Below are 57671 nucleotides of genomic sequence, written 5' to 3'. Positions count from 1 at the left end.
CTGAGCCTGCAGCAAGGGAATCAAGGCCAACTCTGTAGCCGTCGCATAGCAGCCGGGATTAGCAATAAATCGCTTCCCTCTGACATCTGTAAACTCAGACAGTCCATAAATAAACGCTTTTTGAAGATAGCCTTCAGCTGGCTCTTTCTGATACCATTTTTTATAAATATTCCCTGGCAAACGATGATCACCAGATAGGTCAATGACTGGAAATCCTGCTTCTACAAAGTCTTTTGACAAATCTTTAGCAACTCCGCTTGACGTTGCAAAGAAAACAAGATCTGCTCGTCGCATTATTTCCTGACTGTCGAAAGCTTCTATTCTCAGGTCGCAAATCCCCTTCAAATGAGGATAAAGCTCTGACACAGGAGCCTCCATATCTTGGCTGGCATGAAGGGAAACGACTTCTGCCTGCGGATGCTGCAGTAAAATACGGAGGAGTTCCATTCCTGAGTAACCAGTAATTCCCACAATCGAAATTCGCATATTTTTAAAACACCTCCGTATAAATATGCGTTTTATTTTACTCGTATATTTTCCCTTTGTCAAGTGTTTTCTGTATTTTTATGCAATATTTTTGAAAATATCATTATTTATTCTAAATCAATTCATAATTTCTTGCCGAGAGCGGCCTATTTGCTTCTCATATAGAGAAGTAAGGGAGCCGAGAGTACAAAAAAAGATCTGCCCAAAGGGCAGACCTTTTCATCTATCTGTTATCTAATATTACAACTTCTCAGCAACTGCTGCTAGCAGGTCTGGAATAGCTAATTGCTTGCTTCCGCCTGCCATAGCCATATCTGGCTTACCGCCGCCTCGACCATCTACAATCGGCGCCAATTCCTTAATCAGATTACCAGCATGGACGTCCTTGGTCTTGCTGGCTGCAAGAACATTGACCTTGTCACCGATTGCTGCGACCAGTACGAGAACATCTGAATAGTCCTTCTGCTTCCAAGTGTCCGCAAAGGTACGCAAGGCACCTGCATCAGAAACAGAGACCTGACTAGCGATAAAGCTATGTCCATTTGCCTCTTGAACATTCTTGAAGACTTCACCAGAGGCCGCTGCTGCTGCCTTTTCCTTGAGCTCTGCATTCTCTTTTTGGAGTTGACGCAGCTGCTCCTGCAGCGCTTCTACCTTGTGAGGCACTTCCTTGATTTGCGGTGCCTTAAGGGTCGCTGCAATAGCCTTGAGCGCCTCTTCTTCCTCACGATAGGCTTCAAAAGCTTCCTTGCTGGTGACCGCCAAGATACGACGAGTTCCGGATCCGATCCCCTCTTCTTTGACAATCTTGAAAATGCCGATTTCAGAAGTGTTGCCTACGTGCGTTCCTCCGCAAAGCTCGACAGAGTAATCACCGATGGTTACGACGCGAACTTCTTTACCATACTTTTCGCCAAAGAGCGCCATGGCACCCATTTCCTTAGCTGTGTCAATATCTGTCTCTATTGTCTCGATAGCAAGGGCTTCCCAGATTTTCTCATTGACTTCTTGCTCGATAGCGCGCAGCTCCTCTGCTGTCACCGCTTGGAAATGCGTAAAGTCAAAGCGGAGAAATTCTACTTCGTTCAGAGAGCCAGCCTGGGTTGCATGGTTACCAAGAACATTATGCAGGGCTGCATGTAAAAGGTGAGTTGCCGTATGATTTTTCATCACACGATGGCGACGGCTGTGGTCAATTTCCAGTTTATAGCTTTGACCGAGAGCCAGAGGAGCCAAAACTTCTACAGTATGCAAAGGCTGACCATTTGGTGCTTTTTGCACATCCGTAACTTGCGCTACCAGATTGCCTGCTCCATCAAAGATTTGACCGTGGTCGGCCACCTGACCACCCATTTCTGCGTAGAATGGCGTTTCTGCAAAGATGAGGGCAGCAGAGCCTGTCTCAACAGACTCCACTGCTGCATCATCTGCTACAATAGCAAGGAGTTCAGCAGTCAGCTCTTCTTTTTCGTAGTTAAAGACACTCTCTACAGTGATGGCCTGCAGGGTTTCATTTTGCATGCCCATTGATCCACCCTTGACGACAGACGCACGCGCTCGATCCTGCTGCTCTTTCATAGCCGCTTCAAAGCCAGCTCGATCCACAGTCATGCCTGCTTCTTCAGCGATTTCTTCGGTCAACTCCAGCGGGAAACCGTAAGTATCGTAGAGTTTGAAGGCATCTTGACCAGCAATAACAGTTTGTCCCTTAGCTTTCAAATCTGCCACAATTGTTTCTGCAAAGTGTTGACCAGAGTGCAGAGTACGAGCAAAAGATTCTTCCTCACTCTTGATAATCTTTTCGATAAAGTCTTGCTTTTCAAGAACTTCTGGGTAGTAGCTTTCCATAATCTTGCCCACTGTTGGAACCAGTTTGTAAAGGAAAGGCTCATTGATCCCCAGCTTTTGACCATGCATTGAAGCACGACGGAGCAGACGACGAAGAACATAGCCTCGACCTTCATTTCCAGGAAGAGCCCCATCACCAATGGCAAAGGAAAGCGAGCGGATATGGTCTGCGATAACCTTGAAACTCATATTGTCGCCATCTTGGTCATAGACCTTGCCAGACAGCTTCTCTACTTCACGAATAATTGGCATGAAGAGGTCGGTCTCAAAGTTGGTCTTAGCCCCTTGGATAACTGCGACCAAACGCTCCAACCCTGCGCCCGTATCAATGTTCTTATGTGGCAATTCCTTGTACTCGCTACGCGGTACAGCAGGGTCTGCGTTGAATTGTGACAAGACGATATTCCAGATTTCGATATAGCGATCGTTTTCAATATCTTCTTCTAAGAGACGGACTCCGATATTTTCTGGATCAAAAGCCTCACCCCGGTCAAAGAAAATCTCTGTATCCGGCCCAGAAGGTCCTGCACCGATTTCCCAGAAATTATCCTCAATCGGAATCAAATGACTAGGCTCAACTCCCATAGCAATCCAGCGGTTGTAAGAGTCCTTGTCGTCTGGATAGTAGGTCATGTAGAGCTTGTCTTTGGGGAAATCAAACCACTCAGGGCTAGTCAAAAGCTCGTAAGCCCACTCAATCGCTTCATCACGGAAATAATCACCGATAGAGAAGTTGCCCAGCATTTCAAACATAGTATGGTGGCGGGCAGTTTTTCCGACATTTTCAATATCATTGGTTCGAATGGCCTTTTGAGCATTGGTAATCCGAGGATTCTCTGGAATAATGGTTCCGTCAAAGTATTTCTTGAGGGTTGCTACACCAGAGTTAATCCAGAGCAAGGTTGGATCGTTGACCGGCACCAAGCTGACAGATGGTTCTACTGCATGACCTTTAGTTGCCCAAAAATCCAGCCACATTTGACGAACCTGAGCACTTGACATTTGTTTCATTTATTTTTCTCCTTAATTTTTTTCTAAAAATAATTGCATTATGACGACGAACTTTCCAGCATTTCAACATAATCAATAGCGACACAGAGGGAAATCACCAAATCTGAATAAGTCACATCATAGACACTCACCTGATAAGTAGAGGTTAGATGGAAGAGTTCCTTGGTAATCTCTGCAACGACTTGATTGCTGTCATCCAGCAGACGAAAGTTTAAATCCCAGATATTCCCTTCAACTCGAAGACCCAAATTATCAAATTTATATTTATCACGCAAAAAAGAGAATTTCTTACGGATATAAAAGCTATGCCCGCTGCTGAGTTTAATTTCAAACTGGGGCAGGAGGGTTATAAGGGTCTTGGTAATCTGACTGACGATTTGACCCTGACTATCATAGATAGTAAAGGTCTTAGGAATCTGGAAGAAAGAGCCTTCCACTTGATAATCCACATTTCCTCGATCGTCCTTGATATCAAAGCGTTCGCCGCCTAAGCGAAATTTCTGTTTGACAAGATAGGTTTTCATTATATTACCTCCACAGTCAACATAAAAGACAAGTTCCTTGTCCGAAGGGCGAAAAACCGCGGTACCACCTTCATTCAATGAACTTGTCATTCTCATTTCGTATTCTATTTTGTTAGATGAGTAGCATGATTCTCCGTCTCAGATGGCTCGCAGCACCGCCAATTCTCTGAACTAAGAACTTGAAAAATCAATTCTCACCAGTCTTATTATACTTGCTTATTGTCTTTTCGTCAACCTTATTCTGCGGCTGAGGATGAAGCTTCTGCTGAACTGCTTTCAGTTGCTGAGCTAGACTCAGATGTCTTTGAGCTGCTGGCAGCACTTGATGAAGAAGTTGAAGAACCTGTCGTTTCGATATACTGAGCAAAGACAGATTGGAAAGCACTGTCCTTAACCTTGATGTTGGCATCTTTCAGCTCTTTCGCCACAACGCTTTGGATGAAGCTAGTATCTTTTTCTTTTTGCGCAATGATAATCTTTTTCAGCTTGTCTTTGTAGTCTTTCCAGTTAGAAGATTTCTCTGACTTCTTGACCAGCTTAACAATATAGTAGCTTGCTGAGTACTGTGAATCTGGCACAGTCACAAGGTCTGAAACGCCATTTTCTTCCAAAGCAAAGGCAGCTTTTTGGACAGCATCTGGAACATCAGTAGAGCCAGAGTCAAACTTGATTTCACCGCCTTTTTCCTTAGTGGCAGCATCGGTAGAATTTTCCTTAGCGATTTGACTGAAGTCTGCTCCTTCTGCTTTAGCTTTTTCGAGAACTTCCTTACCTTTGTCTTCGCTGTCAACCTTAATGATTTGAGCTGTTACTTCTGGCGTGTAGTTTTCAAAGGCAGCCTTGTAGTTTTCATCAGTCAGCTCTTTTTCAGCAGCCTTCTTAACAGCATGCTCTACCAGCATATTGGTGCGGATTTGCTCCTTGTAGGCATCTTCGGTCAAGCCGTTTTGAGCCAAGACTTGGGCAAAAGCTGTACCGTAAGCCGTTTTAGACTTTTCGAAAGCATCCTTAACGTCCTTGTCTTTGACATCTTTGCCGTATTTTTCTTCAAAGATGTCTTTGATAGCCATCTGCAGCAAGACCTGCTGAGCTGCACCATTGTTTTTCACTTGATCGTAGAACTCATTGACAGTAATCGTGTTTCCCTTCATGGTCACGATGTCCTTGCCTTCTGAGTTAGAGCATGCTGCTAATACAGCGACTGACAAGAGTGTCACAGCTCCTGCAAATATTTTTTTCTTCATTTTATATTGACTCCTTATTCTTAAAAGTTCACGTTTTCTATTGTAGCACAAATTTGAATTGATATCTTAAATTTTACTAAAAATTTTTGGAAATTAGGAAAAAATCAGAGATGTCATTTTTTTCTAATCATAAGCAGCCCATCTCCCAAGGGAAGCAGACTCGCAGTCAAATCTGGATTGTCCAGAGTTGCGTCAAAAAGACTATGCAGTCCTCGGTAAATAGCTCGTTGACCACGCTTAATTTCTTCAAAAGGCTTGGCAACATCTCCTCCTTGAAAGACATCATCAATGAGGACTAGGCCACCAGGATTAAGGCGCTTGAGGACTTGGGGCAAAAAGACTACATACTTGGACTTGGCAGAGTCCATAAAGACAAAGTCGTAAGAATCCTCCAGTGTCTCAAGCAAATCCATTGCGTCACCTTCCAGCAGGGTGATCTGCTGACGGCTGTCATGCTTAGCAAAATTAGCCTTGGCCAGCTCAATCATCTCTGGATTGCGATCAATAGTCGTAATCTGGGCCTGAGGAGCATGTTCTGCCATCAAAAGGGCCGAAAATCCAATAGCCGTCCCGATTTCTAAAATCTTCTCAGGCTGCAGGCTTTCGAGTAGCAGGCGGAAGTAAGCCACTGTCTCATGGGGAATCACGGGCACATTTTCAGCTCTGGCGAAATCCTCCAGCTCCTGGAGTCCACCAGTGACCGGCTGGAGACGCTGTCTCATAAAGTCTACGACTTCTTCTTTGACCACTGGCCGGCGCATATTGGGATTAGAGTTTTGATTATAAGTCTCGACCATCTTATGCCAGTCCCAACTTTTCTACCAAGGCTTCAAATTCATCCAGACGACGCTCAAAGACAGCAAAAGCAGCGTTCAGGTAATCTTCTTTTTCCATATCCACACCTGCTTTTTTGATGACATTGAGTGGATAGTCAGAGTTCCCAGCTTTGAGATAGTCCAGATACTTGTCCTTGTCTTCCTGACTACCATGGACAATCTTTTCAGCCAAGGCAGAAGCCGCTGAAAATCCTGTCGAATATTGGAAAACATAGTAATCATAGTAGAAATGCGGAATCCGTGCCCATTCGTACTGAATCTGTGGATTATCTTCTTTCTTCAGACCATAGTATTTTTCGTTCAAGTCAGCGTAAAGCTCATTGAGAAACTCGCTGGTCAAAACTTGCCCTTCTTGGTCAGCCTTGTGGATAGCATGCTCAAACTCAGCAAACTGGGTTTGACGGAAGACGGTTCCTCGGAAGCCATCCAAGAAGTGATTGATGATAGCAAAGCGGGTTGCATCATCTTCTACTTCTTCCAAGAGCTTTTCTGTCAGGATGTTTTCGTTAGTCGTCGAAGCAATCTCAGCTAGGAAGATAGAATAGTCTCCATAGACATAAGGCTGGGTCTCACGGGTGTAGCTGGAGTGCATACTGTGGCCTGTCTCGTGCACCAAGGTAAAGAGATTATCCAGCGTGTCCTGCCAGTTGAGCAACATAAAGGCGTTTGTGTCATAAGAACCGCCAGAGTATGCCCCTGAGCGCTTGCCTTGATTTTCATGAACATCAATCCAGCGCTCTGAAAAAGCTGTCTTCACTCGGCTCAAATAATCCTCACCCAGAATAGCCAAAACTTCCTCAGACTTAGCCAAGGCTTCCTCATAAGTGAATTTATAGTCTGTCTCTGACAAAGGAGTGTACATATCATACATCTTCAAATCAGAAATTCCTAAAATCTTCGCTCGCAAAGCGATATAACGCTGCAAAAGAGGCAAATGCTTATTGACAGCTGAAACTAAGCTGTCGTATACACTTTCTGGAATAAAGTCCGCTGACAAGGCCGCTTCACGGGCAGATGAAAACTTGCGGACTTTCGCATTGTAGTTGTGGACCTTGACATTGGTCTGCAGAGTCTTGGCATAGGTATGCTGATACTGCTCGTATACGCTGTAGAGAGCCTCGTAAGCTTCCTTACGGACCTCTCGGTTCTTAGACTCAACCAAGGTGATATAGTTACCGTGACTGAGCTGAACTTCATTTCCATCTTCGTCATGCACCATCGGAAAGACGATATCTGCATTATCCAAGATAGCAAAGGTTTCGCCAGCTGCCCCAAAAATTTCACCAGCACCAGCCAGTAGCTCCTCTTCACGCTGTGTCAGGATGTGGGCTTTCTTTTTCAAAAGCTTGTCAAAATAATGCTGATACAGCTGTAAACCTGGCTGCTCAGCCAGGAAAGCTTGGTACTGCTCTTCTGTAATCGCCATAAATTCAGGCTCGTAGAAGGCAAAGCTTTGACCAAAATCGCTGTAAAGAGTCATACCTTTAGCCTGATACTCTTGGTACTTAGCCACACGTGTATCCTGGTCATTCTTCATGTGAGCATAAGAATAAAGCTTTTCAATACGGCGTATCAAGTCCAGCTGCACTTCAGTCGTTGTTAAGAGACTGTCTGCTGAATCCAGCAAATGCCCAGCCAGACTAGCTGCTTTCTTAACTTCTTCCGAAACCTGAGCCAACTCCGCTTCAAAGGCTTCATCTGTTGGGAAAATGGTGCTCAAATCCCAAGTATATTTTTCTTCAATTTCATTTCTTTGTTTTGCCATAAAAAAAATCCTCCGACTCCCCTATTCTATCACAAAATTCTACTTTTTATAAAACTCAAGTACCAAAATCACATAGTAGCTAGGCAGACAGACTTAATTAATAAAAAAACTCTTTGAACCTAATTCCTGACCAAAGAAAAATTAGATTCCAAAGAGTTCATTGCTAAATTTCTTCAAATTTCGTACCGCTGTTGTCTATAACGCTTACAACTTTTTTAGAAAATTGCCCTTTCATCGAGCTATCTATCTGATCTGCAGCTACTTTCACACTCTCCTGAACAGTCTTTGCGACATCGGTAAAAAGAGTATCATAATTGCTTTGAAGGCTGCTTTTTTGAGCTAACAAAAGAGGAGCTAAAACATTCGTTATAATTTGCTTTTCTATTGCTTTCCTAATTTCTGCCAAATCAGCTGTTTTAGATGGTGAAAAGTAACTTTTTACTGGTGTTGAAGCTATTTCTGATATAAACATAGACTTTTTCCTTTCCTCTACTCTAAACAGCGGATTTATTTAGAATCACGAAGACGACAATAGCTATCTTCAATTTCCCATTCTAAACGGCGTCTCTGCTTAGAGAATGTTTCCAAAACTTTCTCATCTTTTAAATCAAGATTTTTCAATTCCTCGCTGCTAGCCTCTTCTGCCAATATATCATAGGTTTCTATATACTGATTTAAAGCCTGCCATTCGATACTAGTGTCCCTTTCTTGTTTCCGCAAAATAGCAGTCGCCATTTCATACTCTTCTTGTAGCATGTCGGAAAAAGCTTTTTTCTTAGATAGGATGACATCTCGTTCTTTATCAATCTTCAAACGTTCCCGCTGAAGTTCTGAGTATAGTTCCTCCATCTCTTTTTCTTTTTTAGCTATATCCTGCTTCATTGATTGATTTGGTTCCATTGCTCAAAATCTCCTGCTAATGTTTGATCCTTAGCCAGCAACAACTCAATACCAGCTTCAATCTGACCTTGCAAAACGCTAAAGGTAATTCGAAGCATCTGAAATTTAGACAATCGAATATAAAAGTGTTCTTGCAAAGATGCGACCAATGATTGATAATCTGCACCTCCAGCCTGATAGGCTGCAGCCACCTCATCTGGACTAAGACTGAAGCCCTCTGGCACCTTTTCCAACTGCTCTGCTAGCTTTTCCGCTTCGCTAACAACCCGATCTCTAGCCTGCTGCAAAGTGTCATAGCCTAGTTTGATCACATTTACTAAATTTTGAACAGTTGCCTGGGCTTGAACACTATCCAGATAAATCTTTTCATTAGTGCTAAATCCACCCTTAGACAGATACTTCTTCATATTCTGGTAAGGAATCATATTTGCTTTGATGGTATCCTTGATAGTCGTCTTTCCTGTCCCATCCATAAGCACAAAATTTTTATTTTTATCGTAGATATAGCCCTCCATCATATGCTGAGCACCTATTTCCTTTTCGACAGTCGCAATATGATGTACAATACCAGCAGCATTTTCACTGCCAGATAAGCTGTAGCCTAAGCTGACGATATCCTTATGGTCGATATGATTAAAGATCTTATACTTAGCGCTATCCAGTCGAGCCTGCTGTTCCTTGGGCAAGAGAGGATAGATATTAGGACCATTGTAGATATGGACTGTGCCAATATGGCGCATCTCCTCCTCTGTCAGGGTGGATAGAGCATACTGGATATCCATAGAACCCAAAGAATGTCCGTAAAGATCAATCTTGGCATTCGGATACTTACGAATGGTTTCCTTAAGATGCTTAGCCGCATCCTTAAACTGAGCAGGAGGAAACTCTTGTGTCTGTTTGAGATAACTAGCAGCTACCATAATATTCGGTGCAGCAATTCCTGTCGTTAAAGTTCCGCCAGAAACACCTGCAAGATTTGATATAACATTCTTCCTCAGCTCATTGAAAGGATTTTTATTGAAAGAATTAAGGCTCTGCTTCACAACTTGACCAGCATCTTTATTAAAGATTCCGACTACATTTCCTATCTTATTACTTACGTCTCGATCTGCCTTATCTAGTTCTTCTCGGCTTTTTTGAGTAATAATATTTTTTGAATGACGATAAACAAAAGGGGTAGCATATTCTACTGCACCTATAGGTCCCAGACGGTGAGACGCCGTCACAAAGTCTGTAGGCAGCCAATCCGTAACAGTATCGTGGATCAACTTAGGAGTGTGCGTCTGGGTCTGAGAGCCCTGCATCATGACTGTCACATCCTGCACCTGAGCACGCTCAGCATCCGAAGCGGAGTAGGGAACAGCACCACGCAAACTCCCATTAGAGTCTTTGATTTCAGCTTCTGTTAAGCCACTTTCTTTATTAGTTAGCACATAGACCTGCTCTTCATGGCCATGTACATTATCATAAATTTGAGAGACGGTGCCGATATATGTTTCGTCACTTAGTTCAACCTCTTGATTAACATTTTTTATCTCATATTCTTGCAAAGCAATTTTAACCTTCTGTTTATCACTAAATGATTTATCATACGTCATGTCATTCTCCCCTCAACTTCTTTGCAAGCTCACCAGAAATTACGTACCCTGTATGTTCTAGCTTCCCATCAGACTCTTCCATCAATGTTGTGGTAATTGTTAATTCCGGGTCATCGTTTATTATAAGCTCAACTATTAAGCCACCCATGGGATTATATTTAAGATTTTTTTCATTTATTGTATATTTTTTTATTATCCCCTTTTCTGTCAGTGCTTCAGGATCTTTCTTCCTTAACATTTCCTCAATTAACTTTTTAGATTTCTGACTCTCCGCAATCTGAATCATTTCTTCTTGTTCTGAACGACTGTTTACCATACTACAACCTCCTAAAAACATAGCTGAACTGAGCGTGAAGATACTCAGAAAAATGACAAAAATTTTTTTCATGGCAGCTCCTTTCGTTTCTTATCTTTGCTAAAACTGGAGCCTTAACAAAAATGGGAAACTAGATTTAGATTAATGTTTTATATTGATTATTATACTATTTTCCCAAAGAATATGAAAGCGGAATCATCAAAGATTCATAAATATAAAATGCTTTATCATATGTCATGTCATTCTCCCCTCAACTTCTTTGCAAGCTCACCAGAGATTACATATCCTGTATGTTCTAGCTTCCCATCAGACTCTTCCATCAATGTTGTTTTAATAGTTAATTCTGGGTCATCATTGATTATAAGTTCAATGATTAATCCCCCCATTGGATTATAGTCTAATTCATTTTTGTTAATTGAATATTCTTTTATAATCCCCTCCTCTGTCAATGCTTTAGGATCTTCCTGTCTTAGTAATTCTTCTATTGCTCTCTGCGCTTTCTTCCCCTCCGCAATCTGAATCATTTCTTCTTTTTCTGACCGATTATTTAGCAAGCTGCAGCTTCCTAGAAGCATAGATGAACTAATCGTGATGATACTCAGAAAAATGACAAAAAATTTCTTCATGACAGCTCCTTTCGCTTCTCATCTTTGGTAAAGCTAATGTCTTAACGAAAATGACAAGCCACATTTAGATTAACGACTTATATTAATTGTTATACTATTTTTCCAAAGAATATGAAAGCGGAATTATTTTTAAAGATTCATAAAGATAAAAATTTGTTCTTCATGGCCATTTACATTGTCGTATACCTGAGAAAGATTACCAATGTATCCATTCTTACCTGCTATTGAATAATTTCTCCCAAATTCTAATTCACGATACTCTACCAAAGCTGCTGCAACATTCTGCTTATCATTGTACTCTGCATTATTAGCCATGTTAATCCTCTTCTAATAACTCACTCAATTCTTGTGGAATACCATATGATACAACTTCATATTCTCCAGTATCTTCTTCCTGAACAGTCATATCAATATTCAAAACTTCATTCCCATTAATAATTATGTAAACATTTAGTCCACCCATGGGATTATAATCTAACTTATCCTTTTGAATTTCATAGGATTTAATCTTTCCTTCTGGTGTCAAAGCTTTAGAATCTAAACCTTTGAGAAAATTTTCCAAGGCTTTCTTCATCTTTTTACTCTCCGCAATCTGAATCATTTCTTCTTTTTCTGACCGACTGTTTAGAATGCTGCAGCTTCCCAGAAGCATAGCTGAGCTAATCGTGATGATAGTCAGAAAGATGAAAAAATATTTCTTCATGATGACTCCTTTCGCTTCTCATTTTTGATAAAACCGATGCCTTAACAAAAACGAGAAGGCGAATTTAGATTAATTTATTATATTAATTATTATACTATTTTTCCAAAGAACATAATAACGCAATCATTGCTAGGAAGTTATCTAGAAAAACCTTATTCTTCATTGCCATTTACATTTTCTTCATCCATTAGTTCTGTAAGCTTCGGTGACCACACAGTCCCATCCCTGTGAAATTTCCCATTTTCGTCCTCTGTAATGACATAACCTAGTGTTACTTCTTCGTCACCATTAATGATTAAATCAAACATTAATCCTCCCATTGGGTTCTGAGTTAGTGACTTCTTATTAATTTCATAACTTTTAATTTTCCCTTCAGGTGTTAATGCTTGAGGGTCAATCTTTTTCAGCCCTTCCTCAATAACACTCTTCATCTTTTTACTTTCTGCAATCTGAATCATTTCTTCTTTTTCTGACCGACTGCTTGGCATACTGCAACCTCCTAAAAACATAGCTGAACTGAGCATGATGATACTCAAAAAGATTACAAAAATTTTCTTCATGGTGGCTCCTTTCGCTTCTCCTCTTTGCTAAAGCCTACTGGATTAGCACGATTTAGAATTTTTAACTATCTAACTTATTACTTTATTATATTATACAGGATTCTCAAATATTCTAAAACTGAAAGGCTAGCTAAAAGTTTATGGCTTCATCAATGGAAAAATAACGATACTTAGCAATTTTCTCTTATTATCTCATAAAAAGCCGGTGAATAAACAATTTGCAGATTTTTTTGCTGAAGATTAGCATAATATGTCTCAAACTGCTGGTAATAGCTAGTCAGGTCAGTAGTTATCTGACAGAAGGAGGCAGCTTGTATTGGTCTAATCTGTGGATAGAAATCCTCTGTAGTCTTAGTCAAGAGATTATCGCCATTCTGGTAGAGCTGGGCCTGCAGCCTCATCCATCTAGGCTGCTGATAATAAAGCTGACGGCGTATATAATTGCAGATCTGCAGATCTTGCTGGGCCAGAAAACTGTTCAACTCCTGCTTTTGAAAGGGCAAACGCAAAATATCCAAAAGCCGGCCGTGACCAAAGGGAAAGTTCTTGGTCTTGTGCTGGACTTTTCCATGCAGATCTTCGTGAATCAGGTATTTGAGACGCAGAACTTGCTTTTCTTGATCCAGCTCCCAGAGATGAAAGCCCATATTTTTACTAAAATAGAGAAAATCCTTCTGCAGGCGAGTTAGGGAATCCTTGAGCCAAAGTTTTCGCCCCAAAAGCCAGAGAACCTGATAACCATACTGGCGGTAAGAAAGCGTCCGTTCCTGCAGTCGTTCTATACTTAGGGGACTGCACTGGACTTCAAGTGCCAGTTTCCCATCAACTAGCAAATCAGCAATCTGCTGCAGTGCAGGCAAAAAAGCCTCGACCTCAACTTCTTCTGTCTGGACAGCCCAGCGAAAAAGCTCGGCCTTAAGGTTCAGGTGCTCAGCGCTCTCATTTTCCCTGTAAAAACGACACTCTTCTAGCGAAATATGCGCAAAATGCGGCTGCATAACTTTCCCTTTTTTAAAACGGACTGCCCCTGAACAAGCCGGGCAGACGAAATCAGCCCCCTTCTCAATCTTCTCCTCCAGAGCATTACACAAAAGCCCCTTATGATTTCTCGCCACAAACATATCCTAGCCCCCTCTAAAATTTCTCTCATTTACTAAAATATTCGCAAAAGAAAAGAGAAACTATCTAGACAAAAAAACGAGTCAAGAGAGCATCTCTCCGACTCGTTTTCTATTATCCAAATAATTGATTTCCTTTTCGTTCTGGCAATTTTAGAAAGAGGGCCAGGAGACAGACTAAGCAGATAATAGCTGCTAGAAAGAGGTGCATTCCTTCGTAGCCCCAACTGTCCAAAAAGTGACCCGCAAGATTTTGAATGAGAATGGTTCCTAGACTGCGGGCTGTCTGGACCAGAGCAATGGCTGTAACCAGGTATTTTTCATCGACCAAGCTAGCTACGATTTTCAGGGTCACCATTATCAAAACCATGCCCGTCACGTGCTTGGAAAAAAGAGTCATCCCGATTTTCGAAATCAAACCTAGATCCAAGGCATAAACGCTGTACTGGAGAAAGATGATTCCCAAACAGATATAAAGAAGCTTCTTCATCGAAATCTTGTCCATAAAGAGATAGGAATAAAAGATAAAAGGCGCTTCAACCAGAACTGATAGGGCAACAACAGTCGAAGCCATATCCACCTCTAAGCCACTATGCTGTAGCATGGCAGGGATATAGGTATGACCAGTATTCCCCACCCCAGAGTAGAGGGCGACCAAAAGTAAGTAAAAGAGATAGATTTTGTTGGTCAAGAGTTTCCCCAGACCTGTCAGCTTGCGGGTATTTCTGCTTTCTAGGGCTGCTCGGTCGTGCTTGGGCTGGATTCCCAAAAGTCCTATGCTGCTGATAAGCATCATGCCAATAAAGACTGGGAAAATAGCCTGCGGTGAGACTCTTTGATAGATCAATCCTGCCAGCTGAGAGCCTAGTGCATAGCCAATGGTTCCCCAAATCCGAATCTTACCATAAGTATAAGGACTTTGAGCAGCCAGAACATCCATGACTGGATTGACCCCGTTAACCAGCATGAGGACCAGACTATACCAGACCAGTAACTGCCAAAGCTGAGTCGCTTTCATGAAAAATACAGCCCCAACCATCATAACTAGAAAGCTAAAAAGGAAGACCTTTTTAATTCCCAAAGCATCGCTGAGAATCCCAAACAGCGGCTGAGCCAACATGGAAGCAAAGAAGGAAGCTGACACTACCATAGATACTTGGGCATTAGAATAACCTAAGTCCTGCATATAGACTGATATCAGAGTCGAAAAAAGAGAATAGGCTAGAAAGAAAAAATTAAAGAGTAAAAAATGAGCTAGATAGCTGTTGTGAAACTTTTTTCGCATGAAAATCTCCTTAAAACAGAAAGAAAACTCAGCAAAAGAACTGAGTTTTAGCTTGGAAAGTCATTCCGTTCGTATGTGACAGAGGACATTCCCTTTATTCAACATCTGTATTTCTACGACGTTCCTGTTTTGCAGCCTTGCGTTTTTGACGACTGCAGTATTCAAAGTACAGAATGATTAGCAGGATGCCAACAGGCAACAGAATTAACATCTTATCACTGAAGAACACACCATACCAAGGCTTGCTTTCCGACTTGCTGCCAGTCACATTTTCAATAGCCTGAGCAACTGGATTCTCAACTTTCTCGACTTTCATTTCATCAGAGATCTTGCTAGACAAGGTCTTCAAGCCATTTTCAGCCTTGAGAACATTGTTTTCAACCTTGACTTTAGGCTCGGTTCCCTTTTTAACAGTAGCGTAGAAATCCTCAGGCAGCTTATATTTCTGTCCACCAATCTCCTGCTCACCCTTGGATAAGAGTTTTTTGTACTCGTAGTCCGCATAAGCCTTCTCAATCAAAGCATTACCAAAAGGATGGCGGTAATACTCACCGTCTTGGTCAGACCAGTCACCGACTCCCATAATCACAGCAATCATGCGCTGATCTCCACGCTTAATGGTCGCGATATAGTTGAAAGCACCGTTAGGACTAGAGCCTGTCTTCATACCATCTACACCTTTGAGAGCGTATTTAGCACCTGGCAGGGAGTAATTATAGGTTTCAAAGGTTTCCTCGTAAGGAGTTCCGGCTTTAACCGTAACCTTGGCTTTATTAGTATAGTTTAGAATCTCAGGATGATGATTGACAAAGTTATAGGCCAGAATCGCCAAATCACGGGCTGTTGTCTGATTGCTGGCATAATTATCGTAGTTTTGAGGGTTATAGTAGCCCTTAAAAGAAACCGCTGCTGCACCGCTGGCATTGAACCACTTGGTATTCGTCATGCCCAGCTCTTGAGCCTTAGCATTCATCCGATCCAAGAACGCATCTGGGTCATTGTCCGATAAATAATTGGCCAGCATAACGGTTGTCGCATTGGATGACGGCACGATTGTCATGGTAATCAACTCAGATACGGTATAGTCCACACCAGCGACAATTTTATTATTAGAAATTTCATAAATATTAGCAGTGGCTTGATCCTGAGGTGTAGCTGTAATGACCGTCTTTTCGCTGATTTTTCCTTCCTTAATCGCTTCAAAGACCAAGTAAAGCGTCATGAGCTTACTCATACTAGCGGGATCACGCACCTCATCGACATTATCCTCCCAGACAACATCACCTGTACTGCCGTCAATAACGAGAGAAGACTTGGGACGATTAATCGCCTGAACATTATCATGCGGATACATCTTTTTAGCCATATCCACCAATTCATCAGCCCTAGCAGCTAACGGCGCTAACGAGGTCAGGAACACAATTCCCAATAACAAAAGCTTTTTCTTCACAGGATCCTCCAAAGAACAATTATACCTATCTAGTATATCATATTTTACGCAAAGTCAACCATAAATCTAAAAATCCTACCTAAAAAATAGATAGGAAATTAAGAGACTTTTATCTGGCAAAGCCAGTTTTATAGCACAACATCAAAATCTTAGTGTTTTAACAGGCTAAGCGCTTCCTTATCAGCGATAATCACAACATCTGGATGCTTCTGGAGAGCACTGCCAGGCAGCTCCTCCGTCACCTCACCCTCAACAGTCCCTGCTATAGCCTTGGCCTTAGCTGAACCGTAAGCAAAGAGAATGATGGACTTAGCATTGAGAATGTTGCCAATCCCCATGGAAATGGCCTGAGTCGGAACATCTTCCATCTTGTCGAAGAATCGAGCATTGGACTGAATGGTGGACGGTGTCAAATCCACTAAGTGAGTCTGACTGTCAAAACTGGTTCCCGGCTCATTAAAGCCGATATGGCCATTCGTACCGATTCCCAAAATCTGTAAATCAGCAGGATGCTCTGCAAGAAGCTGATTGTACCTCGCCACTTCTGTTTCTAAATCTTTCGCTGCGCCATTAGGCAGGAAGCTTTCTTTAAAAGGCTTTTGGTTAAAGAGGTGCTGGTTCATGAAATAGCGATAAGACTGAGGATCGTCCTCCTGCAAACCAACATATTCATCCAGATTAACACTGAACATCTCTGAGAAATCAAGATCGCTCTCAACAATCTGCTTGTAAAATCCTTCTGGGCTGCTGCCTGTAGCCAATCCCAACGTTTTTGCTCCCTGAGCTAGTTTTTCTTTGAGCAGCTCGAGAGCCACTTTACCACCTTCTACTTGGTTTTCCACTTGAATAATTTTCATTTTCTACCTCCACTTCTTTTCTTAATTCTATTATATGGTATAGACCAATTTTTGTCAAGAAAAAGTCTGCAAAATAGACATACTTTTTAGTCATGCTCGCTTCCTTTTGCAGCAAATCGTGTTATAATAGAGACATGTTTTTACTGATTGTTTTATTGATTTTATTTTTAGTCGGAGTCTTACTCTGCAGCCTGAGTTTCCTCATGAAAAAACAACCAGGCTGGCAGATTGTAAGTTTGATTTTGGGCGGCTTGCTGACAGCCAGTCCCTTCCTACTGGCCGCCTACCTACTCTGGCTGATGAAAACAATATAAGGAGATACGATGAATACCGCTGATTTTGATTTTGACCTGCCCGAAGAGCTGATTGCTCAGACACCTTTGGAGAAAAGGGATGCTTCCCGCTTGCTAGTGGTCGATAAAGAAACGGGAGCCTTCTCCGACCAGCACTTTGACCAGATTATTGATCAGCTCCAGCCCGGCGATGCCCTAGTGATGAATAATACACGTGTCCTTCCTGCCCGCCTTTATGGTATCAAACCTGAGACAGGGGGCCATGTCGAGCTGCTGCTACTCAAAAATACTCAGGGCGATGATTGGGAAGTGCTAGCCAAGCCAGCCAAGCGCCTCAGAGTAGGTGCTCAGATTTCCTTTGGCGATGGCCGCTTAACTGCTACTGTGGTAGAGGAGCTGGAGCATGGCGGCCGAATCGTACGCTTTGGCTACGAAGGGATTTTCCTAGAAGTCTTGGAAAGTTTGGGAGAAATGCCGCTTCCGCCTTATATCCACGAAAAACTGGCAGACCGCGAACGCTACCAGACTGTCTATGCTAAAGAAAACGGCTCTGCTGCTGCGCCAACTGCTGGACTTCATTTCACAGAAGAGTTGCTGGAGCAGATTGCAGCCAAGGGAGTCAAGCTGGTCTATCTCACCCTTCATGTCGGACTGGGAACTTTCCGACCGGTTTCTGTAGACAGCTTAGATGATCACGAGATGCACTCCGAGTTTTACAGTCTGTCCGAGGAAGCTGCCCAGACACTCCGTCAGGTTAAGGCTAATGGCGGCCGTGTCATTGCAGTCGGAACGACATCTATCCGCACCTTGGAGACAATTGGTAGTAAATTTCAGGGTCAGATTCAGGCTGACTCTGGCTGGACCAATATTTTTATCAAGCCGGGATACAATTGGAAGGTCGTTGATGCTTTTTCAACCAACTTCCACCTGCCCAAGTCAACTCTGGTCATGTTAGTCTCTGCCTTTGCCGGACGTTCCTTAACACTTGAAGCTTATGAGCATGCTATTGCTGAGCGCTATCGCTTCTTCAGCTTTGGTGATGCTATGTTTATCAAATAACTATAGGTGAAAATTTATGAATAAAATTGAAAGCAGACACCGTCTCATCCGCTCCTTAATCATGGAGAAAAAAATCCATACCCAGCAAGAACTCCAGGAGCATTTGGAAGCAAACGGCGTCATTGTAACCCAGTCCACTCTTTCACGAGATATGAAAGCACTCAATCTGGTCAAGGTCAGTGAGAACGATACTTCCTACTATATCATCAATAGCATAGCACCATCCCGTTGGGAAAAACGCCTTCGTTTCTATATGGAGGATGCTTTGGTCATGCTGCGGCCAGTTCAAAACCAAGTCGTTATGAAAACCCTGCCTGGGTTGGCCCAGTCTTTCGGTGCAATCTTAGACGCTCTAGAGCTACCACAGATTGTAGCTACTGTCTGCGGCGATGATGTCTGTCTGATTATCTGCGAGGATGATCAAGGGGCCCTTGACTGCTTTGAGAAGCTCAAAGAATTCACCCCACCATTCTTCTTTAGTAAATAAAAGCTGAGACAACATTGCCTCAGCTTTTTCTATTTACGATTTTTCCTCAATGAAACACATTAGCAAATCAGAAAGACATACTTGACTAGAGCAATGCATTACCGAAGATAGTTTCAAAAAGTCAGCATTTAAGGTGTTGTAGCCAAACGATAAACGGCTTCCGCGTAAATATCCATGGCCCGATATAGATCATCTAAGCGCAATCGTTCATTGACCTGATGCTCTGTCTGATCAGCTCCCGGAAAGAGGGCGCCGAAGGCAACACAGTTAGGCATAGTACGAGCAAAGGTCGCTCCGCCCGACGACATGGCTGGACTGTTGTCTCCTGTTTTCTCCTGATAAATTGCCATCAGGGTGCTGACCAACTCGCTGTCCAAAGGTACGTAGAGCGGAGCCAAGTAATCAAACTCCTGATAGGTCAGCTCGTATTGACTGGCTATTTCTGCCAGCTTTTCAACAAGCTTTCCCTTGTCTGCCAAGACCGGAATCCGCATGTCAATCCGAATCTCAGAGCGGTCAGAGCTTAAAGTCAGACCAGCAACATTAAAGGAAAGAAAGCCCGTCGGTTCGTCAGACACAGGCCCAAAGAGATGGCTGCCTGTCGCATCTTCACCAACCGCCTGAGCCAGAAATGCAAGAGCCGGATGCGAATCCAAGGGCTGCAAGACCTTGGCTAAGCGAATAATGGCATTGACTCCTTGGGCAGCATCCTTGGCGTGCTTAGGCAAGCCGATAACCGTTACTTCTTCTGCCGTTCGCTCAAATTCATATCCTAAACCTTCCAAGCCAGCAACAACTGACTCCAGTAAGTCACCCGAATAGGAAGCCTTGTCAGGAACGACATTAAAAGCTTGACCAGCTTCGAGCTCTAAAGTATCAGAGCCTGGCCCTTCCAGCTTAAGCTGCAGAAGCCCCTTCTCAGCATAGGTCAAAGGGAAGGAAGAGTCAGGTGCAAAGCCAAGTGCAGCCTGCTCTTCTAGCTGGTTATACCTACCCATACAGCGCCAAAGCGTCTCCTCATCTGTACCAAAGATAAAGCGAACCCGCTTTTTAAATTCCACTCCGCTATCCAGCAATGCTTTTACAGCATAAAGAGCGGCCATAGAAGGTCCCTTGTCGTCCTGCACCCCACGGCCGAAAATCCAGCCATCCTTGACAGTGGCTTTAAAGGGCGGCGTCTGCCAGTCCGACTCATCACCTGATGGAACAACATCCAAATGACAGAGAACGGCCAGGAGCTGAGCTCCATGACCGATTTCTGCATATCCGTAATAACCTTTAGGGTCGAGGTAGGTTGTAAAACCGAGTCCCCGACAGATTTCTAAAGTTTTTTCTAGGACATCCTGGATAGCTTGTCCAAAAGGTGTTCCATTTTGACCTTCCTTCAGTACTGAAGGATAGGAAACGATTGTTTTCAAAGATTCAAGAAAATCTTCTTTAACTTCTTCCGTTATAAAATTTTTCATGGAATCACCTCAGCTTCTAGCTTATAGGAACGGTAAGAAAGTTCCTAGGAGTAAGAGACCAATACTGATCGCAATGATAGCTACAATCAGCTTACCGATAAATTTCCACCAAGTTCCGATATTGATACGTCCGAGTGCCAAAGCCCCCATAACGATACCAGAAGTTGGAGCAACCAGGTTCAGCACACCTGAAGCAGACTGGTAAGCTGTGATGATTAAGCTTGCCTTGACATTGACAAATTCTCCCAAAGGAGCCATGATTCCCATAGTCGCACTGGCCAGACCAGATGATGATGGGATAAGGAAGGACATTGGCAGGTAGAAAATGTAGGTCAAGACGATAAATACTTGTGATGACAAACCACTGAGTCCTTGTTTACCCCAGTTGAGGATAGTATCTGTAATCATACCATCGTTCATGATAACTTGGATACCACGGGCGATTGCTACGATCAGGGCTACGCTAAGCAGGTCAGCTGCACCGTTCATAAAGGCAGAGATAATCTTGTCTTCCTTGAGACCGTAAACAGCGCCAATCAAGATTCCCATGAAGGCAAAGAGCATAGCTCCTTCTGGGAAGTACCAAGTACCCAGTGCAGAAGTAGATGATCCAACAATCTTACCAAGAACTGGAAGACCAGTCAGCCAGGCATTGATGTCCTTAAAGATAGTAATACCGAGATCCGTCCAAGGAATGAAACTCAATACCATAAGGACAAATGTCATGATGAACAGGAATAGAACTGTTCTTTGTTTTTTGCTCAGAGTTGACTCAACAGATGAAGAAGTTTCAACGTTAAAATGTTTCAAATCTTCTTCACGAGTGCTGTAAACCAATGACTTGGTCGGATCTTTTTGAATCTTATCTGCATAGCGGTAAACAAACCAAGTGCTGAGAGCTGTCAGAACAACCAAGAATATAAGACGAAGGACAATCCCTTCACCAGTTCCAACACCAGCAGCCTCTGAAGCGATAACAGTTGCAAATGGATTTAGCGTAGAAGCCAAACATCCGATTTGCGAACCAAGCAGGATAATAGCCACCCCAGTCAGACTGTCAAAACCAACCGCCATCATCACCGGCACCAAAAGCGGATAGAAGGCCATAGTTTCCTCACCCATACCATAGGTAGTACCACCGAGGGCAAAGAGAGGCATCAAGACAACAATCAGCATCTTTTCGCGACCCTTGTACTTCTTAACGATGGAGGCAATCCCTACATCCAAAGCACCAGTTTCATTGACAACACCAAGGAAACCACCGACCATGAGGATGAAGAAGGCAACATCAATGGCTGCGCTTGTCTCCTTAATCAAGGATCCTTCCTCAGGATGCGTACCCAGCATTGCACGAATCGGTGCCATCAGGACATCCCAAATTCCTTGTGGATTTTGGGGCTGAGGCTGATAAACACCTTTTACAAAAGCCCCGGCTGGGATAATCCAAGTCAGCACTGCCATAATGGCAATGATTATCAACAATACGGTGTAAGATGAAGGCATCTTAAACCCTTTTTTTGTTTTTTCACTCATTTGTATTCCCTCCTAAAAATTTTTTAACGAGGTTATGAACCTGCATTCCCCTGTATGAGCAAACAAGAAAACGCTTACTTTGTTTTTATTTTACCATATTAACATTGAAAAAGCCAGTATTTTTGAAAATAATCAAAGATTTTCAGGAAAAGACTTGCAGCAGCGACAGAGTTCAGCTGCTATCGACTTTCAATCAGTTCTATGCTTAGCCTTTTTCAATAATCGTGCCGCTTTCAGACTCAATCAGAGCTCCCAGATTTTCCAGAGATGTGATAACTGCTTTCCCTTCTGGACGACCATTGACAAAGGCGATAGCTGCTTCTACTTTTGGAAGCATGCTGCCTGGTGCAAATTGTTCTTGCTTGATGTATTCTTCCAACTGAGCAACATTCACATGTTCCAGCTTTGCTTGGTCTGGTTTGTTGTAGTTAACAAAGACATAGTCCACACCAGTCAAGACGATGAAGAGGTCTGCATCAACCAACTCCGCTAAGCGCTGAGAAGCAAAGTCCTTGTCAATAACAGCTTCAACACCAGTAAGATGGCCATTGTCTTCCTTGACGACAGGAATACCGCCGCCACCTGCAGCTACTACTACTTGACCTTGATTCAAAAGCGTACGGATCGTTTCAATTTCCTTGATATCCACTGGTTTTGGTGAAGCAACGACCTTACGCCAACCACGGCCAGCATCCTCTTTGAAAGTCGCTCCGCTCTTTTCAGCTTCTGCTTTGGCTTCTTCTTCTGAGTAGAAAGGACCAATTGGCTTGCTGAGGTTGACAAAGGCTGGATCGTTCTTATCAACTACTATTTGCGTCACAACAGAAGCAACATTCTTTTTGATACCTTCATCCAAGAGAGCATTTTGCAAGGCATTTTGCAGCCAGAAGCCAATACTGCCCTCTGTCATAGCCACAAGAGAGTCTAGTGGGAAAGCAGGATTCTTTTCAGAGTCTGCTGCCAACTGTTGCAGCAGCAAGTTCCCTACTTGCGGACCATTTCCATGGGTAATGATAAGATCATCCCCGTTTTTAATCAATTTCACCAAGTGTTTAGCAGTTTCCGCCAAGGCTTCCTGCTGTGCTTTCGCTGATGGGTCAGATGAAAGGATGGCATTTCCTCCCAAGGCTACAACGATTTTACGATTTGCCATTAAATTCTCCTTAAATGCGCTTCAATGAATGCGCTTCCAATTTATTTTAGTAGATTTTTTAATTTTCAATAAGAAAATGAACGTTTCTTATCATATAAAAGAGGGCCGGACTAAAGCTATTAGTCGCAGCCCTCATAGCTGTTGGTAGACGGTTTCTTAGGTAAGATTATACTTTTGGAATGTAGAGGTTTCCAAGAGTTGCAGCCATAACCGCTTTAATTGTGTGCATACGGTTTTCTGCTTGGTCAAAATGACGAGCATATTTGCTGCGGAAGACTTCGTCTGTTACTTCCATTTCCTCTACGCCGAATTTTTCAGCGACATCTTTACCGTAAACAGTATTTGTATCGTGGAATGCTGGTAAGCAGTGCAAGAAAATCAAGTTTTCGTTATCAGCTTTCTTCACCAAATCCATGTTAACTTGGTAAGGTTTAAGGAGGGCAACGCGTTCTGCAAACTTGTCTTCTTCGCCCATAGATACCCAAACGTCTGTGTAAAGAACATCAGCACCTTTAACTGCTTCGTCAGCATCTTCAGTGATGAGGATACGTGCGCCGCTTTCTTTCGCAAAGCCTTCTGCCAATTCAACGATTTCTTTTTCTGGGAAGAGTTCTTTTGGTGAGAAGATGTGAACGTTGACGCCAAGGATAGCTCCAGTTACCAGCAAGCTGTTGGCAACGTTGTTACGTCCATCACCACAGTATACCAATGTCAAGCCTTCCAGACGGCCAAAGTTTTCTTGAACAGTCAAGTAGTCAGCCAACATTTGAGTTGGATGCCATTCGTCTGTCAGACCATTCCATACTGGAACACCTGAGAATTCTGCCAATTCTTCTACCATGCGTTGGCTGAAACCGCGGAATTCAATCCCGTCAAACATACGGCCCAAAACTTTAGCAGTATCTTCTGTAGATTCTTTCTTGCCAAGCTGGATATCGTTAGCACCAAGGTATTCTGGATGTGCCCCTAGGTCAATGGCTGCTGTTGTAAAAGCTGCCCGAGTACGAGTAGATGTTTTTTCAAACAAGAGAGCGATATTCTTACCAGCAAGATAGTGGTGTTGAATATTGCGTTTTTTCAAATCTTTCAAGTGAGCTGAAAGACCGATAAGGTATTCTAACTCAGCACGGCTAAAGTCTTTTTCTGCTAAGAAGCTACGTCCTTGGAATACTGAATGTGTCATTCTATTATTTCCTCTTTCTATTCTTTGAGTATCAGTAAAATACTGGATTCCTAAATTTCTTCACGTTCAAATGGCATAGACATACAGCGTGGTCCACCACGACCTCGAACCAATTCACTTCCGCGGATCTTGATCAAACGCAAGCCGTATTCTTCCAAAATCTTGTTTGTAACGGTATTGCGGTCATACACCACTACCACACCAGGTGCGATAGTCAAGGTGTTAGAACCGTCATTCCACTGCTCACGCGCAGCAGCTACGATATTGCCACCGCCACAGCGAATCAGATGAACTTTTTCCACACCAAGGTTTTCTGCCAATATTTCTGCCAAATCACCTTTTTCTTCAACAATCTTAAGTTTGTCATCAACATAAGTCACAGAGTAAACGCGAAGATCACCTTCGATTTCTGGGTGAATCGTGAACTTGTCATAGTCAACCATAGTGAAGACAGTGTCCAAGTGCATGAACTTACGGTTGTTAGCAAATTCAAAAGCCAAAACTTTCTTGAAGCCAACATTTTTCTTGAAGATATTGACCAAGAGTTTTTCGATAGAAGCTGCGTCTGTACGTTGTGAAATACCAACCGCCAGCACATTTTTTGAAAGTACCAACTCGTCCCCACCTTCGATGCGTGTATCCTCTTCACGGTTGTAAACAAGTTCAACATTTCCACCGTATACTGGGTGATGTTTGAAGATGTATTTACCGTAGAGAGTTTCACGATTACGAGTATCTGCATACATGTGGTTGAGCGATACAGCATTACCAATTGTAGCAAATGGGTCACGTGTGAAGTAGAGGTTTGGCATTGGATCAATAGCGAATGGATAATCAGATTCCACCAAGTCCGTCAAGCCTTTTGCTTCTTCAGGAATTTCTGGCAATTCAACTTTTTGAACCCCTGCCATCGTTTTTTCAACCAACTCTCGGTTATCTTTGATACCACGGAGCAGTTCGCGAATAGCTTTCTTGGTTTCACGGCCGCGAATATTGGCTTCTTCCAGATATTCTTCGATGAATTGCTCACGGATTTCTGGAGAAGTCAGTGACTCAGCAGCTAGCTGCTCAAGATAGAGCACCTCAACTCCTTCATTGCGAAGCGCTTGAGCAAAGTTATCATGTTCTTTTTGTGCATCTTCCAAGAAAGGAATATCATCAAAAAGAAGACGTTCCAAATAGTCCGGCTGCAAGTTTTCTAACTCCTTGCCAGGACGGTGCAACATAACTTTTTTCAGTTTTCCAATTTCTGAGAAAACACGAATTGGATGTGTAGACATCTACTATCCTCCTTTTTCTTTGCGGTTTAGGTTTTTCTAATCCCGTTTACATGTACTATTCTAGCATTTAATGCTACCGCTTTCAAGAAAAAGCCAACATTACAAATGCCAAATCCTTTGCTTTTTTCTATTTTTATTTTTATAATATTCTTCTTTAAAGCGTTTTCTTTGAATATTTTACATATTATATTATTTTTGTGAATATTTATTTTTTAAAATAAAATCAATACACGGTTAATATTAGAATATTTTGAATTTATTAAGCAAAAAAGAAGCCAATCAGAACCGATTAGCTTCCAGCAAGGTATTTCATGAAATACTCTTTCTCTTTAAAAGTTAATTTTTTATGTTGGTATTCAATCCGACCTTCATCTAAGAGCTTTTTCAGAACTTGATTGACCGTTTCCCGAGTTGTGGCTCCTAGCTTAGCCAGTTCTTTCATGCTGATAGGAAAGGGCAGGCTATCTCCTACCTTGCACAAATCCATGCAGAGCAGAGACAAGGACTGAACCACACGCTCGCTGGCACTGGCTGCTACGACATTGCGCAAACGAAGTTCCTGAAATTCCAGAATTTGCGACAGCCGCTTGGTAATAAACAAAAGCTGATCCACACTCTTCTTTGAATAGTCTTCAAACAAATCAATAGGAATGGAGAAATATTCGACATTGGTGACAGCGCTGGCTGTGTAATGATAGCACTCATCAAAAAACATACCTCCATAGGGGAAAACACTGTTTTTCTTGACATAATCCATATAAGAAAATGTGTCTGTCGAATCATATTGCTCAATCCGAACATAGCCTTGAGACAAGAGAAAAAGACGCTCTCGTCGGTCTCCTGCAAAAAAGATAATTTGCCCTTTTGGAATCTTGCGATACTGAATCTCCACTGCTAATTTATCGAAAAGCTCCACTGGCAGATTGACAAAGGCAGGGTGCTGCCGGATAAATTGATAATGCTCCTTGGTAATCATGATAACCCTTTTATTTGATACTTGATACCATTATAGCATAAATCCGCTTACAAATAGAAAATGCTGACTATAAAAGCAATAAATCCTAACAAAACAAAGAGGTATGCCCATTTTCTATTCATGGGCTCTCTGTCAGCCTGTACTTTTTTGGGCAAGTAATTGCCTACAATTATGAAAACCAAAGCAACCACCATTGCTGCTGTTTTACGGATATCAAATTCCTCATTTAACCCCCGATAAATGGTAGCTAGATACAGCGAAACAAAGGTAAAAGGAAATATCCAGCGAATAAGGTGCTTAAAGGTTCTATTTAAGATATCTTTGGCAATGGTTATCCAGTAAATCATAACTTCTAGCAGCATCATGACAATTGGAAAAGCCGAAACTACTAAAAACTTAGGTAAAAAAGCATTTCCTTTTCCAGATAAGTCAAAGTGAATAGCCAAGTTTTCTGGTAATGTTTGATAGACCCAGATGGAATATAAAACTGGCAAGAGCATGACGCCAAGCGCCCAACCTAATTCTTGTAAACTATTTTTTTTCATTTTCGTTTCCTCCTCCAAGAGATTGAAACCAGGCAAGAATTTCTTCAAAAACAGTGACATCTAAGCTGTAATAAATATAGTTCTTCTGCTTTTCTTCTATGAGCAGACCAGCTTTCTTTAGCTGAGAGAGGTGGTAGGATACCGTCGCAGGGGTCAGCTCAAAAGCTTGAGCAATCTCCCCAGCAGACTTCGGACCATGCTTGAGCATTTCCAGAATCCCCCTTCGAACTGGGTCAGCTAGAGCTTTAAGTGTTTGACTGATCCCCATGATTAGACCTTTCTTTCAGGTAAACTTTCAAGATTTTCTTGGTCAGAAAGACTAGTGCCACTACTTCTACCAAGAGCAAAGCTTCAACTGCAAGCGGCGGAAGAACACCTACCTGAGCCAGAGCAGGCGCTAAGTCAATCAGGGCATGAAGTCCTAGAGCGGCTAAAAAATACACTGGAGCCTTCTCCTTGACCGCCTTCCAAACCCAGAAAGTCAGCAAGATTTGGATGAGAATAGCCAAGATCCGCTCAAGAGCCAAAAGATAGATGCTGCCAGCGCTCATAGAGCGGACATTGTCAATAACTGCTTGAGGAATTTGAGCCAGCGTCTGAGCATTCCCCTGAGTCACTACTTGAGCTATAACCCAAAAGTTTAAGAGACTGACAATACCAACAAACAGAGCCTCAATAGCACCATGCCCCAAGCCATAGGCTATACCATCCCTAAAGGTCAGTGGGCGCTTCTTCTGCAGCCAGTAAAAGATGACCCAGCGGGCTGTTTCTTCAAAAATAGCTGCCGCAGCAATAGCATAAAGAACGTATAGCCAAGGATTTTCCGTCCGCAAAGCGATAGTCCCATCAGCCTGAGGTTGTAAGACGATACGGTGCAAGATATTTTCCAGAACCTGACTAGACAGATAAAAGCCAACTCCCCCTAAAAAGAAGACTAATAGAGAAATGTGCTTGGTCTTTTTAAAATAAACCAAAGGAACAAGGACTGCTCCTAAAATAAGCAGCATAGCAATCAAGATATGAATGGAAATCATCGTTTTTTCTCCTGAACTGTTTAGATTTTTTTCTAAATAGATTATACATCTTTCTTTTCTTTCTGTCAAATCTATTTTGATTTTTTTCTAAATAGTATTCTATCTAAAAATCATCAAGCTTTACTGCAATAAAAAAACAAAAATACGCCCAGATTTTCACCTAAAGCATATTTTTTTGATTTCTATTAGATTAGTTCATATTAACCCGATGCCATTCATTGATGACGTAGGCTAACTGACCAACTTGCTCAATTCCGACACCACTGATCTCATCACTGGCCTCGGTGCTACCACCTAAATAAGCCGTATAGAGAGCTATAATATAGGGCTTCTCTTCCATAACTAATGCATCCACATTGAGCGCCTCACGAACATATCCAGGCTTTTGATAGATGGTAATGTCACGTAGATAGCGCTTATAGTATTCACCTGGGAAGGATTCGCCTATATAATAAAGGATATCCTTGTACTTTTCCTGATTTTTAGACAAATACTCAAGGACCTGAATATAGTAGTCCGTCGTGGTCTTATTATTCTCACGGCTGATCGTCTTAATATCAGCCTTGGACTGACCGTAGCGACTAAACATATCATAGGCCTTTTCCATGCCGCCTAGACGCTCTGCTAAAGCGTAGGCTGGAGTATTTTCAGAATAAACCAAGGAATATTCCTGCATGTCTGATATTCTCATAGCACCATTGAAAGCACCAACATAGTTATCATGCTCGCCCCTATATTCATAGTTTGTATTGGTAATATCAAACCGCTCGTCCATAGAAAGTTTGCCGGCAGCAACCTCATCTACTACCAGCATATTGAGAGGGAGCTTGTAGGTCGATCCCGCAGTCATAGGCTGGGTATCATTCATGGCAAAGGTCTTGCCAGTCGTCAAATCCTTATATGAAAATGCAACCTGGGAGGGTTCAATTCCCATTTCGGTCATATAAGCCTGAATGACCTGAGTCAAATCCAAATTTGCATAGTCAAATCGCAGCCCCAAGGCATCCATAGTCGGCCCATCCGCCTCCATGACCTTCTGCTTTTCCTCTAGACTTTTCTCAACAGGCTTTGGCTTTTCTTCAACTGGTTTGGAATCAGGCTTGACTTTCTCTTCTTCCTGTTCTTGCTCGCCAGACTTTGCAAGTTGGGCAGCCTCTTGTGCTTTCTTTTCAATAGCCTTATTTCGTTGGGTTATAAAAAGGAAGATGAAGCCCAGCAGACAAAGACAAGAAAGGACAGCTACGATAATCGTTACAATTTTTTTACTCAAAACATTTCTCCTAGCATTTGTATTATAAAAAATTATGAGGAAAATAACAAGTGAAATCCAGAAAAAAGGCATTTTAAGCATTAAAAAAGGCAAATCTTTAATCGATTCGCCTTTTTATATATTGAAACTGCCTGTTTATTTCGCAGCAGCGTAAAGTTGGTCAACCTTTTTCCAGTTAATAACTGAGAAGAAAGCTTGAATGTAGTTCGGACGAAGATTGCGGTATTTCACATAGTAAGCATGTTCCCAAACATCCAGTCCCAAGATTGGAGTTTTACCTTCTGAAATAGGAGTATCCTGATTTGCTGTTGAAGTTACTTCCAACTTGCCTTCTTTGTTGACAACCAACCAAGCCCAGCCAGAACCAAAACGAGTTGTAGCCGCTGCAGTGAAAGATGCTTTAAAGTCTTCAAATGATCCAAAAGTAGCTTCGATATCCGCTGCCAACTCTGCAGATGGTGATGTTTCTGCTGGTGTCATCAATTCCCAGAAAAGAGCGTGGTTAAGATGACCACCACCGTTGTTGATGACTGCTTGACGGATATCAGCTGGGATAGACTCCACATCAGCCAATAATTTTTCCAAGTCTTCACCAATTTCAGGATGTTTTTCAAGCGCAGCATTAACATTCGTTACATAGGTATTGTGGTGCTTGTCATGATGCAAGTGCATTGTTTCTTCATCAATGTAAGGCTCTAACGCATCGTAAGCGTAAGGAAGATCAGGTAAGATAATTGCCATTTGATAGACCTCTTTTTCTATATGATTATAAAAATGATAACGCAATCATTAGAATTTTTCAACTATTTTGCTTGTAAGTCACCCGTCGCAATCTTGAGCAGAGCCAAATCAAACAGGTAATCTTTATCATACAGCCCCGACTTAATCTGGTAATCCGTTTCAATCAGACAGGCCATGGTCCTTTTAAGAAAGGCTAAACTCAGTGAGCGAGCATCCTTTAAGGCAAACTTGACTTGATAAGGATTGACCTTGCGGCCTAGATAATCGGACAAATCAGACACAATCTGACTCTCAGCTCTGCCATTTTCTGCTAAAACTTTAACCTGCGTAAAGATACGAAACTGCCCCAGCATAATGGCAATAAGCTTGATTTCATCCTCACCTTGAAGAGTCAAATCTCGTACCAAACTTCTGGCCTCATCAATCTTCTGCTGCAAAATCAGCTGGGTCAGGTCAAAAATATTGTCCTGAAGAGTCTTGGGAATGGCCTCGGCAATGTCTTCTAAACCAATCTGACCAGACTCTTTATAACCTTTCAGAAAGGCTAAATTTTTACTAACTTCACTGAACTGAAAACCTGATTTCAGCAGCAACTGATCGAAAGCTGTCGGAGCAAATTGTAATCCTTCTGCCTGCGCTTCCTTGCTGAAATAAGCCCTTAGATCTGCTTCCTTGAGTTCTGCAGCCTCAAAAATTTTCCCATCCCGTTTCAGCAGTTTGACCAGACGGCGCTTGCTATCCAATTTGCCTTCTGCAAAGATAACCAGACGAGTTGTATCCGCTGGATTTTCCAGATAATTTTCGAAAGATTTGAGTTCTTCATCAGTCAGATAGCGCTTCTTGGCTGTTGTCAAATCAGCAAAATGGTCCAAAATCACGATTTTTTCATCCGCAAAAAAAGGCAGACTGACCAAGTCCAATTCCACATCCTGGTAGTTTGCTTCTTTCATATCGAAAATAGCTGTGTTCAAATCACCCGGTTGAAACTGAATCTGGCGGAGAAACTGCTCCTTCAACAACTCAAACTGTCCCAAGTCATCCCCAGCCAAAATGGTCAAAGCAGGAAGATTGCTTGGCGTGATTTTTTTAATTTCCTCAATAGCTAACACCGAAAGTCTCCCCTGCTTTATATTTCTTGTCAATTTTTTTCATGTATTGATTGTAACAAAAAAGAGTCGGAAAGTCTGTTATTTTCTTTGCAAACAAAATCTAATTTTTGAATAGATCTGCTATATAAATAGAAACTGTTACTAGCTTCATTTTTCTTTGTTCTAAAAAACTATCAATGTCCAGTTCTGTTCAAGATTTTCTACGAGCGATAGAACAAAAAGAGCTGGAAAAATTCCAACTCTTCTTTGTTTATTCTTGGTTTTCAGTTGCATCCTCTACACTGTTTTCAGCTGGTGTAGAAGCTTGCTCCTCTTGAACTGATGAAACAAAAGGATTATCCTGAACAGGTGCTTGAGTTCCAAAATCCTGAGGTGTTGACTGCTCAGGTGTTTCAGCAGTAAATGGATTTTGAACTGGTTCTGCTTGCTCCACTGCCTGGCCTTGATCAGAAACAGGTTGTTGTGGCTGTTGACCAAACTGCTGGTCTTGGAAACCACCTTGCTGTGGCTGTTGGCCAAATGGTTGGTTTTGGACTGGTTGTTGTGGCTGTTGTCCAAACTGCTGGTCTTGGAAACCACCTTGTTGCGGCTGTTGGCCAAATGGTTGGTTTTGGACAGGTTGTTGTGACTGACCAAACTGCTGGCCTTGGAAACCACCTTGTTGTGGTTGTTGGCCAAATGGTTGATTTTGAACAGGTTGTTGTGGTTGTTGACCAAATGATTGGTTTTGGACTGGTTGCTGTGGTTGTTGACCAAATTGCTGACCTTGGAAACCACCTTGCTGTGACTGTTGGCCAAACTGTTGATTTTGAACAGGTTGTTGTGACTGACCAAACTGTTGTCCTTGGAAACCACCTTGTTGCGGTTGACCAAACTGTTGGCCTTGGAAGTTTTGCTGACCATATGAATTTCCAACCATTTCAGGCTTAGATCCTTGACAAAGCAAAACAATCAAAGCAATACTACATGGAAGAGATACTATTCCTGCAATAATATTTAGAACTGGAATAAATGATAGTAAAAAAGGACCAACATACAAGAAAAGAAATGCCCAATGATAACCAGCATCACGTAAACGACGGACAATGATAGCTAAATTAGGTACAAAAGTTGCCAGAGCATAGAGAATTAAGATGAAAATAAAGATTACAGCGAATCCTGCTCCAGCCAAGATTGCTGATGGATCTGATTCATATCCATAAGTTGAGTCTTGAACTGCTGCTGAAAGAATACTTCCAAAAGCAGATGCCCAAAAAATGATAAATAGCGGTGCAGTAACAATAACATGGCATAAAACTACCCACCAATAGTCTGACCGGCTAGACCGGCTTGAAAAATCAGCATAGTGTGTCCAGAATTTTTTATATGCAGCAAACATAAAATTCTCCTCTATAATTTTTTATACCCATTATCTTATCACAAATGCATAAATAAATCAATATGACTTCCTGACTGAAGCTAAATGGACATGAGAAAAAGTATCAGTTGGCATCTTCAGTCTAGATATCAGCGAACCGTTTCAATCCTCCAGGAATTCCAACCAATCAAACGAATGGCCCCTTGCTGGTCAGTTCGATAGATGGCTGTATTAAACTTCTCAAATCTTTGCAAAGTTTCCTGATGCGGATGTTGATAACGATTATTCTGGCCAGCTGATATCAAGGCCAGCTTCGGCTGAATTTGCTCTAAAAACTCTGGACTGGAAGAGCCTTTGGAACCATGGTGACCCGCTTTTAAGACATCCGCTTTCAGCTGAGGGAAGCGCTGCAGCAGTTCGGTTTCTCCTTGTCTTTCCAAATCACCTGTAAACAAAAATTTTGTCTGAAAGAACTCCCCATAGAGTACAATCGAATCATCATTTCCACCGTCGCCTGTCCCACTAGGATAGAGAACCTGCAAAGCTGAGTCAAATACTGGAATCTCATCGCCCACTTCGACGACATGGACAGAAGTTTCTATCTGCTCCAATTTTTGAACAAAATCAGGCTGAGTCAGACTTCCTTTAGAAACATAGATTTCCTTGATAGAAAGATGCTTGGCCACCTCCAGCATATCTCCCATGTGGTCGGTATCGGTATGAGTCAGGACCAATACATCCAGACTAGCAACACCACGGCTTTTGAGATAGGGGATTAAGGTCTTTTCTGCATTGGATGAAGTCTGTCGCTCCTGCCAAGCCTCCTTTTTTCCTATCACAACTCGTCCTCCTACGTCAATCAAAATCGTCCTGCCCTGCCAGTCCCTGAGAAAAATGCTATCACCTTGACCAATATCCACCACTGTAATCTCATTTTGCAGCGGATGCTTTGTTAGAAAAAATAAGAGAAGAGTAAGTAAACTAAAAGATAAAAGCCAGCTTTTCTTTCTCCGAAAGTCATAGATTAAAGCCAAAACCAAAAGCAGAGCGATCAGTAACCAGAGGTTGGGCTTTCCAAAAATCAAAGGGCGCGGAGCAAAATCAGCTACCCAACGAATCACATCTTCGAGTAAGTCAAAGAAAAAATTGACTTGAGTGATTTTTACAAGTGGTGACAAAATAAAAATGAGGGTTAAGCCTGGCAGCATCAGCAGGTCAAAGAGTAGTGAAAATAGAAAAGTTAAAATCACGGACCAGGGCTGAAATTCAGAAAAATAGTAGATTAGTATAGGCAAAATCCCCAATGAAATAGTCAGACTTTCCGTTAAAAGTTTCCGAATCGGCGGCAACTTTTCAAAATCCATCATAGAAATCAAAAAAGCATAAGCGCAGGACAAGACACCGCCTGCTGTCAGAAGAAAATTGGGCATGATGATAAAGAGAATCATCAGTGTCAGGGCAAAATTATCCAGTCTGGTCAGTCCTTGCTGAGCCAATAGCTTTTGAACTAAGCTTCTAACGACAGAAACAGAAAAGCCTGTCAGTCCAGCGTAGATAAATGAAAAAGGCAGCTGCAAAGCATTTACTGTCTCCCTCTTCATCCCCAAACGTAGAAGAATTCTGCGAAAACCATCCAAAAAGAAACCTACCTGCATACCAGACAAGGCAAACAAATGGATGATACCCAAGCTAGAATACAGGTCACTCATTTCCGCAAACTCCGTATCTAAGTCACCAAACAAGAGTCCTGTCATGTAATGGCTCATTGGACTAGGAAAATTACTTCGAATATAGACCAGCGCTTTTCTGCGCCAGACAGACAGCCAATCCAGTGGATTCAGGCTGGAAATTGGTCTTAGTGACTGAATCTTATTGATTTTTAAGGTACGGTAAATTCCCTGACTCTTTAAATAAGCCTGATAGTCAAAGCCCGAAAAATTTCGTTGTTGCTGGGCATGTTCAAACTCTCCTTCAATATCAAGTACGACCAAATCTGTCAAATGCTGAAAAGCTTTCTTTTCACTGGCTGATTTGATCTTGTAGAAGACCTGATAAAGCCGACCGTCCGTTCGCCCTCGAAAGGATAGGGAATCTCCATTGACTTTGATCGTATCCGGCAAGACCTGAACCGAGCTAGCTGAAGGAGGTTCCTGCCTAAAGGCCTGCTCTGCCATTTCCCGACGAAGCAAGAAAAAGAGGACAAAAAGGGACAGGAATGCCAAAGCAGCTAGACTTTTTTTGAGGGGATAGCTGAAAAAGAGACGAAGCAAAAGGACACCCAGCCCTAAATAAGCCAAGGAACTGCCAGAATAGACTGCAAAATAGGCCCATACAAGGATGAAAGCTAGAAAGATAGGGGTGAGGGGTAGCTTTTTAATCCACTGTGACATATTCTTTCAGCTTTTCTAAGGTCTTATCTCCAATCCCTGACACTTTTTTCAGATCATCTACTGACTTGAAGCGGCCATTGCTTTCGCGATAGGCGATGATGTCTGAAGCCCGCTTCTGTCCGATGCCTGAAATAGTCTGCAATTCAGCCTCTGTCGCCGTATTTAGATTGACCTTGTCTGGCTTTCCACTACTGGCACCAACAGAATCAGAAGATCCTGCTTGATGCTGGCCAGTCTGTGTGACATCAGCTCCTTCTTCACCAATCTTTGCAACATAGATTACTGCTTCATCCGTTAATTTTTGTGCCTGATTAATGGACTTAGCCTCGGCGTCTGCTGTCAATCCGCCAGCTTTTTGGATGGCTTCATGGACTCTCGCTCCTGCTCTCAGCTCATAGACACCAGGATTCTTAACTGCGCCTTTAATATCCACAGTGACTTGCTCGCTCTCCTCTTCGTCCGACTTAGCCTTAGAAACAATCCTTTCGCTTTCTTCATCAGCTGAGCTGGATGAGGAAGTTAGCTCTTGGCTCAAGGCGGCTACCTGATTTTGTGGCTGGTGATTTCCTTTGATGAGGAAAAAGCCACCTAGCATAGCGCCAACTACTGCCAGACCGACAAAGAGCTTGTATTCTTTCAGCTTTTCAATGATTTCTTCAAGCATATTTTTCTCCTTTGTCTTTTTATTCGTAAAAGATTGCAAAAAAATAAAACAAGCCGAGAATATTTTCAGCTTGTCATATTTTAAAATCTTTATTTTGCAAGAAGTGGTATAGATAGAAGGGTCATTGATGAAAATAGGAGCTATAATATCAATCTACTTTTCTTATCCTGTATATCCAAGCTTCTAACTTTTGAGCTCTGCTATGCAAAAAAGCAAGATTTGCCAAAAGAAAAGCCATCACTAGCACGCTTAGAATCAGAAGCAGCGGCCAAGAAACTGACTGCTGACATAGATAAAGGATGAAGACTAAGATGAGTATAGGAAAAGTCGTCAAAGCTGTGAAGCCGCCCGGTACCCAGCGACGAAAGCGAAACACTTGCATGATATGGCCCAGCAGATGGAGAGTATGACAGAAGCCAATAGCCAGAGCCAGCTCGGGAATGCGAAATAGAATCGCAAGCAGCAAGAGTATAAAAGCCAGCAGAAATTCCTCCGCAATCATCAGAGCAATGCTTTCAGCAGAAAGATAACTTCCTCTTCTAGCAATGAACATCTCCTTTTGATAGCCTTGATGGTCTTGATTCTGAGAAATCCAAGGCCGAACCAGGATAATCTCATCAAACTCGTGCAGCATAAACAGTGATAAGGTTACAAAAGATAAAAAAGCAAGAGACATAGCATCCTCCTTATAAAACATACCTACATTATAACTCACTCACATACAAAAATCAGCTCCCAAGCAAGATTGCTCAGGAAGCTGATTAGTATCTTATTTTCTATGCTTATCTGGATCCCAGACAAAGCTAGCAAAAAAGCTGAAAATGATGGTCAAAATTCCAATCAAAATAGCAGGAATAAAGACAAAGGCACGTAAAATCCGTAAGAAGATATTGCCTTTCTTTTGTGTCTGGTAAGGGGCCACTTCAGCATCCAGACGATCAAACTCAGCATGAATACGGCGAGCTACTTCCTCAACTCCCTCATCGTTCATCTTCTTAATGTCTGAAATATCAATTGGATTACCAAAATTCATGTCCACACGCTCCCCAGCCGCCAAGCCTTTAAGGCTCATGGGACCAGCATAGACTACTGGCATGATACGAACTTTAGCCATCTTAGCGATCACTGCCACTCCTCCCTTGACATCCGTAGAATGGCGACTGCCGCTTGGGAACATAATCAGGGAACGATTGCTCTTTTTCAGCATATTGACAGGGTATTTGATAGCTGACGGACCAGGATTTTCCCGGTCAATAGGAAAGGCACCACACATGCGAATCCACCAGCCGAACACCCGATTTTCAAAAAGCTGTTTCTTGGCCATGAAAATGAACTGCTTGGGCTTGGTCGCAAAAGCCATGTAAACTGGATCCCACCATGTCCGGTGAGGGGCAACCAAGATATAATTTTCATCTTTTGAAGGAATCTTTTCTTTATTGTGGTAATGTGCATTGCCGTTCAAGGTCCACAGGATAAAAATCACTAAACCTCGCAAATAAGTATAAAACATAAACTCTCCTTATTTCAAACCAAAATTATACTTGAAATTTATTACATCCTTTCCCATTATACCCTATCCCATTATAGTCTGCAATATTTTTCCAAACTTTGGCTGTAACAGCTGATTCTGATAGCCATTTCCATAAAAAAATGGTATCATTAATCTCATGAACAAGAAAGAATTAATCGGTTTAAACCAAACCCAAGTAGATGAAAAAATTTCGCAGGGCTTGACCAACGATTTTACAAGTGACACCAGTACTAGTAACTGGCAAATCGTTAAGCGGAATGTTTTCACCCTTTTTAATGCCCTTAACTTTGTTATTGCTGTAGCCTTGGTCTCTGTCCAAGCCTGGAGCAATCTAGTCTTCTTCGCAGTAATCAGCTTTAACGCCGTCACTGGTATTATTACGGAACTGCGAGCCAAACGCATGATTGACAAGCTCAATCTGGTCAGCCGAGAGCTGGTCACAGTCATCCGCGAAGGCCAGGAAGTCAAGATTCAGCCAGAAGAAATTGTACTGGGCGATCTGATCAAGCTGTCAGCTGGTGAGCAAATTCCCAGTGATGCCCGTGTGGTAGAGGGGGTTGCCGAGGCCAATGAAGCCATGCTGACAGGGGAGAGCGACTTGGTTCTCAAGGAAGAAGGCGCTGAGCTGCTGTCTGGTAGCTTTCTGGCTAGTGGGCAGATTTATGCTGAGGTACACCATGTCGGCGCGGACAACTATGCCAACAAGCTCATGACTGAGGCTAAAACACTCAAGCCTATCAACTCGCGCATTCTATACAATCTTGCGAAAATTTCCCGCTTTACTGGAAAAATCATCATTCCTTTCGGATTGGCTCTCTTCTTTGAAGCCCTAATGATAAAGGGACTGCCTGTCAAAAACTCTGTCATTACCAGCTCGACAGCCCTTTTGGGTATGCTACCTAAGGGAATCGCCCTGCTGACAGTCACGTCACTTCTGACAGCTGTCATCAAGCTAGGTATGCGCAAGGTTCTTGTTCAGGAAATGTATTCTGTTGAAACTCTGGCTCGGGTGGATACTCTCTGTCTAGACAAGACCGGTACAATTACCCAAGGTAAGATGACAGTTGAAGCCTTGCATAGCCTGTCAAATAAGTTTTCTGATGAGACAGTCGGTCAAATCTTAGCAGCCTACATTCAAACCAGCGAGGATAATAACCCAACAGCCCAAGCTATTCGCAAGGGCTACGGCCATCTGGACCATGCCTATACTAGCGACAATGTCATCCCATTTTCTAGTGACCGAAAATGGGGCGCTATGCATTTATCCAGTGTCGGAACTATCTTTTTGGGGGCACCAGAAATGCTGCTGGACAGCAATCCTGCAGCGGTTGGAGAGGCTCAAAATCGCGGATCGCGGGTTTTGGTACTAGCTCACAGCGACCAAGTGCTAGACAAACACAGTATCCAACTGCCTGAAGATATGACCGCTCTGGCTGTCCTGGAAATCACTGACCCTATTCGTGAGGGAGCAGCCGAGACACTGGACTACCTGCGCTCTCAGGATGTTGATCTGAAAATCATCTCCGGTGACAATCCTGTGACCGTTTCCCATATTGCGAGCCAGGCTGGATTTGCCAACTACGACAGCTACATCGACTGCTCTAAAATCAGCGATCAAGAACTGGTTGAGCAAGCAGAAGAAACAGCCATCTTCGGTCGTGTTTCTCCTCATCAGAAGAAGCTGCTCATCCAGACTCTTAAAGCCGCTGGTCGGACAACAGCCATGACGGGAGATGGGGTTAATGATATCTTAGCCTTGCGTGAAGCAGACTGCTCCATCGTCATGGCGGAGGGCGACCCCGCAACTCGGCAAATTGCCAACTTAGTTCTTCTTAACTCCGACTTTAACGATGTCCCTGAGATTCTTTTTGAAGGCCGCCGGGTCGTTAACAATATCGGCCGGATTGCTCCGATTTTCTTCATCAAGACCATCTATTCCTTTATCCTAGCTATCATCTGTATCGCCAGTATCCTGCTCGGAAAACCTGAATACCTCTTGATTTTCCCATTCATCCCGATTCAAATCACCTTGATTGACCAGTTTGTCGAAGGTTTCCCACCCTTTGTCCTCACCTTTGAGCGCAATATTAAGCCGGTTGAAAAGCACTTCCTCAAACGCTCCCTGCAGCTGGCTCTGCCAAGCTCCCTCATGATTGTCTTCAGCGTGCTATTTGTCCGCATCTGGGGCAGCAGCCATGGCTGGAGCGACATAGAAATGTCCACCCTGACCTACTACTTGCTAGGCAGCATCAGCTTCTTGTCAGTCATTCGGGCCTGCCTGCCACTCAACCTATGGCGCAGCCTGCTTATTATCTTCTCTGTCTTTGGCTTCTATCTATCAGCCTTTGTCCTGCAGCACCTTTTGGAAATTGCAACGCTGACAGCCGCAACTTTGCCAGTCTATCTGATTCTCATGGTTGTTTTCGGGCTTGTCTTTGTTGCCTGCACCATCAAGCAGAAATACAGATTTGATTAAGAGCTAGCTAAAAAAGAATTAGCATTTAAGCTCATGGAAACATGCGAGAACCCTCGCATGTTTTTTTGATTGTGCAAAAACTTCCCATATCCCTTTGGAATCCTTGCTAAATCATGCTATAATTGACTTATGAACGAAGCAAAACTAAAAGACGGAGAACGCGTCAACCAGCTCTTTTCGACGGATGTCAAGATTATTCAAAATAGTGAGGTCTTCAGCTATTCGGTAGACAGCGTGCTGCTTTCCCGCTTTCCCAAGCTGCCCCAGCGGGGTCTAATCGTTGATCTCTGTGCTGGAAATGGCGCCGTTGGACTTTTTGCCAGCACTCGCACCAAGGCTCAGATTCTCGCAGTCGAGATCCAGGAACGTCTGGCTGATATGGCTGAGCGCTCCATCGAGCTCAATGATTTGACTAAGCAAATGCAGGTTATTCAGGACGATCTGAAAAACCTAGGGCGCTATATCACTGGCAGCAAGGTTGATATGATTCTCTGCAATCCTCCATATTTCAAGGTTGATAAGCAATCCAATCTAAACGAAAGCCAGCACTACCTTTTAGCCCGCCATGAAATCTCAACAAATCTGGAAGAGATTTGCAAGATTGCCCAGCGAGTCCTCAAATCCAATGGTCGGTTGGCTATGGTTCATCGACCAGAACGCTTTTTAGATATTTTAGATACCATGCAAGCCCACAATCTGGCTCCCAAGCGCATCCAGTTTGTCTATCCAAAGCTGGGTAAAGAGGCCAATATGCTGCTTATCGAAGCTATTAAAGATGGTTCCCGCGACGGTCTAAAAATCCTGCCCCCTCTTTTTATTCACAATCAGGACGGCAGCTACACTTCGGAGATTCACGAGATTTACTATGGAAAATAAAGCCTATATGTACGTGCTTGAATGCGGAGATGGCTCCCTCTACACCGGCTACACAACGGATGTCCAAGCCCGACTCAAAAAACATCAAGCCGGCAGAGGCGCCAAGTACACTCGTGCTCGGCTGCCAGTCTCCTTACTTTACCAAGAAGAACACCCTAGCAAGCCGTCTGCCATGTCGGCTGAAGCACTTTTTAAAAAGAAAACTAGACAAGCCAAACTGGCTTACATCAAAGAAAGGACTCAAAATGCCTGAAATCCAGTTTAAAGGCGACTTTCATCATATCGAAATTTCCCCAGACAGCCAGCTCGATATCGGTCAAGATGTCATCTTCCAATCTTTTACCAGCCTCAATGTAGCCAGTGGCGCACAACTCAAGCTAGGAACCCGAGTTTTCTTTAACGACCATTGTACTGTCCGCTGTCAGCACTCTATCGAAATCGGCAAGGACACCATGTTTGGTGATGGCGTCCGTATTTTTGACCACAATCATCAGTATTCTAATTACCATATCGAGAAGATTGATTATAGTGTTGCGCCAGTCAAGATTGGAGCTAACTGCTGGATTGGGGCCAATACTGTGATTCTCAAAGGTGTGACCATTGGTGATAATGTCATCATTGGAGCCAACAGCTTGATTTTCCAAGATATTCCCAGCAACTCTATCGCTATGAGCAAGGAAGAGCTTATCATCAAGGAGCGTCCACAGGGCAATTTCCATGCCTTTACGCTGACGGCTTCTGATACTTTGGAACAACTGGCCTATTTAGCAGAAAATCTGCCAGAATTAGAATTTCACATAGCTGCTAAGACCAATATTTCTCCTTACTTAGCCAGCTTTAATGACTATCCCAATATCAACCTCTACACCAATATTCACCAGGATGACTTTATTGAAGACTTGCTCGATAGGGCGGATATTTACTTGGATATCAATCACTGGGGAGAAGTCGACCAGATTGTTCAAAGAGCTATCAGCAAGGGGAAGCCAGTTTTGGCTTTCAGCCAAACTGCCCACCAGCCTGAAGAAAATACTTTACTTTTCGAATCGGACCAACCCCAGCAAATGGCTGATGAAATACGAAAATTAATGCAAGAAAAGTCTAGGACATAAAGGTCCTAGACTTTCTTTTGCAGTCGATATGCATTTTATTAACTTTATTCACCAGCAATGCCATTTGGAATGATAACTTCCTTGAGTAACTGCTCTTCTTCCTTGATACGAACGTAAAGGGTGATACAGTAAATCGGGAAGAGGATGAAAAGAGCAAAGTAGGCATGACTGAGCAGGGCCAAGCCCACCAATTCTGGTACAACATTCAGGAAATAATTAGGATGTTTGACATTGCGAAAGAGCCAGTGGTCAACAAACTTATGATCCTTAACCAGCATTAGCTTGATGGTCCAAACTGGTCCCAAGAGCTTAGCAACAAGGTAGAGCATAAACATAGAAAAGAGCAACAAGACAGCGCCCAATAGACTCACAAAGTCAAAAGCTGGCTTTTTCAGCAGCAATTCCAGAAAGCAGACCGCATAAAAAAGCATGTGCAGGTACTTCATGATATTTGAATTTTTCACCCCATACTCCATGCCACCCTTGGCCAGAATATCCTGCTCATTCTGAGAGGATTTCCTCAAAAACACCAAACGAAAAAGCGACACAGCTGCAAAAATCACTATAATGATTGTCATAAGACCTCCTAAAATTTAGTAATACATTTTATTATATAAGGAATTCTGCAGCAAAGTCAAGACTGTTGTTTACAAAAATCGACCAAGATATAAAAAAGCTGCGACTAGAATTTCTAGATAAAATCCCAGTCACAACCTCTATAAAATATTTATTTGAAGCAAGTTTCTCTCACCGGTCAGACATCACAAAATTTCCACATAGGTGCTGTATTTTTCCTTGACTTTCGGAGCGATATTCTCATCCGTCACAACTGCACTGAGGTTGTCCAGCCGGTAAAAAGAGTAGAAAGAATAGCTGTCAAACTTGCTGTTATCGGCTACGATATATTTGCTGATGGCATTGTTAAGGATAATCGCGTCGCCGTTGCCTTCCTCTTCATTGCTGGTGGTAACATTATGACCGTCAATGCCATTCGCCCCGATAAAGGCCTTGGAAACCTTGATTTCTTTCAAAAGATTATTGGCAAATTGACCGACAAAGGTTTGAGTCTTAGCCCGATAACGGCCGCCAATCAGAATTAAATCTAAGTTGGCTCTTTCTTTTAACTTTTCAAAAATTGGCAGCGAATTGGTGACAATGCTGATATTTTTGCCATCCAAATAGTCTCCGATAAAATCCGTTGTGGTGCCTGACCCAATAAAGACTGTATCCCCGTCAGCAATCAAATCCGCACATTTACGGGCAATCTGCTTCTTCTCCTCAACATTCAGCATTTGCTTTTCTGAGTGGGAAATCTCATTGAGAGCATTTTTGACCTTCTTATGGGCTCCGCCATGAACTCGGGTCAGCATACCCTGCTTCTCTAAATCAATCAAATCCCGACGAATGGTCATATCCGTGACACCCAGCATTTCCTTGAGGTTTTTAACAGCAACCACACCTGTTTGATCCAGTTCTTGCAGAATGATTCTATGTCTACTTTCTTTCATTTTACATTCTCCTTTTGCTCCTGAATTTCTTACAGACTCACCTTTACCTTATTATACAACAGTTCCAGCATATAAACAAAGATTTGTGAATTTTTTTATTTTAAATAGCTAATATGTTGAATTTAATTATGTAAATTAGTGCTATTTAATCTGTTATACAACAAGAAAACTAGACTTTATCTATATCAGCCTAGTTTTCTTCGCTTTACTATTTGTTTTTATGGCTTACTTTATAACTCATTCTAGCAACAAGCTTTTATTTTTCCTTTGCAGCATAGGCTTCGTTACGTTTGATCATTTGTTTTCTGTACCAAGCAAAGATTCCTACATAAGCTCCCAAGAAGATAACTGCGCCAATGATTGCTTTAATATCACCAGTGGTAGTATTACCGATAGTCCATCCCAGCAACTTCTCAATCGGCCCTTCAAGCGTAGAGTGAGTGATTAATTGCGATTTGCTGACTCCTTCAGGGAAGGCACCAACACCTTTAGCAAGTTCCGTTGCAAATGGTGCAATCAGAGTTCCTGACAACAGGAAGAGCGGAAGCAAAAGACTTCCAAACACAATCATACGCAAGAGTTTGCCACGTGTAACTACCAAGAGCGCTGGAGTTACGCCCATTGCAATGATACCAGCCAGTGGTAGTATACCATTCCCTACTTTAGAAAGAAGAACTGCTTCAATTAGCATAATTGGTGCAAGTACGTTGGCACAAGCCCAGATTTCAGCACGACCTGCAATAAAAGGCCAGTCCAAACCGATATTAAACTTGCGACCTTGTAGACGTTTTGTAGCAACGTTTGTAATACCTTGTGAAAGTGGTTCTACAGCTGCAATGAACCATGAACCAATCAATGAGAACAATTCCAAGCAGACACCAGCAGTCAAACCTAGGGTCAGCCAACCTTTAATGACTAATTGCCAAGTATTTGCATCTTCTGCACCTGCTACAGGGTGTGGAGTTCCCATAAAACCAATGACCACCCCGAGAAGGAAACCGATAAAGAACTTAGAGCCCCAGAAACCAATCTTTTTATTCAGAGCCGCAGCATCAAAGTCATACTTATCTAACCAAGGAAAAAATTTATCAAAAATCTTATCCAAAACCATGATGACAGGATTCATCATATAGTTCATGTGAGTAGACGTCATCGGAGATGAACTTGGTGCATTCAAAAGATCATCAAATGTTGGCTTCATCAAGTCTGAGTTGATGATTTTCAAAACACCAACTAGGACAACTGCTGCAGTCGCAATCAGTAGTGATACAGCCGGACTCACATGATTGTTATCCGCATACCACTTAATTAGTAGTCCGGTGATGGACAAGTGCCAAATATCAAAGATGTCAACATCCAGTGTATTTGTCTTTTTCATAACCAGCATAACGACATTGACAATCAGCATGATAAGCAAGAAGTACAAGGTCCATGGAGAACCCCAAGTAATTGTTGCCAAAGGAGCCCAGCCAACATCTGTGATGTTAAGCTGAATGCCTGTATTTTCAACAAATTTTGCAAGTGAAGCTGAGAACGCTCCATTCAGCATACCGATGATGGCCCCGATACCCGTCAAAGCGATGGCTAGCTTAATACCACCCTCCAAAGCTTTGGAAAATTTTACACCAAACAACAGAGCCAAGACAGTCAAGATAATCAGCATGACTATCGGGCCGCCCATTTTTATAATGGGATCAAAGAACTTATTCGCTATATCAATAATAGCATTCATAACAAAACCTCCTGGTTTAACCTTTTATAACCTAACTTAGACCATGCTCTTTAATGGCCGCTTCAATATTGTCATACACCGGAGCACTCATAGCTGGGATACGGAAGAGAATCGGTCCTGCTTCAATAACAGGAATTTCTGGTGTGAAGCCCAAATCTGTTGCTGCAATCGGTGTAAAGATATCGTATCCTTGAATTAAATCTTCATTGACATCCTTGACCATTACTGCATCACAATGAACATCATAACCACGGTTTGACAATTCTTCCTCAAGGGCACTTTTGATTTGGTGACTGGAATTCACACCAGCTCCACAGGCTGCTAAAATTTTAATCATGGTAAAATCCTCCATTTAATTTATTTGATGACTGTTGAAATATAGTGAAACAAATCTTCATCAGTGTTGCACTTAGCTAACTCAGCTAAATTGCCTTGGCTAGTGAAGAAGTCCATAAGCTGCGCCAAAATGTTAGTTTGACTTGAGCTAGAATGGTTAATAATAAAGAATAAAAGAGAGACTGAAACTGTCTGTGCAGGTGCAATCATATTGTGGAAAGTCACAGGCTGTTCCAACTTAACCACAACCACATTCTCTGTTAAGTTGTGCTCAATGTCTGTATGGGGAATGGCTACATTTGGCAAGTCTTTGCCTAAAAACTCCATATCCAATCCAGTTGGAAAAGATTGCTCTCTTTTTATCAGAGCCTCTTTATAAGAAGGCTTGACAATTTTTCTCTCTTCCAGTAAGTCAGCTACCTGATAAAATAACTCTTCTTGACTTTTTGCAGTTAGACAAAAAACTAACTCTTTATCAAACAATTTAGAAAGCTCCATTATTACCTCACCTTGTTTCTTTTTGTTTGTAAATTCATTATATCATTATGATATAATATAGTCAATAGCTTATTATATCTTTTTTATAAATTGTTTGTTTACAATAATTAATAAATCGTGTACTATTTTGTTTGATTTGATAACCAAGTAGCTAAATTACACTTTATATACTTTTTGCTTATAAGATTTCTCACAAAAAAACGCCACAAGATTGTAGCGCCCTTTATCATAAAATACTTTAATATTCCGTTCAATTTTTTACAAAAGATTAGTATAGAGACTATATTTCTCTCGAACTTTATTAGAAAGATTTTCATCGGTTATCACCGCAATAATATTGTCCAAGCTATAGAAAGTATAAAAAGAATAGCTATCAAACTTACTGTTATCAGCAACGGTATATTTCTCAATTGCGTTATCGAGTATAGTAGCATTAATATCTCATCAAAAGAAAAAACTCCGATACATATTTGATGTATCAGAGTTCTTATTTTTTATTTATCACCCTTGTTACGGATTACAAAGCCAGTTTTCTTTTCGCTAGAAGTATTGCGAGGTTTCTTGTGGTCCTTGCGGTAGCGATTTTCTTTGTCAAAACGCTCGTCTTTGCGACCTTTCTTAAATTGATCGCGACGGCCACCTCGGTCACGGCGATTGTCATTGCTGCGACGGTTGCTATTTCCGCCACGACTGCCCTTGCCTTTTCCGCCAAAGCCTCCGCCAGACGGTTTAAACGGCAATGGTTTTTCACGGGCAATTTCTACTTCAGGAAGGGCATCTGGATCCTGCACTGTCAAGCTGAGGATATACATAGCCAGCTCTTCTGGGCTGAATTCTGCTGCTAACTTGCGGGCATCCTTGCCAAATTTCTCAAAGTTAGAACGGATGCTTTCGTCAGCAAAATCGCGTTCAATCTTCTTAAGGGCAACTTTTTTCTTAGCTTGGAAAGCTTCCTCTGCAGTCGCAGGTTTGAGGCCTTTCATACGCTTCTTGGTCAGATTTTCGATGATCTGAAGATAGCCCATTTCATTTGGCGCTACGAAAGTGATAGACTGACCTGACTTACCAGCACGACCAGTCCGCCCAATCCGGTGAACATAGCTTTCTGGATCCTGCGGAATGTCGTAGTTGTAAACATGGGTCACACCAGAAATATCCAAACCACGCGCGGCTACATCTGTCGCCACCAAGACATCCAGATTGCCATTTTTAAAGTCACGGAGGACGCGAAGGCGCTTGCCTTGGTCCAAATCACCATGGATACCCTCTGCTCGGAAACCGCGGATTTTCAGACCACGAGTCAGCTCATCCACCCGGCGCTTGGTCCGGCCAAAGACGATAGAGAGCTCTGGCTGCTCCACGTCCATCAGGCGGGTCATGGTATCAAATTTTTCATTTTCTTTGACACGGATATAATACTGATCCACCAGCTCCGTCGTCAGCTCTTTAGCAGCAATCTTGACATGCTCAGGCTCCTTCATGAACTTGACACCGATGCGCTTGATAGCATCCGGCATGGTCGCTGAAAAGAGCAAGGTTTGACGTTCTTCTGGCACACGGGAAATGATAGACTCAATATCTTCCAAAAAGCCCATATTTAGCATTTCATCCGCTTCATCCAAGATTAAGGTTTCAATCTGATTCAGCTTAAGCGCCTTGCGTTTGATCAAATCCAAGAGACGGCCAGGTGTTCCTACGACGATATGAGCACCAGACTTGAGGGCCTTGATTTGCTTTTCGATACTGGAGCCACCGTAGACAGAGCGTACCTTGACACCCTTGCTACGGCCAAAACGGAAAAGTTCTTCCTGACTCTGCACAGCCAATTCACGGGTCGGAGCGATAATCAAAGCCTGCACAGCAGGATTATCTGTATCAATCTTCTCCAAAGTCGGGAAGCCAAAGGCTGCTGTCTTTCCTGTCCCTGTCTGGGCCTGACCAATAACATCCTTACCTGCCATAGCAAGTGGAATCGTCTGCTCTTGAATAGGGCTCACTTCTACAAAGCCAGCTTTTTCAATCTCTGCTAGTAATTCAGCAGATAAATGTAATTCATTAAATTTCAATGTTCTTCTTCTTTCTAAAGGTGGTGCGAAGCCACCTTATAAGGCTTTTGATACTCAACTATCGAAACATCCCAAGTTCTTTTCCCTTGCTAAATCTCGATTTTCTGAGAGTATTCGCTCTTCTCTTCATAAATATGGTCTCTCAAGTCCAGGCACTAAAAAAGCGCCGACTCGGTCGCTAGTTCCCACTGAATAGAAAAGCTGTATTTCTGCAACTAATCTAGTATACCACAAAAGCACCTAAAAAGATAGGGCTTGGCTGTAAAATATTTTATTAGAGATTCTTTTGTAAAAAAATGAAAACTTGAAAATCATTTTCAAAAGCATTATAATCTACAAAGAAGAAAGGAGACAGGTATGAATAAATTTTTACGAGTGATTTTCATTTTGCTGTTCTTAGCTATGCTGGGCGCAGCAATGATCCAGATTTTCCAACCCCAGCTCTTGGGCAATGAGTCCATCTACGGCCTATCCCCCTACTGGCAGCGGGAAATTGGTTTCTGGAATCTGGCTATTCTGCCTTTAGTCATTGCTGCCAACATAAAGTATGATTGGTTTTATCTGCGTATGACCTTGCTAGCACTGATTCTGGGCGGTCTGGGATTTGGCACCAACCATCTGCTAGGCTATCTGGAAAAGGCGAATCAAGCAAACTTTCTGGGCTGGATTGAAAATTATCTGCTCGTCTTTTGCTGGATTATCGGTTGGGGACTGGAATATCGAAAAAGACAAAAAAGTGATGAAGAGACTGTCTAGATAGGCAATTTCCTCATCGCTTTTTTCTTCATTATGGACACTTTTCTATATTAGCCAGTAGCTCCTCAGCAAATTGACCAGTGGTCAAAGCTGCTACTCCTTCCAGCTGACTGGCAAAATCGCCTGTCACTTTTTGCTCAAAGAGAGCCTTCTCAATAGCCTTAGTCAGGAGATGAGAGACCTCCGTCCAACCAATGTAATCAAAGAAAATAGCCCCTGATAAGAGAAGTGAACAGGGATTAGCCTTATTTTGACCCGCTATATCTGGCGCCGTCCCATGAGTAGCTTCAAAAATAGCATGACCAGTCTCGTAATTAATATTGGCCCCTGGCGCAATACCGATTCCGCCCACCTGAGCAGCCAAGGCATCACTGGCATAGTCACCATTTAGATTGGTCAAGGCGACAACATCAAATTTCTCTGGATAGAGCAGAATCTGTTGCAGAAAATTATCCGCTATGACGTCCTGAATGACTAATTTTCCAGAAGCCATTTCGTCCGCATACTCTCTTTGAGCTAGTTCATAGCCCCATTTCCGAAAACCGCCCTCTGTAAATTTCTGGATATTGCCCTTGTGAACCAGAGTGACACGCCTTAGTCCTTTGGCTAGCGCATAGTCAATAGCTGCCCGTATCAGCCGCTCACTGCCCTGCTTAGAGATAGGCTTGATTCCAATAGCAGAGCTTTCTGGGAAGCGAATCTTGTCAACCTGCATATCCTCCTGCAGGAAATCGATAACTTTTTGGACTTCAGCCGTTCCACTCTCCCACTCAATCCCTGCATAGATGTCTTCTGTATTTTCCCGAAAAATCGTGATATCTGTCTTCTCTGGGTACTTGAGCGGACTGGGAACTCCCTTGAAATAACGAACCGGCCGCAGGCAGGCATAGAGATCCAATTCTTGTCTCAGCGCGACATTCAAGGAACGAATCCCTTCTCCGACTGGGGTTTCTAGCGGACCCTTAATAGCCACCAGATGGCTCTTAATCACTGCCAGAGTTTCATCCGGTAGCCAGTCACCTGTCTGGTCTACTGCTTTTTTCCCAGCCAAAACTTCCTTCCAAACAACCTTTCTCTGGCCACCATAAGCCTTTTCTACAGCCTTATCAAAGACCAACTGAGCATTTCGCCAGATATCAACTCCAATCCCATCACCCTGGATGTAAGGAATAATCGGAGCATCCGGCACCTGCAACCGCCCTTTCTCAAACAAAATCTTATCTGGCATTTTATCTCCTTCCAATGGGAAGATACTCCAAACCTTGAGCACCAATATAGTTAGAACGTGGCCGAATCAGCTTATTGTTCTTGCGCTGTTCCTGAATATGAGCAATCCAGCCAGCCACCCGACTCATAGCAAAAATTAGAGTATAGATACTGCTGTCAATGCCCAACACATGGTAAACCGTAGCCGAATAAAAATCGACATTCGGTATCAGGTGCTTGGTATGCTTCATATAGGCTTCAATTTCTTCTGAAAGCTGATACCAGACCTCATCCTTGGTCCCCTGTGTCAAATCCTTGGCCATTTGACGCAGGTATTTTTCACGTGGATCTTGGGTCTTGTAAACCCGGTGACCAAAGCCCATAATCTTCTCATGAGAGGCCAGCTTGCGGTCTAGGTAGGCCTGGCAATCCCCTTCCTCTCTGATCTCTTTCAGCATATCAAAGACACATTCATTAGCGCCACCATGGAGGGAGCCTTTGAGTGCTCCAATAGCTGCTGTCACGCAGGAATAAATATCGGTCAAGGTTGAGGCGCAGACTCGAGCAGCAAAGGTTGAAGCATTAAGTTCATGGTCGGCATGGAGCACCAAGGCACAGTTGAAGGCTTTGACCTCAAGTTCACTCGCCTCTTGTCCTTTGAGCATATAGAGGAAATTGGCCGCAAAACCCAAATCCTCCCGCGGCTCTATTGGAGTCTGACCCGACCTCAGTCTGGCAAATGCCGCAATAATGGTCGGCATCTTTGCCATAAGCTGGATGCTCTGCTCGTAGGTTGCTTCTAGAGATGCTTCCTCAGCATGGACATTATAAACACCCAAAAGACTGACCGTTGAGCGCAAGACACTCATGGGATGAAGATGCTTGCGGGACTGGATAAGAATGCATTGCTCCACCGCATCGCTAATGGCATAATTAGCTCGCAGATCTTCTTCAAAATGCTTGAGCTCAATCTGAGTCGGCAAATGCAAATGCCAGAGCAGATAAATCACCTCTTCAAAACTCGCATGGTGCTCTATCAATTCAGAAATATTGTAGCCTGCATAAGACAAGGAATCATCCACAATCTGGCTAATCCTGGTATCACAGGCAATGGTATCTTTCAAACCGTCCGTCTGACTCATGCTCACACCTCCTCTAATTTCTTTCTAACAACCATGGGCAAAATTCCTCCGTTTTCATAGTAACGGATATCCGCCTCTGCATCAAAGCGTAGCCGAGCTTGAAAATCTATTTCTTCAGCACCTTTCCGCGCTACCACGTCAACTAGCTGGCCAACTTGCGGGTTCTGCGGGAGATTAATGTCGAAAGTCTCCTTGCCTGTTAAGCCTAGACTATCCGCATTTTCACCCTCTAGATACTGCAAAGGAAGAATCCCCATCATGACCAGATTGGACCGGTGGATACGCTCAAAACTCTCTGCCAACACCACCTTGACACCCAAAAGATTTGCTCCCTTAGCTGCCCAATCACGACTGGACCCCATACCATAGTCTTTACCAGCTAGGACAATGGTGTCAATTTGCTCTTCCTTGTAGCGCATGGCCGCCTCATAAATGGATAACAACTCTCCTTTATAATCTGTGTAACCACCAATCTTTCCATCCGCCAATTCATTTTTTATCCGAATATTGGCAAATGTCCCCCGCATCATGACCTCATGATTGCCCCGACGGCTACCATAGGAATTAAACTCTTGGTAATCTACTCCATGCTCCAGCAAATAAGAAGCTGCTGGGCTGTTTCTGGCAATATTTCCTGCTGGGGAGATATGGTCTGTCGTCACCGTATCCCCAAATTTTGCCAGCACTGCAAGATTTTTCAGCGGCTGAATGGCTAAATCATCAGCTAAGCCATCAAAGTAAGGTGGATTTTGAATATAGGTCGAAGCCTGATTCCACTGATAATTCTGAGAAGAGGCTGTCGGAATCTGATTCCATTTTTCATTGTCATCAAACACATGGGCATATTCTTTTTCAAAAAGCTGGCGCGTCACATATTTTTGAACATAGTCAGCAACCAAGTCGTGCTCCGGCATCAAATCCACCAAATAGACTGGCTGCCCTTTTTGATCATAACCTAGTGGCTCGCTGGTCAGATTGATATTGGTATTTCCAGCCAGAGCATAGGCGACCACCAAGGGCGGACTAGCTAGGAAATTGGCCTTGACCAGTGGATTGATTCGTCCTTCAAAATTCCGATTTCCTGAAAGAACAGCACTAGCCAGCAAGTCAGTATCCGTAATCGCCTGAGCCACTTCCGGTCGGAGATTTCCTGAATTTCCAATACAAGTGGTACAGCCATAGCCGACAACATTGAAACCAAGCTGATCCAGATAAGTTTGCAGACCACTCTTCTTGAGATAGCCTGTAACCACCTTGCTGCCAGGAGCCAAAGAAGTCTTGACTGTCTTTGAAACCCGTAAGCCTTTTTCTACTGCGTTCTTGGCTAAAAGCCCTGCCGCTATCAAGACATAGGGATTAGATGTATTGGTACAGCTAGTAATGGCAGCGATAGCCACATGGCCGGTCTTAATCGTCTCCTCATGATCAGAAAATTGAACCACTACTGACTTTTCCAGCTCGCTCTCATCTAGACCAAAGCCTCGGACCCCCGCTTCTCTTACTAGACTAGCTTGAAACTCCTCTTTAGCAGCTGTTAATTCAATTAGATCTTGGGGCCGCTTGGGTCCTGAGATGCTCGGCACAATGCCATACAAATCAATTTCAACTACCTTGGTATAAATCGGCTCAACCCTTTCATCATAGAAGAGGTGATTTTTTTGAGAATAGAGACGGGTCAGCTCGATATGATCTTCTGACCGATTAGTCAGACGCATGTAATTGAGCGTTTCCTCATCTATCGGAAAATAACCACAGGTAGCTCCATATTCCGGTGCCATATTAGCCACCGTTGCTCGGTCAGCCAGACTTAGATTAGACAAACCAGGCCCAAAGAACTCGACAAATTTACCAACAACATTTTCCTGCCGCAAGATTTGCGTGACCTTTAAAGCCAAATCCGTCGCAGTCGCAATCTTAGGCAGCTTACCCAAGAGACGAACACCAATCACCTCAGGAACTGGGAAATAAGAAGCTTCACCTAACATGGCAGCCTCAGCCTCAATCCCACCGACTCCCCAGCCCAGAACACCGATCCCATTAATCATTGTCGTATGACTATCCGTTCCAAACATGCTGTCTGGATAGAGTTGACCATCCTTTTCAATGATGACATCACTGAGAAATTCGATATTGACCTGATGGATAATCCCAGTAGCAGGAGGAACAGCTCGATAATTATCAAATGATTTTTCTGCCCACTTGAGAAATTCGTAGCGCTCATTGTTACGGACAAACTCTTGATTCATATTGGCCTCTAGAGCTGTGTCACAGCCATAAAAGTCCACCTGAACACTATGATCAATAACTAAATCAACCGGAATCTCTGGATTAATCTGATCAGCCTGACCTCCCTGCCCGACAATAGCATCGCGCATACTAGCCAAATCCACCACGACAGGAACACCTGTAAAATCCTGGAGAATAACTCGACTAGGCTTAAAAGGCACTTCTCCGCTTGGTGATTTAGCTTGATAATGCACCAAAGAGTTAATGTTATCTTTTTTTACATCAATTCCGTCTTCCTTACGAAGAACACTTTCTAATAATATTCGTATAGAATAAGGAAGCCCTTCTATATCCCCTCCTAGTAGAGCCGAGGCTTCCCTAAGGTCTGTATATTGGTATACTTTACCTTTGTAATTTAAATCGTTTAGGTATTCTGCCATATTTCTACCCCTCACTTATTTTAAATTGTTTTATATTATACTTCATTATGAAATTTTATGCAATAAAAATTATAATTTTTATGTTATATTTTATAACATAAAATAACAGTTTTTTAAATATAGGCAAACTGTACTAATGATTATTTTTCCCAAGCACGAAAAAACAAGCACCATTCTCGGTGCTTGTTATAGGTAAAATAATTTCAAATGCTTACTTCTTATTGGCTAACCATTTAAGAAGCTTGGTTAGAAGTCCCCAGATGATCAAACTAATGACAACAATATAAATCCAGGCGTTTTTATCATTAGACAAGGGCAGAGGAACATTCATACCAAAGAAACCCGTGATAACTGCGAGTACTGCCAAAAGGACCGAAATAATGGTCAAGACCGTCAAATTGTCATTCAGATTGTTATTCAGGATATTATTGTAGGAGCCAGAGAGCTGGCTGAGAACTTGAGCAATCAGATCAGTCATCGAAACGAGCTGACGAGCCTCAATCATAGCATCCTCAAACTGCTCGGTTTCTAATTCATCAAAACGTCGGTAAATGCCATGACTTTTGATATGCTCTAGGAGCATGCGATTCTGCTTAGCTGCAGCAACTAGATAGACCATAGAAGTTTCCAAGTCAGACAGAGCAAAAAGATGCTTTTTGGTAGTTGTCTGACGCAGGAGAGCATTAATCTCATCTTTACGCTTGTCCATCCGCTCAACAACCGGATAGTAAGAATTGGAGATTAACTCTAGACTAGCAAAGAGAAACTTATAGACCGATACTGGCTCATGGCACTCAGTATAGGCTTTCATCATGTCCACAACATAGGCATTGTCTTGGTTGCTGATAGTAATGAGCCGCCCCTGCTGCACTACAAAGGTCATGGGAATCGTTTCATAATATTCCTTATCTGTCGCTAGATTAAGGACATTGTAGATAAAGACAACTGTTCCATTCTCACGATTGTAGTCCATGTGAGCCCGCTCGTTCTTATCAAGCGCATACTCGATGGTCTCTTTATCAATCTCATAATCCTGATAAATCCGGGCGTTCTTTTTGAAACTATCTGAGTCAATGTTGATCCAGACAGACTGATCTTTTAGTTTTCTTTCCAAAAACATGGAGCTCCTTTCTATGAGGAACACTTAGTGCTCACAAAATTATCTTACCTTCTATCTTTTTGAATATAAATGCATGTTAATCCAATTATAAAAGTTGCCTTTTCTTTTAGTTTTCTCATTAATTGCTAATAATTTCTAATTCTTTATTTTGAAAATTGTTGCTATTTTTTTAAAAAAGGGTCAACTGTTCTCCTTCAATATCTGTTTCTGTTTCGCTTTCTATTTCTCCTAATTCAGAAATAAATTCTTTATCTTTTTTCCTATAAACGAGCTCTAAAAATTTTTTAGGACTTCGAATTGAATCGTTTAATAAGGAATTCTTAGCCAGATATAAAAATATTGAGCAAGCCTCAGCCTGGCAATTTATAGATTTGTTTGGATTAAAATTTATATCTGTAAAAGCATCGTATTGAAGAATGAAATTAGATAATTCTGTATTTTGAAATAACGCATTTACGTATAACCAGTTATAAAAATAAGTACGTGGTAGCAGAGGAAATTTTACTCCTAAAAAATCGAATTCAATTAATTTATCATTTACCTCAATTGAGCGAACTTGTCTCTTTACTGCCTTGGCATCCAAATCCAAATCTTGATTTACACGTCCATAATTCTTAAACACTTTAGAAGACTGAAATAAAGATTCTACAGAGTATTTATTACCATTACGCAATGTAAGTTGAAGATTAAAGGCACTACATTCTTTCCCAAACTCTTCTTCAGAAGCAGTGGAAACTTCTAATACTTTTAAATTCCCAAATTTTTCTTTGAATTCTTTGTGAAGCGAATGTATAGATCTTTGTTTTTGCGAAACTGAGAAACCCGGATACCAATTGAATTTTATATTCTCTTTTTTAAAACTGTTTGAACTTGATTCATATATATAGACAAATCTCTCTGCCATTCTACTCCTCCAATTCATATAATTTTAACACTTTTCCTTGCATAATACTGTATGCTGAATTTCTCTTAAACCATTCATGAGAGTAATATATTTTTAAATTCCTTAGTTCTATCTGACACAACTTTAATCTTAACACTTCATCCCTAGCTTGCTTTTTGCTACTAAAAACCAAACCTATTATTTTATCTTTCGGAATCATATCTGGAGATAAAACTTCTGCTTGATTATTGGTTGGTATATTAGGTAACATTGAGACACTACGATTAAGCCCTAGAACCTCTGTATTAAATAACTCCATAAACTTTTGGCTCCCTTTACCTATATGAGCACCTCTGTTTTTTGCAGCATTGACAGGACAAAAATATGTCTCTTCGTTAATTATACTAGGAGAAATTAGCAAGACAACCCAATCATTCAAAAGCGATTCTTTTTCTTTTTCAATTGATTTTTCAAAAAAGAAAAAGTTTGGATACTCTACGGAAAGACATATCAATTCAGGGCGATTATCATAACGATGAATATCATTTAATTTCAAAAACTTGCATTCAGAGTCTCTAATCGCTTTATTAGAAATAATACCATTAGCCTCCTCATCACCAGTTCCTAATATATAAGGAAGATTGGAAGACTTTGTAAAATGGCAAAGACGAGTTATGCCTTTTTTAAAAACAATTTCTTGATTCACATTAACCTTCCCCTATCCACCAAGATAAAAATTCATATCATAGTTTTGATATGTTAAAGCCAAATTAGTAGTTGCCCTAGTAATTGCAACATATAATTGTTTTGCAACTTCATTATTTTCATTATCTTCAAGATTGCTATAATCTTCTATGTATTTGCTTTTATCTATATCAAGTACTAAGACATTATCAAATTCTAAACCTTTGACTTGATTAATAGTATAAAGTTCAACATGATTATCTAAGTCCAGAACCTTTAAAATTTTTGCTATAGTTTTAAAAGAAGTTGGATCCATTAGAATAATTCCGTTGCTACCTATTTTATTCGTAAAAAAACTCGAAATAATGTTTTTATATACTTCAAAACTATTAGCCTGTTGTAATTGTGGTATTTCTCCATCTCTTCTAGACGAAACTCGGCTAATTTTTTCATCCTCTTCTTCCGTTATAAAGCCTTTTTCAATCAATATATTTGCCAAATTACTAATTTGTTTTGTATTCCTATAATTTTTAACAAAAGTCTCTTTGGATATATTATTGACACCTAATTGTTTAAAGGAAATCTTAGTTCCTAAAATTTGTTGAGCATAATCCCCTAATAAAATACAAGCTCCATTTTCCTTAGTTAAATAGGTTAAAGATTGTATCTTCGCTTTATCCATATCTTGAAATTCGTCTATAATTAAGAAATCAAACTTATCTTTATCCGGTATACGCTCCTTTCTCTCCTCTAATTTCCAAGAAATATCATCATAATCAAAATATTTAGGTGGATTCAATTGACTTCTATAATATTTATACCCTTTAAATATCCTATAAACTAACTCTCTCTCCTCTCCTTTGTTAACTGGATTTTTTCGTCCCCTTCCTGTTCTTTCAAGTTCTTGATATTCTTCTTCCGTTTTAACCATCATTCCTTGCAGCCAGGAAATCTCTTCTTTAAAAAAATCTATTTCTCTATTAAGAATTCTGCTGTCAGTATACTTTTCTATTTCTGCCAGTTTTTTTATAGAATCGTTTATACATTTTTCCTTTTCATTAACTTTTATAAAATCTAAACATTTTATTTCGTTGCCTGAATTTAATTTTCTTAACGTATTCCAAACTAGGCTATGGTATGTTGTAACAGAAATATTTCTTGGGACTTGAATCTGCAAATTCTGACATAATTGTGGTAAATGTTGTGTTTTAATTTGCTCAATAATAGGTTTATTGAAGCAAACAATCCCTATTTTTTTACTTGGATACTTTATAGCTAAATAGACTGATTTATATAAAGCCACCAAGGATTTTCCGCTTCCAGCGGCACCTAGAATAACCAAATTTTTTTCATCTGGCAAATAAAGAATTTTTGTTTGTTCTCCCGTTAGTTTCTTCATTATATCCCCCTAA

At 42.0% G+C, this 57671-nt stretch carries 56 protein-coding genes and 1 pseudogene (1 of these 57 cut by a window edge); 8 read left to right on the top strand and 49 right to left on the bottom strand.

Annotation, left to right across the window (positions count from 1 at the left end; all coding sequences use genetic code 11):
• The 18 genes from argC to HMPREF1150_RS04465 form a co-directional block, all read right to left on the bottom strand.
• Positions 1 to 486, bottom strand: the start of a protein-coding gene (gene argC, locus HMPREF1150_RS04380; protein WP_009659845.1) for an N-acetyl-gamma-glutamyl-phosphate reductase. It extends 537 nt beyond the left edge of the window; the window shows 486 of its 1023 coding nt (coding positions 1-486); the start codon lies at positions 484 to 486; its stop codon lies off the left edge, out of view.
• A 240-nt stretch (positions 487 to 726) separates the two neighbouring features.
• Positions 727 to 3345 carry an alanine--tRNA ligase gene (gene alaS, locus HMPREF1150_RS04385; protein WP_009659960.1) on the bottom strand — a complete coding sequence of 873 codons (2619 nt, stop codon included), beginning with the start codon at positions 3343 to 3345 and terminating at the stop codon, positions 727 to 729.
• A 38-nt stretch (positions 3346 to 3383) separates the two neighbouring features.
• Positions 3384 to 3965 (bottom strand): LURP-one-related/scramblase family protein, encoded by a 582-nt coding sequence (locus tag HMPREF1150_RS04390; protein WP_198002703.1) that lies wholly within the window; start codon positions 3963 to 3965, stop codon positions 3384 to 3386.
• Positions 3966 to 4105: 140 nt separating this feature from the next.
• The gene (prsA, locus tag HMPREF1150_RS04395) at positions 4106 to 5113 is read right to left on the bottom strand and encodes a peptidylprolyl isomerase PrsA (protein ID WP_009659886.1); all 1008 of its coding nucleotides are present in this window, start codon (positions 5111 to 5113) and stop codon (positions 4106 to 4108) included.
• A gap of 113 nt (positions 5114 to 5226) precedes the next feature.
• Positions 5227 to 5910: an O-methyltransferase gene (locus tag HMPREF1150_RS04400; protein WP_009659953.1), complete on the bottom strand. Its 684-nt coding sequence runs from the start codon at positions 5908 to 5910 to the stop codon at positions 5227 to 5229.
• A gap of 1 nt (position 5911) precedes the next feature.
• The gene (gene pepF, locus HMPREF1150_RS04405; protein WP_009659955.1) at positions 5912 to 7714 is read right to left on the bottom strand and encodes an oligoendopeptidase F; all 1803 of its coding nucleotides are present in this window, start codon (positions 7712 to 7714) and stop codon (positions 5912 to 5914) included.
• A gap of 163 nt (positions 7715 to 7877) precedes the next feature.
• A complete protein-coding gene (locus tag HMPREF1150_RS04410) occupies positions 7878 to 8186 on the bottom strand; it encodes a hypothetical protein (RefSeq protein WP_002910233.1) in 309 nt (102 codons plus the stop codon).
• A gap of 35 nt (positions 8187 to 8221) precedes the next feature.
• Complete coding sequence (locus HMPREF1150_RS04415; RefSeq protein ID WP_009659942.1) at positions 8222 to 8614, bottom strand: hypothetical protein; 393 nt, start codon at positions 8612 to 8614, stop codon at positions 8222 to 8224.
• Positions 8593 to 10212: a hypothetical protein gene (locus tag HMPREF1150_RS04420; protein WP_009659885.1), complete on the bottom strand. Its 1620-nt coding sequence runs from the start codon at positions 10210 to 10212 to the stop codon at positions 8593 to 8595. The genes HMPREF1150_RS04415 and HMPREF1150_RS04420 overlap by 22 nt, the downstream gene beginning before the upstream one ends.
• 1 nt (position 10213) lies before the next feature.
• The gene (locus HMPREF1150_RS04425; protein ID WP_032905520.1) at positions 10214 to 10600 is read right to left on the bottom strand and encodes a DUF1310 family protein; all 387 of its coding nucleotides are present in this window, start codon (positions 10598 to 10600) and stop codon (positions 10214 to 10216) included.
• 167 nt (positions 10601 to 10767) lie between these two features.
• Positions 10768 to 11154, bottom strand: coding sequence for a DUF1310 family protein (locus tag HMPREF1150_RS04430; protein ID WP_009659943.1), 387 nt, complete (start codon positions 11152 to 11154; stop codon positions 10768 to 10770).
• A gap of 129 nt (positions 11155 to 11283) precedes the next feature.
• Entirely contained in the window at positions 11284 to 11469 is a 186-nt protein-coding gene (locus HMPREF1150_RS04435) for a hypothetical protein (protein ID WP_009659840.1), read from the bottom strand.
• A gap of 1 nt (position 11470) precedes the next feature.
• Positions 11471 to 11857: a DUF1310 family protein gene (locus tag HMPREF1150_RS04440; RefSeq protein ID WP_009659872.1), complete on the bottom strand. Its 387-nt coding sequence runs from the start codon at positions 11855 to 11857 to the stop codon at positions 11471 to 11473.
• A 152-nt stretch (positions 11858 to 12009) separates the two neighbouring features.
• Entirely contained in the window at positions 12010 to 12417 is a 408-nt protein-coding gene (locus HMPREF1150_RS04445; protein ID WP_009659932.1) for a DUF1310 family protein, read from the bottom strand.
• Positions 12418 to 12587: 170 nt separating this feature from the next.
• Positions 12588 to 13538: a competence protein CoiA gene (locus HMPREF1150_RS04450; RefSeq protein WP_009659849.1), complete on the bottom strand. Its 951-nt coding sequence runs from the start codon at positions 13536 to 13538 to the stop codon at positions 12588 to 12590.
• 112 nt (positions 13539 to 13650) lie between these two features.
• Positions 13651 to 14820, bottom strand: coding sequence for an MFS transporter (locus HMPREF1150_RS04455; RefSeq protein WP_009659962.1), 1170 nt, complete (start codon positions 14818 to 14820; stop codon positions 13651 to 13653).
• A gap of 94 nt (positions 14821 to 14914) precedes the next feature.
• Positions 14915 to 16270, bottom strand: a complete 1356-nt coding sequence (locus tag HMPREF1150_RS04460; RefSeq protein ID WP_009659901.1) for a DUF1958 domain-containing protein — start codon at positions 16268 to 16270, stop codon at positions 14915 to 14917.
• Positions 16271 to 16419: 149 nt separating this feature from the next.
• Positions 16420 to 17127 (bottom strand): glucosamine-6-phosphate deaminase, encoded by a 708-nt coding sequence (locus HMPREF1150_RS04465; RefSeq protein ID WP_009659863.1) that lies wholly within the window; start codon positions 17125 to 17127, stop codon positions 16420 to 16422.
• Positions 17128 to 17261: 134 nt separating this feature from the next.
• Here HMPREF1150_RS04465 and HMPREF1150_RS04470 point away from each other — a divergent pair, with 134 nt between their 5' ends.
• From HMPREF1150_RS04470 to HMPREF1150_RS04480, 3 genes are read left to right on the top strand one after another with little or no spacing between them, the layout of a single operon-like run.
• Positions 17262 to 17441, top strand: a complete 180-nt coding sequence (locus HMPREF1150_RS04470; protein WP_002897949.1) for a hypothetical protein — start codon at positions 17262 to 17264, stop codon at positions 17439 to 17441.
• Positions 17442 to 17450: 9 nt separating this feature from the next.
• Positions 17451 to 18479, top strand: a complete 1029-nt coding sequence (gene queA, locus HMPREF1150_RS04475) for a tRNA preQ1(34) S-adenosylmethionine ribosyltransferase-isomerase QueA (RefSeq protein WP_009659900.1) — start codon at positions 17451 to 17453, stop codon at positions 18477 to 18479.
• A gap of 16 nt (positions 18480 to 18495) precedes the next feature.
• A complete protein-coding gene (locus HMPREF1150_RS04480) occupies positions 18496 to 18966 on the top strand; it encodes an arginine repressor (protein ID WP_002896068.1) in 471 nt (156 codons plus the stop codon).
• Positions 18967 to 19094: 128 nt separating this feature from the next.
• Here the strand turns inward: HMPREF1150_RS04480 and HMPREF1150_RS04485 are convergent, their stop codons facing one another.
• The 17 genes from HMPREF1150_RS04485 to HMPREF1150_RS04555 all read right to left on the bottom strand — a co-directional run bounded on the left by HMPREF1150_RS04485 (position 19095) and on the right by HMPREF1150_RS04555 (position 37177).
• Positions 19095 to 20432: a dipeptidase gene (locus HMPREF1150_RS04485; RefSeq protein WP_009659896.1), complete on the bottom strand. Its 1338-nt coding sequence runs from the start codon at positions 20430 to 20432 to the stop codon at positions 19095 to 19097.
• A 21-nt stretch (positions 20433 to 20453) separates the two neighbouring features.
• Positions 20454 to 21965: a YfcC family protein gene (locus HMPREF1150_RS04490; RefSeq protein WP_009659870.1), complete on the bottom strand. Its 1512-nt coding sequence runs from the start codon at positions 21963 to 21965 to the stop codon at positions 20454 to 20456.
• Positions 21966 to 22170: 205 nt separating this feature from the next.
• A complete protein-coding gene (gene arcC, locus HMPREF1150_RS04495; protein WP_009659881.1) occupies positions 22171 to 23118 on the bottom strand; it encodes a carbamate kinase in 948 nt (315 codons plus the stop codon).
• Positions 23119 to 23284: 166 nt separating this feature from the next.
• Positions 23285 to 24301, bottom strand: a complete 1017-nt coding sequence (gene argF / locus HMPREF1150_RS04500) for an ornithine carbamoyltransferase (RefSeq protein WP_002900826.1) — start codon at positions 24299 to 24301, stop codon at positions 23285 to 23287.
• A gap of 50 nt (positions 24302 to 24351) precedes the next feature.
• Positions 24352 to 25581, bottom strand: a complete 1230-nt coding sequence (gene arcA, locus HMPREF1150_RS04505; RefSeq protein WP_009659937.1) for an arginine deiminase — start codon at positions 25579 to 25581, stop codon at positions 24352 to 24354.
• 289 nt (positions 25582 to 25870) lie between these two features.
• Positions 25871 to 26557 (bottom strand): Crp/Fnr family transcriptional regulator, encoded by a 687-nt coding sequence (locus HMPREF1150_RS04510; RefSeq protein ID WP_009659907.1) that lies wholly within the window; start codon positions 26555 to 26557, stop codon positions 25871 to 25873.
• A gap of 47 nt (positions 26558 to 26604) precedes the next feature.
• Positions 26605 to 27102 carry a DUF1648 domain-containing protein gene (locus tag HMPREF1150_RS04515; RefSeq protein WP_009659858.1) on the bottom strand — a complete coding sequence of 166 codons (498 nt, stop codon included), beginning with the start codon at positions 27100 to 27102 and terminating at the stop codon, positions 26605 to 26607.
• Positions 27089 to 27370 (bottom strand): autorepressor SdpR family transcription factor, encoded by a 282-nt coding sequence (locus HMPREF1150_RS0111235; RefSeq protein WP_032905516.1) that lies wholly within the window; start codon positions 27368 to 27370, stop codon positions 27089 to 27091. Before HMPREF1150_RS0111235 ends, HMPREF1150_RS04515 begins: the two co-directional genes overlap by 14 nt.
• Positions 27348 to 28136 (bottom strand): YhfC family glutamic-type intramembrane protease, encoded by a 789-nt coding sequence (locus tag HMPREF1150_RS04520; protein ID WP_009659927.1) that lies wholly within the window; start codon positions 28134 to 28136, stop codon positions 27348 to 27350. The genes HMPREF1150_RS0111235 and HMPREF1150_RS04520 overlap by 23 nt, the downstream gene beginning before the upstream one ends.
• 190 nt (positions 28137 to 28326) lie before the next feature.
• Positions 28327 to 29406 carry a serine hydrolase gene (locus tag HMPREF1150_RS04525; RefSeq protein ID WP_009659969.1) on the bottom strand — a complete coding sequence of 360 codons (1080 nt, stop codon included), beginning with the start codon at positions 29404 to 29406 and terminating at the stop codon, positions 28327 to 28329.
• A 135-nt stretch (positions 29407 to 29541) separates the two neighbouring features.
• The gene (gene sodA / locus HMPREF1150_RS04530; protein ID WP_009659917.1) at positions 29542 to 30147 is read right to left on the bottom strand and encodes a superoxide dismutase SodA; all 606 of its coding nucleotides are present in this window, start codon (positions 30145 to 30147) and stop codon (positions 29542 to 29544) included.
• Positions 30148 to 30209: 62 nt separating this feature from the next.
• Positions 30210 to 31256, bottom strand: coding sequence for a DNA polymerase III subunit delta (gene holA / locus HMPREF1150_RS04535; protein WP_009659843.1), 1047 nt, complete (start codon positions 31254 to 31256; stop codon positions 30210 to 30212).
• 250 nt (positions 31257 to 31506) lie between these two features.
• On the bottom strand, positions 31507 to 32634 hold the full coding sequence (locus HMPREF1150_RS11745) for a DUF805 domain-containing protein (RefSeq protein ID WP_009659857.1): 1128 nt from the start codon (positions 32632 to 32634) through the stop codon (positions 31507 to 31509).
• A 128-nt stretch (positions 32635 to 32762) separates the two neighbouring features.
• A complete protein-coding gene (locus HMPREF1150_RS04540) occupies positions 32763 to 35003 on the bottom strand; it encodes a DNA internalization-related competence protein ComEC/Rec2 (RefSeq protein WP_009659931.1) in 2241 nt (746 codons plus the stop codon).
• Positions 34987 to 35667, bottom strand: a complete 681-nt coding sequence (locus HMPREF1150_RS04545) for a helix-hairpin-helix domain-containing protein (protein WP_009659850.1) — start codon at positions 35665 to 35667, stop codon at positions 34987 to 34989. The genes HMPREF1150_RS04540 and HMPREF1150_RS04545 overlap by 17 nt, the downstream gene beginning before the upstream one ends.
• A gap of 148 nt (positions 35668 to 35815) precedes the next feature.
• Positions 35816 to 36364 carry an HXXEE domain-containing protein gene (locus HMPREF1150_RS04550; protein ID WP_032905510.1) on the bottom strand — a complete coding sequence of 183 codons (549 nt, stop codon included), beginning with the start codon at positions 36362 to 36364 and terminating at the stop codon, positions 35816 to 35818.
• A gap of 72 nt (positions 36365 to 36436) precedes the next feature.
• Entirely contained in the window at positions 36437 to 37177 is a 741-nt protein-coding gene (locus HMPREF1150_RS04555; protein WP_002897977.1) for a 1-acyl-sn-glycerol-3-phosphate acyltransferase, read from the bottom strand.
• A 157-nt stretch (positions 37178 to 37334) separates the two neighbouring features.
• Here HMPREF1150_RS04555 and HMPREF1150_RS04560 point away from each other — a divergent pair, with 157 nt between their 5' ends.
• The 4 genes from HMPREF1150_RS04560 (at position 37335) to HMPREF1150_RS04575 (ending at position 41662) form a co-directional block, all read left to right on the top strand.
• On the top strand, positions 37335 to 39674 hold the full coding sequence (locus HMPREF1150_RS04560; RefSeq protein ID WP_009659899.1) for a cation-translocating P-type ATPase: 2340 nt from the start codon (positions 37335 to 37337) through the stop codon (positions 39672 to 39674).
• 129 nt (positions 39675 to 39803) lie between these two features.
• Positions 39804 to 40550 carry a tRNA1(Val) (adenine(37)-N6)-methyltransferase gene (locus HMPREF1150_RS04565; RefSeq protein WP_009659945.1) on the top strand — a complete coding sequence of 249 codons (747 nt, stop codon included), beginning with the start codon at positions 39804 to 39806 and terminating at the stop codon, positions 40548 to 40550.
• Positions 40540 to 40803, top strand: coding sequence for a GIY-YIG nuclease family protein (locus HMPREF1150_RS04570; RefSeq protein WP_009659939.1), 264 nt, complete (start codon positions 40540 to 40542; stop codon positions 40801 to 40803). The genes HMPREF1150_RS04565 and HMPREF1150_RS04570 overlap by 11 nt, the downstream gene beginning before the upstream one ends.
• Positions 40796 to 41662, top strand: coding sequence for a DapH/DapD/GlmU-related protein (locus tag HMPREF1150_RS04575; RefSeq protein ID WP_009659898.1), 867 nt, complete (start codon positions 40796 to 40798; stop codon positions 41660 to 41662). The genes HMPREF1150_RS04570 and HMPREF1150_RS04575 overlap by 8 nt, the downstream gene beginning before the upstream one ends.
• 44 nt (positions 41663 to 41706) lie before the next feature.
• Here HMPREF1150_RS04575 and HMPREF1150_RS04580 read toward each other — a convergent pair whose 3' ends face one another.
• The 7 genes and pseudogenes from HMPREF1150_RS04580 to HMPREF1150_RS04605 form a co-directional block, all read right to left on the bottom strand.
• Positions 41707 to 42240 (bottom strand): isoprenylcysteine carboxyl methyltransferase family protein, encoded by a 534-nt coding sequence (locus tag HMPREF1150_RS04580; protein ID WP_009659954.1) that lies wholly within the window; start codon positions 42238 to 42240, stop codon positions 41707 to 41709.
• A gap of 183 nt (positions 42241 to 42423) precedes the next feature.
• Positions 42424 to 43170: a DeoR/GlpR family DNA-binding transcription regulator gene (locus HMPREF1150_RS04585; protein WP_009659871.1), complete on the bottom strand. Its 747-nt coding sequence runs from the start codon at positions 43168 to 43170 to the stop codon at positions 42424 to 42426.
• 256 nt (positions 43171 to 43426) lie between these two features.
• On the bottom strand, positions 43427 to 44902 hold the full coding sequence (locus tag HMPREF1150_RS04590; RefSeq protein ID WP_002902641.1) for a PTS galactitol transporter subunit IIC: 1476 nt from the start codon (positions 44900 to 44902) through the stop codon (positions 43427 to 43429).
• 31 nt (positions 44903 to 44933) lie between these two features.
• Entirely contained in the window at positions 44934 to 45239 is a 306-nt protein-coding gene (locus tag HMPREF1150_RS04595) for a PTS sugar transporter subunit IIB (protein WP_009659841.1), read from the bottom strand.
• Positions 45240 to 45259: 20 nt separating this feature from the next.
• Positions 45260 to 45736 carry a PTS sugar transporter subunit IIA gene (locus HMPREF1150_RS04600; protein WP_002902639.1) on the bottom strand — a complete coding sequence of 159 codons (477 nt, stop codon included), beginning with the start codon at positions 45734 to 45736 and terminating at the stop codon, positions 45260 to 45262.
• A 258-nt stretch (positions 45737 to 45994) separates the two neighbouring features.
• Positions 45995 to 46171 (bottom strand): annotated as a pseudogene (locus HMPREF1150_RS12230) (DeoR family transcriptional regulator); the annotation flags it as partial.
• 59 nt (positions 46172 to 46230) lie between these two features.
• Positions 46231 to 47802, bottom strand: coding sequence for a DEAD/DEAH box helicase (locus HMPREF1150_RS04605; protein ID WP_009659862.1), 1572 nt, complete (start codon positions 47800 to 47802; stop codon positions 46231 to 46233).
• Between the two features lie 357 nt (positions 47803 to 48159).
• On the opposite strand from HMPREF1150_RS04605, the gene HMPREF1150_RS04610 reads away from it, so the two are divergent.
• On the top strand, positions 48160 to 48558 hold the full coding sequence (locus tag HMPREF1150_RS04610) for a hypothetical protein (protein ID WP_009659947.1): 399 nt from the start codon (positions 48160 to 48162) through the stop codon (positions 48556 to 48558).
• A gap of 31 nt (positions 48559 to 48589) precedes the next feature.
• Here HMPREF1150_RS04610 and icd read toward each other — a convergent pair whose 3' ends face one another.
• The 7 genes from icd to HMPREF1150_RS04645 form a co-directional block, all read right to left on the bottom strand.
• A complete protein-coding gene (icd, locus tag HMPREF1150_RS04615) occupies positions 48590 to 49801 on the bottom strand; it encodes an NADP-dependent isocitrate dehydrogenase (protein ID WP_032905508.1) in 1212 nt (403 codons plus the stop codon).
• A complete protein-coding gene (locus HMPREF1150_RS04620) occupies positions 49788 to 50906 on the bottom strand; it encodes a citrate synthase (protein WP_009659952.1) in 1119 nt (372 codons plus the stop codon). The genes icd and HMPREF1150_RS04620 overlap by 14 nt, the downstream gene beginning before the upstream one ends.
• 2 nt (positions 50907 to 50908) lie before the next feature.
• The gene (gene acnA / locus HMPREF1150_RS04625) at positions 50909 to 53572 is read right to left on the bottom strand and encodes an aconitate hydratase AcnA (protein ID WP_009659889.1); all 2664 of its coding nucleotides are present in this window, start codon (positions 53570 to 53572) and stop codon (positions 50909 to 50911) included.
• Between the two features lie 211 nt (positions 53573 to 53783).
• Positions 53784 to 54692, bottom strand: a complete 909-nt coding sequence (locus tag HMPREF1150_RS04630; protein ID WP_002907013.1) for a magnesium transporter CorA family protein — start codon at positions 54690 to 54692, stop codon at positions 53784 to 53786.
• Positions 54693 to 54861: 169 nt separating this feature from the next.
• Positions 54862 to 55596: a hypothetical protein gene (locus HMPREF1150_RS04635; protein ID WP_009659887.1), complete on the bottom strand. Its 735-nt coding sequence runs from the start codon at positions 55594 to 55596 to the stop codon at positions 54862 to 54864.
• A gap of 1 nt (position 55597) precedes the next feature.
• The gene (locus tag HMPREF1150_RS04640; RefSeq protein WP_002907015.1) at positions 55598 to 56281 is read right to left on the bottom strand and encodes a DarT ssDNA thymidine ADP-ribosyltransferase family protein; all 684 of its coding nucleotides are present in this window, start codon (positions 56279 to 56281) and stop codon (positions 55598 to 55600) included.
• A gap of 12 nt (positions 56282 to 56293) precedes the next feature.
• Entirely contained in the window at positions 56294 to 57658 is a 1365-nt protein-coding gene (locus HMPREF1150_RS04645) for a UvrD-helicase domain-containing protein (protein ID WP_002907016.1), read from the bottom strand.
• Between the last annotated feature and the right edge of the window lie 13 nt (positions 57659 to 57671).

Origin of the sequence: Streptococcus sp. AS14 (assembly GCF_000286495.1) — a bacterium.
GTDB lineage: Bacteria > Bacillota > Bacilli > Lactobacillales > Streptococcaceae > Streptococcus > Streptococcus sanguinis_P.
This window is presented reverse-complemented; position numbering and strand designations above follow the sequence as displayed.

What these genes read in the sequence shown, in the direction of transcription:
- HMPREF1150_RS04470 (WP_002897949.1), top strand. Translation starts at nt 17,262, where the DNA reads ATGTTTTTACTGATTGTTTTATTGATTTTATTTTTAGTCGGAGTCTTA.
- HMPREF1150_RS04610 (WP_009659947.1), top strand. Translation starts at nt 48,160, where the DNA reads ATGAATAAATTTTTACGAGTGATTTTCATTTTGCTGTTCTTAGCTATG.
- HMPREF1150_RS04635 (WP_009659887.1), bottom strand. Translation starts at nt 55,596, where the DNA reads ATGGCAGAGAGATTTGTCTATATATATGAATCAAGTTCAAACAGTTTT.
- HMPREF1150_RS04600 (WP_002902639.1), bottom strand. Translation starts at nt 45,736, where the DNA reads ATGGAGCTTTCTAAATTGTTTGATAAAGAGTTAGTTTTTTGTCTAACT.
- pepF (WP_009659955.1), bottom strand. Translation starts at nt 7,714, where the DNA reads ATGGCAAAACAAAGAAATGAAATTGAAGAAAAATATACTTGGGATTTG.
- arcA (WP_009659937.1), bottom strand. Translation starts at nt 25,581, where the DNA reads ATGTCTACACATCCAATTCGTGTTTTCTCAGAAATTGGAAAACTGAAA.
- HMPREF1150_RS04620 (WP_009659952.1), bottom strand. Translation starts at nt 50,906, where the DNA reads ATGAGTCAGACGGACGGTTTGAAAGATACCATTGCCTGTGATACCAGG.
- HMPREF1150_RS04410 (WP_002910233.1), bottom strand. Translation starts at nt 8,186, where the DNA reads ATGTTTATATCAGAAATAGCTTCAACACCAGTAAAAAGTTACTTTTCA.
- HMPREF1150_RS04390 (WP_198002703.1), bottom strand. Translation starts at nt 3,965, where the DNA reads ATGAGAATGACAAGTTCATTGAATGAAGGTGGTACCGCGGTTTTTCGC.
- HMPREF1150_RS04545 (WP_009659850.1), bottom strand. Translation starts at nt 35,667, where the DNA reads ATGCTTGAAGAAATCATTGAAAAGCTGAAAGAATACAAGCTCTTTGTC.
- argF (WP_002900826.1), bottom strand. Translation starts at nt 24,301, where the DNA reads ATGACACATTCAGTATTCCAAGGACGTAGCTTCTTAGCAGAAAAAGAC.
- HMPREF1150_RS04595 (WP_009659841.1), bottom strand. Translation starts at nt 45,239, where the DNA reads ATGATTAAAATTTTAGCAGCCTGTGGAGCTGGTGTGAATTCCAGTCAC.
- HMPREF1150_RS0111235 (WP_032905516.1), bottom strand. Translation starts at nt 27,370, where the DNA reads ATGGGGATCAGTCAAACACTTAAAGCTCTAGCTGACCCAGTTCGAAGG.
- HMPREF1150_RS04425 (WP_032905520.1), bottom strand. Translation starts at nt 10,600, where the DNA reads ATGAAAAAAATTTTTGTCATTTTTCTGAGTATCTTCACGCTCAGTTCA.
- HMPREF1150_RS04590 (WP_002902641.1), bottom strand. Translation starts at nt 44,902, where the DNA reads ATGAATGCTATTATTGATATAGCGAATAAGTTCTTTGATCCCATTATA.
- HMPREF1150_RS04490 (WP_009659870.1), bottom strand. Translation starts at nt 21,965, where the DNA reads ATGAGTGAAAAAACAAAAAAAGGGTTTAAGATGCCTTCATCTTACACC.
- HMPREF1150_RS04630 (WP_002907013.1), bottom strand. Translation starts at nt 54,692, where the DNA reads ATGTTTTTGGAAAGAAAACTAAAAGATCAGTCTGTCTGGATCAACATT.
- HMPREF1150_RS04465 (WP_009659863.1), bottom strand. Translation starts at nt 17,127, where the DNA reads ATGAAAATTATTCAAGTGGAAAACCAAGTAGAAGGTGGTAAAGTGGCT.
- HMPREF1150_RS04440 (WP_009659872.1), bottom strand. Translation starts at nt 11,857, where the DNA reads ATGAAGAAATATTTTTTCATCTTTCTGACTATCATCACGATTAGCTCA.
- HMPREF1150_RS04400 (WP_009659953.1), bottom strand. Translation starts at nt 5,910, where the DNA reads ATGGTCGAGACTTATAATCAAAACTCTAATCCCAATATGCGCCGGCCA.
- HMPREF1150_RS04550 (WP_032905510.1), bottom strand. Translation starts at nt 36,364, where the DNA reads ATGTTTTATAAGGAGGATGCTATGTCTCTTGCTTTTTTATCTTTTGTA.
- HMPREF1150_RS04510 (WP_009659907.1), bottom strand. Translation starts at nt 26,557, where the DNA reads ATGATTACCAAGGAGCATTATCAATTTATCCGGCAGCACCCTGCCTTT.
- HMPREF1150_RS04570 (WP_009659939.1), top strand. Translation starts at nt 40,540, where the DNA reads ATGGAAAATAAAGCCTATATGTACGTGCTTGAATGCGGAGATGGCTCC.
- prsA (WP_009659886.1), bottom strand. Translation starts at nt 5,113, where the DNA reads ATGAAGAAAAAAATATTTGCAGGAGCTGTGACACTCTTGTCAGTCGCT.
- HMPREF1150_RS04430 (WP_009659943.1), bottom strand. Translation starts at nt 11,154, where the DNA reads ATGAAGAAATTTTTTGTCATTTTTCTGAGTATCATCACGATTAGTTCA.
- HMPREF1150_RS04560 (WP_009659899.1), top strand. Translation starts at nt 37,335, where the DNA reads ATGAACAAGAAAGAATTAATCGGTTTAAACCAAACCCAAGTAGATGAA.
- HMPREF1150_RS04485 (WP_009659896.1), bottom strand. Translation starts at nt 20,432, where the DNA reads ATGAAAAATTTTATAACGGAAGAAGTTAAAGAAGATTTTCTTGAATCT.
- HMPREF1150_RS04455 (WP_009659962.1), bottom strand. Translation starts at nt 14,820, where the DNA reads ATGCGAAAAAAGTTTCACAACAGCTATCTAGCTCATTTTTTACTCTTT.
- HMPREF1150_RS04565 (WP_009659945.1), top strand. Translation starts at nt 39,804, where the DNA reads ATGAACGAAGCAAAACTAAAAGACGGAGAACGCGTCAACCAGCTCTTT.
- HMPREF1150_RS04540 (WP_009659931.1), bottom strand. Translation starts at nt 35,003, where the DNA reads ATGTCACAGTGGATTAAAAAGCTACCCCTCACCCCTATCTTTCTAGCT.
- HMPREF1150_RS04435 (WP_009659840.1), bottom strand. Translation starts at nt 11,469, where the DNA reads ATGGCTAATAATGCAGAGTACAATGATAAGCAGAATGTTGCAGCAGCT.
- HMPREF1150_RS04480 (WP_002896068.1), top strand. Translation starts at nt 18,496, where the DNA reads ATGAATAAAATTGAAAGCAGACACCGTCTCATCCGCTCCTTAATCATG.
- queA (WP_009659900.1), top strand. Translation starts at nt 17,451, where the DNA reads ATGAATACCGCTGATTTTGATTTTGACCTGCCCGAAGAGCTGATTGCT.
- HMPREF1150_RS04645 (WP_002907016.1), bottom strand. Translation starts at nt 57,658, where the DNA reads ATGAAGAAACTAACGGGAGAACAAACAAAAATTCTTTATTTGCCAGAT.
- HMPREF1150_RS04575 (WP_009659898.1), top strand. Translation starts at nt 40,796, where the DNA reads ATGCCTGAAATCCAGTTTAAAGGCGACTTTCATCATATCGAAATTTCC.
- HMPREF1150_RS04555 (WP_002897977.1), bottom strand. Translation starts at nt 37,177, where the DNA reads ATGTTTTATACTTATTTGCGAGGTTTAGTGATTTTTATCCTGTGGACC.
- sodA (WP_009659917.1), bottom strand. Translation starts at nt 30,147, where the DNA reads ATGGCAATTATCTTACCTGATCTTCCTTACGCTTACGATGCGTTAGAG.
- HMPREF1150_RS04445 (WP_009659932.1), bottom strand. Translation starts at nt 12,417, where the DNA reads ATGAAGAAAATTTTTGTAATCTTTTTGAGTATCATCATGCTCAGTTCA.
- HMPREF1150_RS04420 (WP_009659885.1), bottom strand. Translation starts at nt 10,212, where the DNA reads ATGACGTATGATAAATCATTTAGTGATAAACAGAAGGTTAAAATTGCT.
- HMPREF1150_RS04450 (WP_009659849.1), bottom strand. Translation starts at nt 13,538, where the DNA reads ATGTTTGTGGCGAGAAATCATAAGGGGCTTTTGTGTAATGCTCTGGAG.
- acnA (WP_009659889.1), bottom strand. Translation starts at nt 53,572, where the DNA reads ATGGCAGAATACCTAAACGATTTAAATTACAAAGGTAAAGTATACCAA.
- arcC (WP_009659881.1), bottom strand. Translation starts at nt 23,118, where the DNA reads ATGGCAAATCGTAAAATCGTTGTAGCCTTGGGAGGAAATGCCATCCTT.
- HMPREF1150_RS04520 (WP_009659927.1), bottom strand. Translation starts at nt 28,136, where the DNA reads ATGATTTCCATTCATATCTTGATTGCTATGCTGCTTATTTTAGGAGCA.
- alaS (WP_009659960.1), bottom strand. Translation starts at nt 3,345, where the DNA reads ATGAAACAAATGTCAAGTGCTCAGGTTCGTCAAATGTGGCTGGATTTT.
- HMPREF1150_RS04580 (WP_009659954.1), bottom strand. Translation starts at nt 42,240, where the DNA reads ATGACAATCATTATAGTGATTTTTGCAGCTGTGTCGCTTTTTCGTTTG.
- HMPREF1150_RS04515 (WP_009659858.1), bottom strand. Translation starts at nt 27,102, where the DNA reads ATGAAAAAAAATAGTTTACAAGAATTAGGTTGGGCGCTTGGCGTCATG.
- HMPREF1150_RS04415 (WP_009659942.1), bottom strand. Translation starts at nt 8,614, where the DNA reads ATGGAACCAAATCAATCAATGAAGCAGGATATAGCTAAAAAAGAAAAA.
- HMPREF1150_RS04585 (WP_009659871.1), bottom strand. Translation starts at nt 43,170, where the DNA reads ATGAAAGAAAGTAGACATAGAATCATTCTGCAAGAACTGGATCAAACA.
- HMPREF1150_RS11745 (WP_009659857.1), bottom strand. Translation starts at nt 32,634, where the DNA reads ATGTTTGCTGCATATAAAAAATTCTGGACACACTATGCTGATTTTTCA.